51 protein-coding genes and 1 other RNA gene (1 of these 52 cut by a window edge) are annotated in these 56,548 nt (G+C 69.0%); 21 read left to right on the plus strand and 31 right to left on the minus strand.

Annotated features, from left to right (window positions below; translation table 11 throughout):
* Nucleotides 1-628 precede the first annotated feature (628 nt).
* From ACEZHJ_RS10770 to hrcA, 6 genes are all read right to left on the minus strand, one after another.
* Nucleotides 629-826, minus strand: coding sequence for a hypothetical protein (locus ACEZHJ_RS10770; protein WP_163143861.1), 198 nt, complete (start codon nt 824-826; stop codon nt 629-631).
* 177 nt (nt 827-1,003) lie between these two features.
* A complete protein-coding gene (gene dapB, locus ACEZHJ_RS10775; protein ID WP_375036494.1) occupies nt 1,004-1,810 on the minus strand; it encodes a 4-hydroxy-tetrahydrodipicolinate reductase in 807 nt (268 codons plus the stop codon).
* A gap of 21 nt (nt 1,811-1,831) precedes the next feature.
* On the minus strand, nt 1,832-2,968 hold the full coding sequence (gene dnaJ / locus ACEZHJ_RS10780; RefSeq protein WP_163140466.1) for a molecular chaperone DnaJ: 1,137 nt from the start codon (nt 2,966-2,968) through the stop codon (nt 1,832-1,834).
* 163 nt (nt 2,969-3,131) lie between these two features.
* Complete coding sequence (gene dnaK, locus ACEZHJ_RS10785; protein ID WP_163140464.1) at nt 3,132-5,075, minus strand: molecular chaperone DnaK; 1,944 nt, start codon at nt 5,073-5,075, stop codon at nt 3,132-3,134.
* A 95-nt stretch (nt 5,076-5,170) separates the two neighbouring features.
* On the minus strand, nt 5,171-5,800 hold the full coding sequence (grpE, locus tag ACEZHJ_RS10790) for a nucleotide exchange factor GrpE (protein ID WP_163140462.1): 630 nt from the start codon (nt 5,798-5,800) through the stop codon (nt 5,171-5,173).
* Between the two features lie 97 nt (nt 5,801-5,897).
* Nucleotides 5,898-6,953, minus strand: a complete 1,056-nt coding sequence (gene hrcA / locus ACEZHJ_RS10795) for a heat-inducible transcriptional repressor HrcA (protein ID WP_163140459.1) — start codon at nt 6,951-6,953, stop codon at nt 5,898-5,900.
* A gap of 180 nt (nt 6,954-7,133) precedes the next feature.
* On the opposite strand from hrcA, the gene ACEZHJ_RS10800 reads away from it, so the two are divergent.
* Entirely contained in the window at nt 7,134-8,015 is an 882-nt protein-coding gene (locus tag ACEZHJ_RS10800) for an NAD(+) kinase (protein WP_163140458.1), read from the plus strand.
* A 55-nt stretch (nt 8,016-8,070) separates the two neighbouring features.
* On the plus strand, nt 8,071-9,735 hold the full coding sequence (recN, locus tag ACEZHJ_RS10805) for a DNA repair protein RecN (protein ID WP_163140456.1): 1,665 nt from the start codon (nt 8,071-8,073) through the stop codon (nt 9,733-9,735).
* An 88-nt stretch (nt 9,736-9,823) separates the two neighbouring features.
* On the opposite strand, the gene fur is transcribed toward recN, so the two are convergent.
* A complete protein-coding gene (gene fur / locus ACEZHJ_RS10810) occupies nt 9,824-10,246 on the minus strand; it encodes a ferric iron uptake transcriptional regulator (protein ID WP_163140454.1) in 423 nt (140 codons plus the stop codon).
* An 86-nt stretch (nt 10,247-10,332) separates the two neighbouring features.
* Here fur and ACEZHJ_RS10815 point away from each other — a divergent pair, with 86 nt between their 5' ends.
* A complete protein-coding gene (locus ACEZHJ_RS10815; RefSeq protein ID WP_240466258.1) occupies nt 10,333-10,692 on the plus strand; it encodes an outer membrane protein assembly factor BamE in 360 nt (119 codons plus the stop codon).
* Between the two features lie 6 nt (nt 10,693-10,698).
* Here ACEZHJ_RS10815 and ACEZHJ_RS10820 read toward each other — a convergent pair whose 3' ends face one another.
* From ACEZHJ_RS10820 to ACEZHJ_RS10830, 3 genes are read right to left on the minus strand one after another with little or no spacing between them, the layout of a single operon-like run.
* A complete protein-coding gene (locus tag ACEZHJ_RS10820) occupies nt 10,699-11,004 on the minus strand; it encodes an RnfH family protein (protein WP_163140450.1) in 306 nt (101 codons plus the stop codon).
* Nucleotides 10,991-11,428 (minus strand): type II toxin-antitoxin system RatA family toxin, encoded by a 438-nt coding sequence (locus ACEZHJ_RS10825; protein ID WP_163140448.1) that lies wholly within the window; start codon nt 11,426-11,428, stop codon nt 10,991-10,993. The genes ACEZHJ_RS10820 and ACEZHJ_RS10825 overlap by 14 nt, the downstream gene beginning before the upstream one ends.
* Before the next feature lie 19 nt (nt 11,429-11,447).
* A complete protein-coding gene (locus tag ACEZHJ_RS10830) occupies nt 11,448-12,800 on the minus strand; it encodes a sodium-dependent transporter (protein WP_259202418.1) in 1,353 nt (450 codons plus the stop codon).
* A 101-nt stretch (nt 12,801-12,901) separates the two neighbouring features.
* On the opposite strand from ACEZHJ_RS10830, the gene smpB reads away from it, so the two are divergent.
* The 3 genes from smpB (at nt 12,902) to ACEZHJ_RS10845 (ending at nt 15,195) form a co-directional block, all read left to right on the plus strand.
* The gene (gene smpB, locus ACEZHJ_RS10835; RefSeq protein ID WP_163140445.1) at nt 12,902-13,390 is read left to right on the plus strand and encodes an SsrA-binding protein SmpB; all 489 of its coding nucleotides are present in this window, start codon (nt 12,902-12,904) and stop codon (nt 13,388-13,390) included.
* Nucleotides 13,391-13,448: 58 nt separating this feature from the next.
* Nucleotides 13,449-13,807, plus strand: a transfer-messenger RNA (tmRNA) gene (gene ssrA / locus ACEZHJ_RS10840).
* 161 nt (nt 13,808-13,968) lie between these two features.
* On the plus strand, nt 13,969-15,195 hold the full coding sequence (locus ACEZHJ_RS10845; RefSeq protein ID WP_259202420.1) for an MFS transporter: 1,227 nt from the start codon (nt 13,969-13,971) through the stop codon (nt 15,193-15,195).
* A gap of 13 nt (nt 15,196-15,208) precedes the next feature.
* Here ACEZHJ_RS10845 and ACEZHJ_RS10850 read toward each other — a convergent pair whose 3' ends face one another.
* Together ACEZHJ_RS10850 and ACEZHJ_RS10855 are read right to left on the minus strand one after the other, a co-directional pair.
* Nucleotides 15,209-16,165 (minus strand): aldo/keto reductase, encoded by a 957-nt coding sequence (locus tag ACEZHJ_RS10850; protein WP_375036495.1) that lies wholly within the window; start codon nt 16,163-16,165, stop codon nt 15,209-15,211.
* A complete protein-coding gene (locus ACEZHJ_RS10855) occupies nt 16,134-17,474 on the minus strand; it encodes an NTP/NDP exchange transporter (RefSeq protein ID WP_375036496.1) in 1,341 nt (446 codons plus the stop codon). Before ACEZHJ_RS10855 ends, ACEZHJ_RS10850 begins: the two co-directional genes overlap by 32 nt.
* Before the next feature lie 246 nt (nt 17,475-17,720).
* Here ACEZHJ_RS10855 and ACEZHJ_RS10860 point away from each other — a divergent pair, with 246 nt between their 5' ends.
* Nucleotides 17,721-18,335 carry a DUF938 domain-containing protein gene (locus tag ACEZHJ_RS10860; protein WP_375036497.1) on the plus strand — a complete coding sequence of 205 codons (615 nt, stop codon included), beginning with the start codon at nt 17,721-17,723 and terminating at the stop codon, nt 18,333-18,335.
* A 20-nt stretch (nt 18,336-18,355) separates the two neighbouring features.
* Here ACEZHJ_RS10860 and ACEZHJ_RS10865 read toward each other — a convergent pair whose 3' ends face one another.
* The 3 genes from ACEZHJ_RS10865 to ACEZHJ_RS10875 form a co-directional block, all read right to left on the minus strand.
* Complete coding sequence (locus ACEZHJ_RS10865) at nt 18,356-19,891, minus strand: M23 family metallopeptidase (RefSeq protein ID WP_259202424.1); 1,536 nt, start codon at nt 19,889-19,891, stop codon at nt 18,356-18,358.
* Nucleotides 19,892-20,027: 136 nt separating this feature from the next.
* Nucleotides 20,028-20,438, minus strand: coding sequence for a ribonucleotide reductase subunit alpha (locus ACEZHJ_RS10870; protein WP_163144475.1), 411 nt, complete (start codon nt 20,436-20,438; stop codon nt 20,028-20,030).
* Nucleotides 20,439-20,440: 2 nt separating this feature from the next.
* Nucleotides 20,441-21,334 (minus strand): NAD(P)-dependent oxidoreductase, encoded by an 894-nt coding sequence (locus ACEZHJ_RS10875; protein WP_259202425.1) that lies wholly within the window; start codon nt 21,332-21,334, stop codon nt 20,441-20,443.
* A gap of 175 nt (nt 21,335-21,509) precedes the next feature.
* On the opposite strand from ACEZHJ_RS10875, the gene ACEZHJ_RS10880 reads away from it, so the two are divergent.
* The 4 genes from ACEZHJ_RS10880 to ACEZHJ_RS10895 all read left to right on the plus strand — a co-directional run bounded on the left by ACEZHJ_RS10880 (nt 21,510) and on the right by ACEZHJ_RS10895 (nt 26,632).
* Nucleotides 21,510-22,031 (plus strand): RNA polymerase sigma factor, encoded by a 522-nt coding sequence (locus ACEZHJ_RS10880; protein WP_259202426.1) that lies wholly within the window; start codon nt 21,510-21,512, stop codon nt 22,029-22,031.
* Between the two features lie 103 nt (nt 22,032-22,134).
* Nucleotides 22,135-23,163 (plus strand): FecR domain-containing protein, encoded by a 1,029-nt coding sequence (locus ACEZHJ_RS10885; protein ID WP_163143016.1) that lies wholly within the window; start codon nt 22,135-22,137, stop codon nt 23,161-23,163.
* Nucleotides 23,164-23,236: 73 nt separating this feature from the next.
* Nucleotides 23,237-25,699 carry a TonB-dependent siderophore receptor gene (locus ACEZHJ_RS10890; protein WP_375036498.1) on the plus strand — a complete coding sequence of 821 codons (2,463 nt, stop codon included), beginning with the start codon at nt 23,237-23,239 and terminating at the stop codon, nt 25,697-25,699.
* Between the two features lie 60 nt (nt 25,700-25,759).
* A complete protein-coding gene (locus tag ACEZHJ_RS10895; protein WP_163139695.1) occupies nt 25,760-26,632 on the plus strand; it encodes an alpha/beta hydrolase-fold protein in 873 nt (290 codons plus the stop codon).
* A 15-nt stretch (nt 26,633-26,647) separates the two neighbouring features.
* On the opposite strand, the gene ACEZHJ_RS10900 is transcribed toward ACEZHJ_RS10895, so the two are convergent.
* Together ACEZHJ_RS10900 and ACEZHJ_RS10905 are read right to left on the minus strand one after the other, a co-directional pair.
* The gene (locus ACEZHJ_RS10900; RefSeq protein ID WP_163139693.1) at nt 26,648-27,583 is read right to left on the minus strand and encodes an alpha/beta hydrolase; all 936 of its coding nucleotides are present in this window, start codon (nt 27,581-27,583) and stop codon (nt 26,648-26,650) included.
* A 16-nt stretch (nt 27,584-27,599) separates the two neighbouring features.
* Complete coding sequence (locus ACEZHJ_RS10905) at nt 27,600-29,783, minus strand: TonB-dependent siderophore receptor (protein ID WP_259202433.1); 2,184 nt, start codon at nt 29,781-29,783, stop codon at nt 27,600-27,602.
* Between the two features lie 212 nt (nt 29,784-29,995).
* On the opposite strand from ACEZHJ_RS10905, the gene ACEZHJ_RS10910 reads away from it, so the two are divergent.
* The gene (locus tag ACEZHJ_RS10910; protein WP_163139691.1) at nt 29,996-30,976 is read left to right on the plus strand and encodes an AraC family transcriptional regulator; all 981 of its coding nucleotides are present in this window, start codon (nt 29,996-29,998) and stop codon (nt 30,974-30,976) included.
* 65 nt (nt 30,977-31,041) lie between these two features.
* Here the strand turns inward: ACEZHJ_RS10910 and ACEZHJ_RS10915 are convergent, their stop codons facing one another.
* The gene (locus ACEZHJ_RS10915) at nt 31,042-32,679 is read right to left on the minus strand and encodes a methyl-accepting chemotaxis protein (RefSeq protein WP_163139689.1); all 1,638 of its coding nucleotides are present in this window, start codon (nt 32,677-32,679) and stop codon (nt 31,042-31,044) included.
* 578 nt (nt 32,680-33,257) lie between these two features.
* Between ACEZHJ_RS10915 and ACEZHJ_RS10920 the strand changes: the two genes are divergently transcribed.
* From ACEZHJ_RS10920 to ACEZHJ_RS10935, 4 genes are all read left to right on the plus strand, one after another.
* On the plus strand, nt 33,258-34,949 hold the full coding sequence (locus tag ACEZHJ_RS10920) for a methyl-accepting chemotaxis protein (protein WP_163139687.1): 1,692 nt from the start codon (nt 33,258-33,260) through the stop codon (nt 34,947-34,949).
* Between the two features lie 210 nt (nt 34,950-35,159).
* Nucleotides 35,160-35,792 (plus strand): LysE family translocator, encoded by a 633-nt coding sequence (locus ACEZHJ_RS10925; protein WP_163139685.1) that lies wholly within the window; start codon nt 35,160-35,162, stop codon nt 35,790-35,792.
* 73 nt (nt 35,793-35,865) lie between these two features.
* On the plus strand, nt 35,866-37,038 hold the full coding sequence (locus ACEZHJ_RS10930) for a patatin-like phospholipase family protein (protein WP_375036499.1): 1,173 nt from the start codon (nt 35,866-35,868) through the stop codon (nt 37,036-37,038).
* A 92-nt stretch (nt 37,039-37,130) separates the two neighbouring features.
* Nucleotides 37,131-38,141 (plus strand): hypothetical protein, encoded by a 1,011-nt coding sequence (locus ACEZHJ_RS10935; RefSeq protein WP_375036500.1) that lies wholly within the window; start codon nt 37,131-37,133, stop codon nt 38,139-38,141.
* On the opposite strand, the gene gcvA is transcribed toward ACEZHJ_RS10935, so the two are convergent.
* A complete protein-coding gene (gene gcvA, locus ACEZHJ_RS10940; protein ID WP_163139681.1) occupies nt 38,135-39,055 on the minus strand; it encodes a transcriptional regulator GcvA in 921 nt (306 codons plus the stop codon). The two genes, ACEZHJ_RS10935 and gcvA, sit on opposite strands and share 7 nt — an antisense overlap.
* Nucleotides 39,056-39,282: 227 nt before the next feature.
* Between gcvA and ACEZHJ_RS10945 the strand changes: the two genes are divergently transcribed.
* Nucleotides 39,283-40,284 (plus strand): aldo/keto reductase, encoded by a 1,002-nt coding sequence (locus ACEZHJ_RS10945; RefSeq protein WP_018718278.1) that lies wholly within the window; start codon nt 39,283-39,285, stop codon nt 40,282-40,284.
* A 52-nt stretch (nt 40,285-40,336) separates the two neighbouring features.
* Here ACEZHJ_RS10945 and ACEZHJ_RS10950 read toward each other — a convergent pair whose 3' ends face one another.
* From ACEZHJ_RS10950 to ACEZHJ_RS10970, 5 genes are read right to left on the minus strand one after another with little or no spacing between them, the layout of a single operon-like run.
* Complete coding sequence (locus ACEZHJ_RS10950; RefSeq protein WP_163139679.1) at nt 40,337-40,810, minus strand: hypothetical protein; 474 nt, start codon at nt 40,808-40,810, stop codon at nt 40,337-40,339.
* A gap of 11 nt (nt 40,811-40,821) precedes the next feature.
* On the minus strand, nt 40,822-42,012 hold the full coding sequence (locus tag ACEZHJ_RS10955) for a branched-chain amino acid ABC transporter permease (RefSeq protein WP_240466215.1): 1,191 nt from the start codon (nt 42,010-42,012) through the stop codon (nt 40,822-40,824).
* A gap of 4 nt (nt 42,013-42,016) precedes the next feature.
* Nucleotides 42,017-43,072, minus strand: a complete 1,056-nt coding sequence (locus ACEZHJ_RS10960) for a branched-chain amino acid ABC transporter permease (RefSeq protein ID WP_169509141.1) — start codon at nt 43,070-43,072, stop codon at nt 42,017-42,019.
* 2 nt (nt 43,073-43,074) lie between these two features.
* Nucleotides 43,075-43,782 carry an ABC transporter ATP-binding protein gene (locus ACEZHJ_RS10965; protein ID WP_040409458.1) on the minus strand — a complete coding sequence of 236 codons (708 nt, stop codon included), beginning with the start codon at nt 43,780-43,782 and terminating at the stop codon, nt 43,075-43,077.
* The gene (locus ACEZHJ_RS10970) at nt 43,763-44,602 is read right to left on the minus strand and encodes an ABC transporter ATP-binding protein (protein WP_018718273.1); all 840 of its coding nucleotides are present in this window, start codon (nt 44,600-44,602) and stop codon (nt 43,763-43,765) included. The genes ACEZHJ_RS10965 and ACEZHJ_RS10970 overlap by 20 nt, the downstream gene beginning before the upstream one ends.
* A gap of 214 nt (nt 44,603-44,816) precedes the next feature.
* Here ACEZHJ_RS10970 and ACEZHJ_RS10975 point away from each other — a divergent pair, with 214 nt between their 5' ends.
* Nucleotides 44,817-46,136 (plus strand): ABC transporter substrate-binding protein, encoded by a 1,320-nt coding sequence (locus tag ACEZHJ_RS10975; protein ID WP_018718272.1) that lies wholly within the window; start codon nt 44,817-44,819, stop codon nt 46,134-46,136.
* A 91-nt stretch (nt 46,137-46,227) separates the two neighbouring features.
* The gene (locus tag ACEZHJ_RS10980; RefSeq protein WP_163144545.1) at nt 46,228-46,557 is read left to right on the plus strand and encodes a cupin domain-containing protein; all 330 of its coding nucleotides are present in this window, start codon (nt 46,228-46,230) and stop codon (nt 46,555-46,557) included.
* A 433-nt stretch (nt 46,558-46,990) separates the two neighbouring features.
* Here the strand turns inward: ACEZHJ_RS10980 and ACEZHJ_RS10985 are convergent, their stop codons facing one another.
* Together ACEZHJ_RS10985 and ACEZHJ_RS10990 are read right to left on the minus strand one after the other, a co-directional pair.
* A complete protein-coding gene (locus tag ACEZHJ_RS10985) occupies nt 46,991-47,263 on the minus strand; it encodes a hypothetical protein (RefSeq protein WP_163139079.1) in 273 nt (90 codons plus the stop codon).
* Between the two features lie 135 nt (nt 47,264-47,398).
* Nucleotides 47,399-48,226: a uroporphyrinogen-III synthase gene (locus ACEZHJ_RS10990; RefSeq protein WP_163139078.1), complete on the minus strand. Its 828-nt coding sequence runs from the start codon at nt 48,224-48,226 to the stop codon at nt 47,399-47,401.
* Nucleotides 48,227-48,492: 266 nt separating this feature from the next.
* On the opposite strand from ACEZHJ_RS10990, the gene ACEZHJ_RS10995 reads away from it, so the two are divergent.
* Nucleotides 48,493-49,122: an exopolysaccharide biosynthesis protein gene (locus ACEZHJ_RS10995; protein WP_163139077.1), complete on the plus strand. Its 630-nt coding sequence runs from the start codon at nt 48,493-48,495 to the stop codon at nt 49,120-49,122.
* A gap of 14 nt (nt 49,123-49,136) precedes the next feature.
* Here the strand turns inward: ACEZHJ_RS10995 and ACEZHJ_RS11000 are convergent, their stop codons facing one another.
* The gene (locus ACEZHJ_RS11000; RefSeq protein ID WP_163139076.1) at nt 49,137-49,583 is read right to left on the minus strand and encodes a DUF488 family protein; all 447 of its coding nucleotides are present in this window, start codon (nt 49,581-49,583) and stop codon (nt 49,137-49,139) included.
* 41 nt (nt 49,584-49,624) lie between these two features.
* Here ACEZHJ_RS11000 and ACEZHJ_RS11005 point away from each other — a divergent pair, with 41 nt between their 5' ends.
* Nucleotides 49,625-50,392: a DUF429 domain-containing protein gene (locus ACEZHJ_RS11005; protein ID WP_256379699.1), complete on the plus strand. Its 768-nt coding sequence runs from the start codon at nt 49,625-49,627 to the stop codon at nt 50,390-50,392.
* Between the two features lie 46 nt (nt 50,393-50,438).
* Here the strand turns inward: ACEZHJ_RS11005 and ACEZHJ_RS11010 are convergent, their stop codons facing one another.
* The 4 genes from ACEZHJ_RS11010 to ACEZHJ_RS11025 all read right to left on the minus strand — a co-directional run.
* Nucleotides 50,439-51,719: a DUF1329 domain-containing protein gene (locus ACEZHJ_RS11010; RefSeq protein ID WP_163139074.1), complete on the minus strand. Its 1,281-nt coding sequence runs from the start codon at nt 51,717-51,719 to the stop codon at nt 50,439-50,441.
* A 29-nt stretch (nt 51,720-51,748) separates the two neighbouring features.
* On the minus strand, nt 51,749-53,215 hold the full coding sequence (locus tag ACEZHJ_RS11015) for a DUF1302 family protein (RefSeq protein ID WP_163139073.1): 1,467 nt from the start codon (nt 53,213-53,215) through the stop codon (nt 51,749-51,751).
* Between the two features lie 156 nt (nt 53,216-53,371).
* A complete protein-coding gene (locus tag ACEZHJ_RS11020) occupies nt 53,372-55,816 on the minus strand; it encodes an RND family transporter (RefSeq protein ID WP_375036501.1) in 2,445 nt (814 codons plus the stop codon).
* A protein-coding gene (locus ACEZHJ_RS11025; RefSeq protein ID WP_163139072.1) for a YCF48-related protein crosses the window boundary here: on the minus strand, nt 55,809-56,548 show its 3' portion. Its footprint extends 301 nt past the window's final position; 740 of the gene's 1,041 nt are visible here — the last part of the coding sequence; the start codon falls outside the window, past its right edge; the stop codon is at nt 55,809-55,811. Before ACEZHJ_RS11025 ends, ACEZHJ_RS11020 begins: the two co-directional genes overlap by 8 nt.

Genomic DNA, 56,548 nt, shown 5'->3' on the forward strand with positions numbered 1-56,548 from the left:
GGCAGCACCGGGACCTCCGGGGTCTCGTCGATACGGGTGATCGCGTAGCGTACCGGCAGGATCGGCAGGCCGCGGCGCGTGCACCAGCGGCAGTCGTTGAGGCCGAGACCGGCACAGGTGGCCTGCTTGATCCAGGCGTCGAGCTGCGGGACATCCATTGTCTGCGTCCCTCACGTTCCATGAAGAGGGCGAATCAGCGCTAACGGGCGCGCCTGACGGCAGCAGGCGTGTGATCGCGCCCGCTAGCGGGGACTGCGGTGCAGGCAGGGCCCCACGGCGGGGCGCGGCAGGTATCGCTCATGTCTGGCCACCTTCCCTGGAGGCAGGTCATTATCCGCTCCCTTCCCCGGTGACGGTCGGCGTTCTTGCGACACCCGTCCGGGCACCGGAGCGGGATCAGGTTGCCTCATGCGGCGTGAAATTCCAAGACCGCTGCGCCGAAGGAAAATCCCGTCACGGCAGCATGTCGTACCACCGTCCGGCCCTGTCCGGCGCGACAGCTACGCCGGAACACACGGCGCCGACAGCAAGTGGATAACAGCCCGCCGATTGGCACCAGGCAACAAAAAACCCCGGCAGGGGGCTAATCCTGCCGGGGTCCACGGGAGACGAGAACGGACGTCGCGCGTCAGTTCTCACCCAGCACGGCGGCGTGCATCACCTCCGCGCCGGTGTCCTGCTCACGTACGTGGTTGTCGATGAGGAACTCCCAGCCGTGAGCCGCGGTCAGGCTGTACGACACGGCCCTGTCCTGCTCCGGTTGGGCCTCGGCGAAGTAATAGCCGCTCGCCGGGGCGGGCGGTCGGTGCTGCGGTTGCTGTTGCATGCTCAATGCCTCATTCAATGCCGAAATTTCATAAAAGTCCTGATGAGTCAAGACTAACAAGTGTTTACCGGCATGTGGACAGGAAACATTGAGACGCAAAGGACAAACGCATGTGCCTCAATGGCACAAATAAGGTGGAGCGCCGGGCGTAGCGTCCGGCCCTGCGGGCCCGACGCGCTAGCCACGCAGGCCTAGGACGTCCTCCATGTCGTAGAGGCCGGGCTCGCGTGCCGCAACCCACTCCGCCGCGCGCACGGCACCCTTGGCGAAGGTCATCCGGCTGGAGGCACGGTGGGTGATCTCGACGCGCTCGCCTATGCCGGCGAACATCACGGTGTGCTCGCCGACGATGTCCCCGCCGCGGATGGTCTCGAAGCCGATGGTGCGGGCGTCCCGTTCCCCCGTATGACCCTCGCGGCCGTAGACGGCGCACTCGTCGAGGTCCCGGTCCAGCGCATTGGCAAGCACCTCGCCCAGACGCAGCGCCGTGCCCGAGGGGGCATCCACCTTGTGGCGGTGATGGGCCTCAATGACCTCGGTGTCGAAGTCGTCGCCGAGCGCCCGCGCCGCCATGTCGACGAGGCGCAGACACAGGGTCACGCCGGCGCTGTAGTTTGCCGCGTACATCACCGGGATCTCCGCCGCGGTCTCGCGGATGCGCCCGCGCTGCGCCTCCGAATGCCCGGTGGTGCCGATCACCATCGCCCGGCCGGCGTCGCGGCAGATCGCGAGGTTGGCGTCAGTGGCCTCGGGCAGGGTGAAGTCGATGAGCACGTCGAAGCGGTCCGCCACCACGGCGAGGTCGTCGCCGAGGGTCACGCCGAGGCGGCCGGCGCCGATGAGCTCGCCGGCGTCGGTACCGATCAGGCTGCTGCCCGGCCGGTCCACCGCCGCCGCCAGGGTCAGGTCCTCGCGGTCGATCGTGGCCTGAATCAGGTTCCGCCCCATGCGCCCGGCGGCGCCGACGATGCCGATCCGTGTCATGACGTTCCCTCCGGTCCGGCGCTAGAAGCGCATGTTCTCGAAGAAGGACTTCACCGAGTCCAGCCAGGAGCTGCCGCGGGGATTGTGCTTCTCACCACCATGTTCCAGGGTCTCGGCGAGCTCCTCGAGCAGCTCGCGCTGGCGGGCGGTGAGGTTGACCGGCGTCTCCACGTTCACCCGGCAGAGCAGGTCCCCCGCGGGACCGCCGCGCACGGGCTTCACGCCCTTGCCGCGGATCCGGAAGGTCTTGCCCGACTGGGTGCCGGCGGGCACGCGCAGGTTCACCCGGCCGTCCAGGGTAGGTACCTCCAGCTCACCGCCCAGCGCCGCCGTGGGCATGGCCACGGGGATGTCGCAGCGCAGGTCCGCACCGTCGCGCTTGAAGATCGGATGCGGCTTGACCGCCACCTGGACGTAGAGATCGCCGGGCGGACCGCCGTTCTCGCCGGGCTCGCCCTCGCCGTTGAGGCGGATGCGGTCGCCGCTGTCGACACCGGCGGGGATGCGCACGGACAGGGTCTTGGACTCCTGCACGCGCCCCTTGCCGCCGCAGCTCTTGCAGGGATCGGTGATCACCTTGCCGGCACCGCGGCAGCGCGGGCAGGTCTGCTGGATGGAGAAGAAACCCTGCTGCACGCGCACGTCGCCGTGACCGTTACAGGTCGGACAGGTCTCGGGCTGGGTGCCCGGCGCGGAGCCACTGCCGCTGCACGCCTCGCACTCGGTGAGGGTCGGCACCTCGATCTCCGTCTCGGTGCCGAAGACCGCGTCCTCGAGGTCCAGCTCCAGGGTGTAGCGCAGGTCGGCGCCGCGGAACATGCGGCTGCCGCCACCCCCGCCGCCGCCGAAGATATCGCCAAAGACGTCGGAGAAGATATCCGAGAAGCTGGCGCCCCCGCCGCCGAAGCCGCCGCCGCCCATACCCGCATTCGGGTCGACGCCGGCGTGGCCGAACTGGTCGTAGGCCGCACGCTTCTGCGAATCGCCAAGGACCTCGTAGGCCTCCTTGACGTCCTTGAAACGCGCCTCCGCATCCTCGTCACCCGGATTGCGGTCCGGGTGATACTTCATCGCCATGCGGCGGTACGCCTTCTTGATGTCGCCGTCCGAGGCGTTGCGCGAGACGCCCAGGACCTCGTAGTAGTCGCGTTTCGACATGGTTGCGTTGTACTCGGCCGTTTCGTGTCTGGTCACTCTCCGGCGGGGAGTATACCGGTTAGGGTCCGCTCACCCCACGCCGCGAACGAAAAGGCGCAGGATGCCGGCCACACCCTGCGCCCGTGAGAACCGCCGGGGGCGCGCCACGCGCCCCCGTGCCGGATCACTTGCGCTCGTCGTCCTTGACCTCCTCGAACTCGGCGTCGACCACGTCGTCCTGACTGGACGAGGTGCCCTGGCCGCCGGAAGAGGCCTGCTCGCCGCCGGCGGTCTCGCCGCCCTGCTCGCCCTCGTTCTGGTAGAGCCGCTCGGCGAGCTTGCCGGAGACCTCGGACAGGGCCTGGGTCTTGGACTCGATCGCCTCCTTGTCGCTGCCCTTCATGGCCTCCTCGAGCTCGGAGATCGCGTTCTCGACCTCGTTCTTCTCATCCTCGGTCACCTTCTCGCCCAGGTCCTTCACGGACTTGCGGGCCGCGTGGATGAGATTGTCGGCCTGATTGCGGGCCTCGACGAGCTCGCGCGCCTTCTTGTCCTCCTCGGCGTGCTGCTCGGCGTCCTGCACCATGCGATCGATCTCGTCCTCGTTCAGGCCGCTGGAGGCCTTGATGACGATGGACTGCTCCTTGCCGGTGCCCTTGTCCTTGGCCGAGACGTTGAGGATGCCGTTGGCGTCGATGTCGAAGGTGACCTCGATCTGCGGCACACCCCGGGGCGCCGGCGGGATGTCCTGAAGGTCGAACTTGCCGAGGGACTTGTTGTCCTTCGCCATCTCGCGCTCGCCCTGGAGGACGTGGACCGTCACGGCGTTCTGGTTGTCCTCGGCGGTGGAGAACACCTGATTCGCCTTGGTCGGGATGGTGGTGTTCTTCTCGATGAGCTTGGTCATCACGCCGCCGAGGGTCTCGATGCCGAGCGACAGCGGGGTGACGTCGAGCAGCAGCACGTCCTTGACGTCGCCGCCGAGCACGCCGCCCTGGATCGCCGCACCGATGGCGACGGCCTCGTCCGGGTTGACGTCCTTGCGCGCATCCTTGCCGAAGAAGCCCTTCACGGCCTCCTGGACCTTGGGCATGCGCGTCTGGCCGCCGACGAGGATCACGTCGTCGATGTCGGAGGCGGACTGGCCCGCGTCCTTGAGCGCGGTCTTGCAGGGCTCGAGGGTACGCTCGACGATGTCCTCGACCAGCGACTCGAGCTTCGCCCGGGTCAGCTTCAGGTTGAGGTGCTTCGGCCCGGTCTGGTCCGCGGTGATGTAGGGGAGATTGATCTCCGTCTGCTGGCTCGCGGACAGCTCGATCTTCGCCTTCTCCGAGGCTTCCTTGAGGCGCTGCATCGCCAGCCGGTCGCCGCCCAGGTCGATGCCCTGGTCCTTCTTGAACTCGGCGATCAGGTAATCGATGATCGCGCGGTCGAAGTCCTCGCCGCCGAGGAACGTGTCGCCGTTGGTGGAAAGCACCTCGAACTGGTGCTCGCCCTCGACCTCGGCGATCTCGATGATGGAGATGTCGAAGGTACCGCCACCGAGGTCGTAGACGGCGATCTTGCGGTCACCACCCTTCTTGTCCATGCCGTAGGCGAGCGCCGCCGCGGTGGGCTCGTTGATGATGCGCTTGACCTCGAGACCGGCGATCTTGCCCGCATCCTTGGTGGCCTGACGCTGGGAGTCGTTGAAGTACGCCGGCACGGTGATCACCGCCTCGGTGACCTCTTCGCCCAGGTAGTCCTCGGCGGTCTTCTTCATCTTCTGGAGCACGCGCGCGGAGATCTCCGGCGGCGCCATCTTCTTGTCACGGACCTCGACCCAGGCGTCACCGTTGTCCGACTTGACGATCTTGTACGGCATCTCGCGGACGTCACGCTGGACGACGTCCTCCTCGAAGCGCCGTCCGATCAGGCGCTTGGCCGCATACACGGTGTTCTCGGGGTTGGTGACCGCCTGCCGCTTGGCGGCGGCGCCGACGAGGACCTCGCCGTCCTCGGTGAACGCAACGGTGGACGGCGTGGTGCGCTCGCCCTCTGCGTTCTCGATGACCCGGGTCTGGCCGCCCTCCATGACGGCGACGCACGAGTTCGTGGTCCCCAGATCGATGCCGATGATCTTACCCATAATGCAACAACTCCTTCCGGATTCCTGTCACCCCCGGCACCCGGGAGCGGTCTGTTTTCGGTCTACGCCCTGAAGTGAGGTCGTACCGTCGTGTTTCAAGCCTGCTCGTCGACCTGATCGCCCTGGCCGCCGCCCGAGGCCGCCCGGGAGACGATCACCATCGCCGGCCGGAGCAGACGATCGCCGAGCAGATAGCCCTTCTGCACCACCTGCAGCACCGTGTTCGGCTCGTGCTCGCCGGATTCCTGCGCCGCCATGGCCTCGTGACGCGAGGGATCGAACTTCTCGCCAGTCGGCTCCAGCGCCTGGATGTCGAACTTCTCCATCGCCTGCTGGAGCATGCGCAGGGTCAGCTCGGAGCCCTCGCGCAGCTTCTCCACGTCCGCGCCCTCTTCCTGGGCCGCGTTGACGCCCATCTCGAGGCTGTCGCGCACCGCGAGCAGCTCGCCGGCGAACTTCTCCACGCCGTAGCGCCGAGCCTGCTCGACGTCCCGCTCGGAACGCCGGCGGATGTTCTCCATCTCGGCACGCACGCGCAGGAGCTGGTTCCAGTTTTCCTCGGCCTTCGCCTGCGCCTCCTCGAGCTGGGTCCGCAGGGCCTCGACCTCGTCCGTCGGGGCGCCCCCGCCTTCGCTCTCGGGCCGGGCCCCGGCGCCCGTCTCCGTCTCGCTCACGGCCTCGGCGGACGTGGACGCCTGGGACTCGTTGCGCTCTTCCTCTGTCATATGGTGTCTCCGTTCAGGACGACTGTGCTGTCACGATAGGTATCCCGATTCCGACGGGCCATGCGTTCACGGCCCACTCCGGGACCTATGCTGGGGTTCAGGAATTGGGATTCAAGGCGTGGCCGAGCAGACGCGCGGTCACGTCGACGATCGGGATCACCCGGTCATAGTCCATCCGCGTCGGCCCGATCACGCCGAGCACGCCCAGGACCTCGCCCTCGGCGCGATAGCTGGAGGTCACGAGGCTGACGCCGTCGAAGATCTCGTAGCCCGACTCCTCGCCGATGAAGATCTGCACGCCGTCCGCACAGAGACAGCGGTCGAGCAGGTGCAGGATATCGCGTTTGCGCTCGAACGCATCGAAGAGCTCCTTGAGCTTGTCCACGTCCGAAAGCTCGGCGAAGGTCATCAGGTTGGTCTCGCCGGCGATCACGTAATCCTCGTCGTCGGCCTGTTCGTCGGCGAACAGCCGCTGAGCCACATCGATGACGGAGGTCATCAGCGAGTTCATCTGCTCGCGGTCCGCCTTCATCTGCTCCAGCAGCAGCTCGCGGACCGAGCCGATCTCGCGCCCGGCGTACTCGGCGCTGAGGTAGTTGCTCAGGCGCTGGAGCTCGGCGGCGGAGTACTCACGCTCGGTGTGGATGACGCGGTTCTGCACGTCGTGGTCGTTGAGCACGAGTATGGCGAGCACCCGGCGCTCCGAGAGCGGCAGGAACTCCACGTGCCGGAGCGTGCCGCCGTTGCGCCGCGGCAGCGTCACCACACCGGCGAGCCGGGTCAGCCCGGAGAGCAGCGTCGAGGCCTTGTCGACGAGCTCCGAGGTCCCGCCGTCGCGCTCGAGCTGGACGCTGAGCTGACGCATATCGGAGGCGTCCATGGGCTGGACCGTGAGCAGCGAGTCCACGAAGAAGCGGTAGCCGAGATCGGTGGGCACCCGGCCGGCGGAGGTGTGCGGCGAGCAGATGAACCCGGCCTCCTCCAGATCAGCCATGATGTTGCGCACCGTCGCCGGGCTGACATCCAGACCCGACTGGCGCGTAAGCGTGCGCGACCCCACCGGCTGACCGCTGCGGATATAGAGCTCCACGAGCGCCTTGAGCAGGCGCTGGGCGCGGGGGTTGAGCTGCGTTTCTCCCGTCCGACCGACCATGCGCTTCCGTTCGACCCTGCAAGGGGCAAATCGAGTGAGGTCACGAGTTGGCACTCCCGGGCCGAGAGTGCTAAGCGAAGCTATCAACGCCCGCACGAGCTGTCAACGCGCCCATCGCCGCACATTGGCCCGCCCCCGCGATCATGCTACGGTCGCGCCAATCCACGCGACAGGCCTCCCATGCAGGTATTCAGCACTATCGGACTCACCGGCAAGCCCGACGACGCCGGGGTCAGCGACACGATCCAGCGCATCGCCGACCACCTCCACGGCCGCGGCTGCACCGTCATCATCGACGGCCGGACCGTTCCCGCCCACGTCGCCGCCGACTGCGAGCGCACGGGAACGACGCCCATCGCCGAGCGCGTGGACCTGCTCGTCGCCATCGGCGGCGACGGCACCCTGCTGACCGCGGCACACGAGGTCGCCGGCTCCGAGGTGCCGATCCTCGGTGTCAACCGCGGGCGCCTTGGCTTCCTGGTGGACGTCTCCCCCGGCGACTTCGCAGAGATCGACAAAGTCCTGGAGGGGCAATACACCGCCGACGACCGCATGATGCTCTCCGCGGAGCTCCGCGACGGCGAGGGCCGCGTGCTCGATGCCGGGATCGCGCTCAACGACGTTGTCCTGCACAAGTGGCACACGGCGCGGATGATCGAGTTCGAGACCTGGATCGACGGGCAGCTGTGCAACCAGTACCGCTCCGACGGGCTGATCATCTCCACCCCCACGGGTTCCACCGCCTACGCCATGTCCGGCGGCGGCCCCATCCTCCACCCGGACGTGGACGCAATGGCGCTGGTACCCATATGTCCACATACGCTGTCGAACCGCCCGCTGGTCATCGGTGCCGGCTCGCACATCGAGATCCGCATGCCCGGCACCCAGATGGCGCAGATCCGGCTGAGCTGCGACAGCCAGAAAAACCTCGAGCCCGTGCCCGGCGCGAGCGTACACATACGCCGCCACGACGCCCCGGTGCACCTGCTCCACCCGCCGGGCTACCAGTACTTCGACATCCTCCGGGCGAAGCTGCGCTGGGGTGACGGCCACCCGGTTTGATGTACCCTGAGGGCTGCGTCGCGACCGCACGCGCAGGGATCAGGACGGGAGGCGAATGCTACGCCACATCCACATCCGCAACTTCACCATCGTCGACCGCGCCGACATCGAGCTCGACGGCGGCATGACCGCACTCACCGGCGAGACCGGCGCCGGCAAGTCCATCCTCCTCGATGCCCTGGGCCTGTGTCTCGGCGACCGCGCCGGCAGCGGGCTCATCCCCGAGGGCGCGGACCGCACAGAGATCAATGTGCAGTTCGACGTTGCGGACAACCCGGCGGCGAAGGCGTGGCTCGACGAACAGGACATGGCCGAGGACGACGAGTGCCTGCTGCGCCGCGTACTCCACCGCAGCGGCCGCTCCCAGGCCTGGCTCAACGGCCGGCCCGTGCCCCTGCAGCAGCTCGAACGCCTGGGCCGCCACCTCGTGGACATCCATGGCCAGCACGCCCACCAGTCGCTGATGCGCCGCGAGGTCCAGCGTCAGATCCTGGACGACTTCGGCGGCTACGCCGACGCCCTCGAGACCGTGCGCGAGGCCCACCGTCACTGGCGCACCCTGCGCGATGAGAAGCGCCGGCTCGAGGGCGGGGGCGAGGACTATGGCGACCGCCTGGAGCTGCTGCGCTTCCAGGTCGAGGAGCTGGAGGCGGTGGTGACCACCGCCGAGGACATCACCGCCCTGGACGCGGAGCAGCGCCGGCTCGCCTCGGCGGGCACCCTGATCGAGACCTGCCAGGCCGCCCTCGCCGCGCTCTACGACGACGATAACGCCATCCAGGGCCAGCTCGGCGGGGTCACCCGCGAGCTCGACTCGCTGAACGACCCGGGCCTCGAGGGCGCCCGGGAGCTGCTCGCCAATGCCCAGGTCCAGCTCGAGGAGGGCTGCCAGGAGCTGCGCCACTTCCTCGACGGCCTGGAGGTGGATCCGGAGCGCCTGGAGTGGGTCGAGCAGCGGCTCTCCACCCTCACGGACCTCGCCCGCAAGCACCGCGTGCGCGCCGAGGAACTGCCGGAGCGGCTGGAGGCCCTGCGCGAGGAGCTCGCCGGGCTGGAGAACGCCGAGACCCGGCTCGCCGAGCTCGACCGCGAGCTGGCCGAGGCCGACACCGCCTACCGCGAGGCCGCCGCGGCGCTGTCCGGTCACCGGGCGGACGCCGCGGGGACGCTGGCCGGGCGCATCAACGGCTTGATCGGCGAGCTCGGCATGGCCGCCGCGGAGATGGTGGTGGACGTGGGCCACGACGCCGACGCCACGCCGTCCGCCCACGGCCTGGACGAAATCGCCTTCACCGTGCGCACCAACCCGGACCAGCCCTTCGGCCCCCTACAGCGGGTGGCCTCCGGCGGCGAGCTCTCACGTATCGGCCTGGCGCTGGCCGTGGCGACGGCGGACGTCAGTCGCATCCCCACGATGGTCTTCGACGAGGCGGACACCGGCCTCGGCGGCGCGGTGGCGGAAGTGGTGGGTCGCAAGCTCCGCGAGCTCGGCGCCGGTGCGCAGGTGCTGTGCATAACACACCTGCCCCAGGTGGCGGCCCAGGCGCATCACCAGCTGCAGGTGCAAAAGGACATGGACGACGGGCGCACGCGCACCCATATCACTATTCTCGAGCCCGAGGAGCGCACCCGCGAGATCGCGCGGATGCTGGGCGGGGTGGAGATCACCGAAAACACGCTCAACCACGCCCGCGAGATGCTCGAGCGCGCGAGCGCCTGAGCCCCACGTGCACCGACACACGGGGGCGCCCCGGGCAACACGGCGGAACGTCCGCGGCCGTGCGAACGCCCCACCGCGGGGCGGGGTTCTACCCCTGCGCCGCCTCCCGGCACTGCGCGCAGCGGCCGTAGAGGATCAGCGAGTGGTCGGTGAGCTCGAAGTCATGCTCCCGGGCGACCGCCTTCTGGCGCTCCTCGATGGTCTCGTCGACGAACTCCTGGATCTGACCGCACTCCACGCAGACCATGTGGTCGTGGTGGCTGCCCTCGTCCAGCTCGAAGACCGCCTGATTGCCCTCGAAGTTGTGCCGTTTGACGATGCCCGCGGCCTCGAACTGCGTGAGTACGCGATAGACGGTGGCCAGTCCGATGTCCGCCCCGGCGTTCATCAGATGCCGGTAGACGTCCTCGGCGGAGAGGTGCTCCTCGCGGTTGCCCTCGAGGATCTCGAGGATCTTCACCCGCGGCAGGGTTACCTTGAGGCCGGCCTTGCGCAAGTCTTTGGACTCCAAAACGCCTCCCGATGCGCTCGTGTCAATGTAGCGGTGGCTGAGTTATGATGCGCGCTCGTCACTGCCTGAGATTGAGGACGGCAACCGTGCGCGTATTGCCAATAGTATACATTAGCGCCTTGCTGCTTGGCGGCTGCAGCGTCAGCGATCTGCCGATCGTCTACCAGCCGGATCTCCAGCAGGGAACGGTGATCGCCAAGGAGGACGTCGCCCAGCTGCGCCCGGGGATGAGCCGCGAGCAGGTCCGATTCCTCATGGGCACCCCCAGCATCGACGATCCCTTCCACGCCGACCGCTGGGACTACGTCTACTCCTACCTCCCACGGGGCGACGGGTTCGACGAGCGGAGCGAGAAGCGGCTGACGTTGTATTTCGACGACAACGGACTCACCCACGCCGAGGGGGCCTACATCGAGCCCGGTAATCCGCTCAACAGCGGGAGCTGAGCCCGGTCATCGCCGCGCGCCGGCCCGCCGGCGCCGCATCTCCTTCGGATCCACCTGCAGCGCCCGGTAGATCTCCACACGGTCGCCGTCGTGCAGCGCGTGATCCAGTGCCACCGGTGTGGCGAACACCCCCACCGTCTGGCGCGCAAGATCGATCTCGGGAAAACGCGCACGGACCCCGGAGGCCTCGATCGCATCTCCGGCAGTCGCCGGGGACGGCAGCGTCACCGGAATCAGCACCTGCACGTCGGGCCGGGCATAGGCGACCTCCACACGCAGCCGCCCCGGGGCCGCCCCCTCACGCGTCGCCATAGACCTCGCGGGCCCGCTGGACGAAGGATTCCACCAGCGTGTTGGCGACCTGGGTGAACACCCGCCCGAAGGCCATGCCGAGCAGCCGTGAGGAGAACTCGAACTCCAGCTCCAGCGACACCCGACAGGCGTTCTCGTCGAGATCGCGGAACTGCCAGTAGCCCTGAAGGTGACGGAACGGGCCCTCGACCAGGCGCAGCTCGATCATCTTGCCCGGCTGGCGCCGGTTGCGGGTGGTGAAGGACTTCTCAAAGCCCCCCTTGGAGAAGACCAGCGTGGCCTCGACCGTATCCTCGTCGCGATAGAGCTCGCGGCTCGACTTCACCCACGGGAGAAATCGCTGGTAGGCGTTGACGTCGTCCACCAGCTCGAACATCGCCTGTGCGGAATACGGGACCATCGCGGAGCGCGAGACCGTCGTCATTGTCCTCCCCTGTTCTGATTCAGCCGACCCGGAACCCGCTGGCTTCCACGCCGATCACCACCAGCGCCGCGGGCGCCACAAACCTTACCAAAAAACGCCACACCGGCGCCGCCGCCCCGCGGCGTAGCGCGATGCGCACGCTCTCCGGCGAGAGCACCCAGCCAGCGTAGAGCGCGACGCCGAGCCCCACCAGCGGCAGCACCACCGCCGCCACGCCGCGGTTGAGGGCCTCGAACAGGCCCATGCCTCCGGCCACCGGCAGCTGCCAGCGCCCGGGCATTCCGAGGGTGAGCAGCGGCACCAGCCCCAGTACCCAGACGACGACACCCACCATCGCCGCCGCCATCGGCCGATCGCGCCGCGGCGAGGCACTCAGCCACGCCACCGCCGGCTCCATGAGCGCGCAGGTGGACGTCCAGGCCGCCAGGCTCAGCGCCGCAAAGAACAGCACGCCGAGGTAATCGCCGCCGCTCATGCCGCCGAAGACCACCGGCAGCGTCTGGAACGCCAGCCCCGCACCACCACTCGCCGACAGGCCCCCGTTGAATAGCGCGGGCAGGACCGCGAGCCCCGCGAGCACGGCGAACAGCGTGTCCATCACCACCGTCGCCACCGCCGGGAAGATCACCCCGCCCCGACAGTACGCACCGAAGGCGATCATCACCCCGGCACCCAGGCTCAGCGTGAAGAAGGCGTGCCCCAGCGCGGCAAGTACCGCCTCCACCGTGACCGCCCCCCAGTCCGGCACGAACAGGAACGCCAGCGCCGCCGGCAGTCCGGGCGATTCCCACTGCGCCGCCACCAGCGCACCGAGCAGTACCGCGAGCAGCGGCACAAACCAGCGCGCGGCCACCTCTATGCCGTAACGCACGTCCCGCCCGGCGACCAGCACCGCGGCGCCGATGAACAGCGTGTACCAGCCCAGCAGGGCCTCGCCGTCATGCACCAGCGCACGGAAAAGCCGCGCGGCGGCCAGGGTGTCCAGCCCCTCGAAGCTCCCGCCGGCGGCCCGGAAAATGTACGCCAGCGACCAGCCGCCGACGATGCCGTAGACCGGCAACAGGAGCACGCCCGCCGCCACCGAGGCGACGCCGATCACGCCCCAGGCCCGGGAATGGCCCTCGCGTATCGCGAGCCGCCCGAGCCCCCGTGGCGCGGCCACACCGGCTCGCTCGCCGATCACCAGCTCCGCGATCATCAGCGGCAGGCCGAGACCGGCAAGACAGAGCAGATACAGCAGCAGGAACGCGCCGCCCCCGTACTCGCCCACCAGCCAGGGGAAACGCCAGACATTGCCGAGCCCGACGGTGGCGCCGACGAGGAGCAACGTCACCCCGCGCCCGCCCGCCGGCCGTGTAAACCCTGTTGCCACCGCGTCCTCCCGACTCGGACCAGCCGGTATTGTCGGCACTGCCCGCCGCCCCGGCAAGCTCGGGCGTTGGCGCAGGCCGGGCGGACGATTAGAATGTCCGCGTGAGCAAGAAAGCAGGCAAGAAAAAGTCCACGGGTGCCGACAACGTCATCGCGGTCAATCGCAAGGCGCGGCACGAGTTCTTCATCGAGGACACCATGGAGGCGGGCATCGCCTTGGAAGGCTGGGAGGTCAAGAGCCTTCGCCAGGGGCGGGCCAACCTCACGGAGGGGTACGTCCTGCTGAAAAACGACGAGGCGTGGCTCATCGGGGCGAACTTCCCGCCCCTGCCCACGGCGTCGACGCACATCCACCCCGACCCGATCCGCACGCGCAAGCTGCTGTTGCACCGCCGCGAGATCGACCGGCTCATCGGCGCTACCGAGCAGAAGGGCTACACCGTCGTGCCGCTGGACCTGCACTGGAAGCGGGGCAACGCCAAGCTCACGGTCGGGCTCGCCAAGGGCAAGAAGCAGCACGACAAGCGCGCGGACAAGAAGGAGCGCGACTGGCAGCGCGACCGCGCGCGTATCCTCAAGCACAACGTGTGACGATATCGGGGCTCGCACGGAACTCCGCGATGCCCTAGACTGTCATAGCTCATGAACAGGGGGCGACTTGGCTTCGACGCGGGTCGCAAAACCTCAGGTGCATGCCGAGGACGTCACTCAACCTCGTAAAACATGTGGCAGCAAAGATAGTTGCCAACGACGACAACTACGCCCTCGCGGCCTAAATAACCGCGAGCGGTCGGCATCCGGTCTCCCGTGGCCGATGTTCGACCGGCATAGCACACGGGATAGCGCCTCGGACCGCCCGGATCCGTTGCGCGAAACCTTGACGGGATCGCCGACTGCACGCCCTGTCCGTCGGGTGGCAGCCGGCTAAAAATAATAGACGGATCTAAGCATGTAGACCCTGGGGCGGAGGTCCCGCGGACGCGGGTTCGATTCCCGCCGCCTCCACCAAAATCTCGAATAGAAACAGCGGCTTAAAGCCGCTGTTTCTTTTTCTGCCTGATGATTTTCCGACTCCCTCCCGGCACTCCGGTGATAGAGGCCCGGCATGTACGTACCGCGTGAGCCGTTTATCATTAGCCCTCGAATAGCTGCCACAAGGATCAATGCGCATGACCGGCGAACCCACCCGCCAGTCCGAGACGCTGCGTCCGAACGCCCTGCTCACCTTCGTGATGGCGGTGGCGTGCGGCGTGGCGGTCGCCAACATCTACTACGCCCAGCCGCTGCTCGACACGTTGGCCCGTGACTTCGGGGTCTCCCGGGGCACGGCGGGGCTGATCATCACCATGACCCAGCTCGGCTACGCTGCCGGGCTGATCCTGCTGGTACCGCTGGGGGACCTGCTGGAGCGACGACGGCTGATCACCGTGGTGTCGTTCGGTACCGCCCTCGCCCTGGCCGGCACGGCACTGGCCCCGGGGATCGGGATTTTCATCCTGTGCGCGCTGGCGACGGGCGTCACCGCCGTGGTCGCACAGATCCTCGTGCCCTTCGCTGCGCACCTGGCGAGCGACGCGGAGCGCGGCCGGGTGGTTGGCCGGGTGATGAGCGGGCTGCTGCTCGGCATCCTGCTCGCGCGGGTCATCTCCGGCGGCATCGCGGACGCCTTCGGCTGGCGCACGGTCTTCGCCCTGGCCGCGGCGCTGATGGTGATCCAGGCGCTGGTCCTGGCCCGGCTGCTGCCCCGCGAGCGCAGCCACAACCGCATGTCCTACGGGCGGCTGCTGCTCTCCGTGCTGACCCTGATGCGCGAGGAGCCGCTGCTGCGCCGGCGCATCTTCTACGGCGCCATGGTCTTTGCGGCCTTCAGCGCCTTCTGGACAACGATGCCCTTCCTGCTTGCGGGCGCGCCGTATCACTACAACGACTCGGTGATCGGCCTGTTCGGCCTGCTCGGCGTGGCCGGCGCGCTGTGCGCCAACCTCGCCGGCCATCTCCATGACGGCGGCCGCTCCCGCGCCGGTACCGGCAGCTTCCTGGCGATGATCGCGTTGAGCTTCCTGGTGATGGCGATGTTCGCGGAGCAGCTGGTGGCCATCATGGTGGGGATCATCCTGCTGGACCTCGGCGTGCAGGGCACGCAGATCCTCAACCAGAGCGCGATCTACCAGCTCCGCCCGGAGGCCCGCGGGCGCATCACCACCGCGTACATGACCTGCTACTTCCTAGGCGGTGCGGCGGGTTCGGCGGCCGCCGCCTACCTGTACGTGCTCGGCGGCTGGACCGGGGCCTGTGCCCTGGGCGGCGCCTTCGGTGTGCTCGGCGTGCTGTTCTGGCTGACGGAGTTCCGGCCCGGCACGGCCGCACGGGCCGCGAGCGTCTGCGCGCAGCGCTGATCCCACCCGGGACTCACAAATCGCGGAAATAGCCCACCATGCGCTCACGCCCGGACGTGTCGGGCAACGCACCATGGGCGGCGCCGACGTTGTCCGCGGCGTGGGCCGGATCGCTGGTGGCGGGAATGGCGCAGGTCACCGCCGGGTGCGAGACGATGAACTTCAGGAAGTACTGCGCCCAGCTGGAGGCCCCGACCTCCCCGGCCCACGCGGGCAGCGCCCGGCCGCGCACACGGCGGAACAGCGTACCCCGCTCGAAAGGCTCGTTGACCAGCACCGCCACGCCGCGGTCCGCCGCGGCCGGGAGCAGACGCTGCTCCGCGTTACGCTGGACGATGTTGTAGTTGAACTGGACGAAGTCGATGGGCTCGCGCTCGACGATCCCGGCCAGCTCCCGGTGCATGTCGCTGCGGTAGTGGGTCACGCCGATGTAGCGCACCCGCCCCGCCTCCCGCCAGCGCCTGAGGGTATCGAGCTGGGTGCGCAGGTCGACGAGGTTGTGTACCTGCACGAGCTCCAGCCGGCCACCGCCCATGCGCTCGCCGGAGCGCTCCATCTGGGCAATCCCGTTCTCGCGGCCACGGGTCCAGACCTTCGTGGCCATGAACAGCTCGTCGGCGATGCCGAGCTGCCGCGCGAGCGCCCCGACCACCGCCTCCGCGTGACCGTACATGGGCGAGGAGTCCACCAGTCGCCCGCCGCCCTCGAAGAACCGGCTCATCACACCCTGCAGCGGCGCCATCGCCGCCGGATCACCGGGGTCCACGTCGAAGGTACGGGCCGTTCCGAGCCCGATGACGGGGATGCGCTCAGCGCTGGCCGGGATCGACCGGCGGATCAACGGCCCCGTCGCCGCCCGCAGCCGGACCGGGCCGAATACCGCCACGGCCCCCGCGGCCGCCGACCACCCGAGGAAGCGCCGTCGGCTGATGCCGCCATCAGGCGCTGATCGACTCCGTCGCCGGCTCATCACCCACCTCCAGGCGCGCCTGTCGCGCCAGATTGCCCTGTATGACACCCAGCCGGTAGCCGATCGCCGCCCAGATCAGACCGAGCGGCGCAGCCACCACGGCGATGCCCGCCACGCCCAGCCCCAGCGCTCCAAGCGCCGTGTACACCCAGCCCGCCAGGGCGTCACCGCCCCGATAGACCACCGTATCGATGAAATTCTTGCTCTTGTATTTCTGCATCCGCGGTACGACGGTGAACAGCATCTCGCGCCCCGGCCGCGCCACGGCATAGTTGCCCGAACGCCGCAGCACCTGGAAGACCACCAGCACGGCCAGCACCGGCAACGCCGCGAGCACCAGGAACCCTGCAGCCACGATCAGCGGCACCAGCGCCAGCGCCCGGCCCAGGCCGATACGGCGGACCAGACGGCCGGTAACGAAGAGCTGCACCCCCACCGTCAGCGCGTTGGTGGCAAGGTCCATGGCGGCGAAAACGCTGGTACGGTCGCCGGTGTCCGCGAACGCGCGCTCGACGATGGTGGCCTGGGCAAAATAGAGGAACGTCGCCAGGGTCGTGTACAGCCAGATGAAGGCGCAGATGCCGAGAAGATAGCGCGATCCGGCAACGGCACGGACACCTTCGAGCACCCTGCCGCCCAGGGCCTGTTCGCTGCCGTCCCCCCGCAGGCCGCCGTCGTCGCGGCGGTACGACCACCGGTTGAGGGCAGCCATGCACGGCAACGTCAGTGCCAGCACGCCCGCCGCCAGCGGAAGCAGCGCATGCGGCTGAACCATCTGAACCAGTACGGCCGTCAGCCCCGGCCCCAGAATGGCCCCCGCGCTGCCGCCCGCCGCGATGGCGCCGAACAGCCGCGCAGCCTGGGCGTCGTCGAACAGGTCGACCATGAAGCTCCAGAACACGGAGACGACGAACAGGTTGAATACCGAGAGCCACACGAAGAACGCCCTCGCCCCCCAGGCCATACCCCAGTCGGAGCGCAGCCACAGCCAGAAGCCGAGGATGCAGGCGATGAAGATGCCGTAAACCGCGGGGATCAGGACGCTACGCCGGAAGCGCGCTGCCAGCGCCGCAAACACCGGCACCGCCAGCAGCATGGCGACGAACGTGGCGGTGAACAGCCACTGCATGTGCTCCACCCCGCCGCGCACCCCCATCTCGTCGCGTACCGGCCGCAGGATGTAGTAGCTGCAGAGCAGGCAGAAATAGTAGAGGAATGCCGCCGCCAGGCCCGGCAGCTCCCCGCGCCGGAACAGCAGCACCCGCGCGAGAAGCCGCGCCTGAGGGGCGCCACCGGGTTCGTCGGCCATCGCCACGCTGCCTCGGCCACGCGAAGGATCGTTCATCCAGCATAGCAGCCGCCCGCTCCGGCAACGCCGGCACCGGCCACGCGGCAATGGGCGAACGGGATCACCGGTATGGCGGCGGGCGCGTCCGCGTTAGTAACCTTGGGGCATGAACCGGAGAGTGAACGGAAACGCGACGATGAACGACGGCGACGGTGTGACGCGCCTCCCTGCGCCGCTGAGTGCCCCGGTCGGCACCGGAGGGACGGCATGACGGAGGACCATCGACAACGCAGCCCGGCCACGGCACGGAACCGCGAGCCGATCCTGGCGGTACTCCGGGAGACGATCCCGGAACGCGCCCGCGTGCTCGAGGTGGCCAGCGGCACCGGCGAGCACGCGGCGTTCTTCACTGCCGCGATGCCCGGCTGGACGTGGCAGCCCAGCGATCCGCAGCCGGCCGCTCTGGCGTCCATCAGGGCCTGGCGGCCCTACGGCGGCGACGGCCTGCTCGTGCCGCTGGAGCTGGACGTCACCGCCGAGTGGCCGGTGGCCGGCCCGCTGGACGCGCTCGTGGCCATCAACCTGATCCATATCTCGCCCTGGCGGGTCACCGAGGCGCTGATGGCCGGGGCCGGCCGTCTCCTCGCCGACGGCGGTGTTCTGGTGCTCTACGGGCCCTACCGGGAAAACGGAGAACACACGGCGTCGAGCAACGCCGCCTTCGACGCAGACCTCCGCGCCCGCGATCCGCAATGGGGCGTCCGCGACCTGGAGGCGGTGACAGAGGCCGCGGCGGTGCACGGCCTGATGCTAGAGCAGCGTCACGCGATGCCCGCCAACAATCTCACCGTCGTCTTCCGCCGTTCCGCCGGGACCGGCTGACCCGCCGCGGCGGGACCGGCTCAGTCCGCGGCGCCGGTCAGCCCGTCACTGCTGCGCAGCGCCAGGTGGACGGGCGGAGCCATTTTTCCACCGTCACCGCTCCCGCGCGTCTGCGTCTCAGTGTCGGCGACCCGGCGGCGGTCACGCACGGTCTCGAAGGCGGACGCCAGACGCGCCAGCGCCGGGCGCTCGTCCGGATGTGCGAGCGCCAGGGAGAACGGCGTAATCGCCCGGTGGTAGGCGGCGAGCTGACCGTCCGGAACGGAGGTGCCGTCCGGCAGCGCGACCTTCAGGGGGTCGTGGGGCGTGCCGTTGACCCGGATCTCGAAATGCAGGTGCGGCCCGGTGGCCTCACCGGACTCGCCGACGTAGCCGATCACCTGCCCCTGGTGCACGTGGGTCCCGCTGTGCATCCCCTTCGCGAAGCGGTGCAGGTGCCCGTAACGCGTGGCGTACGGCCCGAAGTGCCGGATCTTCACCAGCCGGCCGTACCCGTGGCTGTGCCCGGCGAAGGTCACCGTCCCGTCCCCCGCGGCACGGATCGGTGTGCCGATGGGCGCGGCGAGGTCCACCCCGTGATGGGGGCGATAAATGTGCAGGGTCGGATGCCAGCGCCGCTCGGTGAACGGCGAGCTGACCCGGGTATAGTTCACCGGCGTGCGCAGCAGCGACGGCGACAGCGACTCGCCGTCGTCGTCGTAGTAGTGGATGTCCCCGGCATCATCCTCGTACCGATAGGCCTCCAGCGTGTGGCCGCGGTTGGTCAGGCGGGCGGCGAGGACGGGCCCGGTGCCGATTCGCCGGCCACGGGCGCTGCGCTCCACGTAGGCGACGGAGAAACGCGCCCCGCGCCGGAGATCCCGGCGGAAATCGACCTTCCAGTGGAAGATCTTCGTGAACACGGCGGCGACGCCGGCCGGCACCCCGGCACCGGCCATGGCCCCGGACAGCGATCCATTGACCTGGCCGGCCGCGACACGCACGGCATAGTGCACCGGGGCCTGCTCAATATGCGCATCGACGCCGTTCGCCCCGGCCGTCACCACCAGCGTGCGCTCCGGCCCGGGCTCGTAGCGCAGCCCTGCAAAGTCGCCCGACGGGGTGGTATGGAACGAGACCTGATCCCCGGGATGAAGCGTGGCCATGGTCCGTTTCGCGAGACCGTCGTCCAGGACCCGTACGAGTACGCCGGCCCCGAAGCCGGCGCGCTCGAACAGCGCCGAGAGGGTATCCCCCGGCTGGACACGGTAATCGGACCATCGGGGTGTCTCCGTAACGCGCATCTCCGCCAGCGGCGGCGGCGGGGGATCACCGCTCAACGGCCCCGCATCCGCCGGGGCCATGGCGGGCTCCGGCGTACCGGCATCCCCGTCTTCAGCGGTGAAAGGCTCCGGCTCTGTCGCCAGGACCGTTTCCGTATCCCCGACCGTCGCCCGGGCATCGGCGTGATCGAGCAGCCGGTGCGCCGCGAAGAGTCCCGCGAGGGAGGCAAGAGTCAGGTAGGCCGCGATACGAATGCGCCGCGAAGGACGCCGGGAGCCGGGAAATGACGCCATGTTTCATGCCAGTTCGGTGTTCGGTTGCGCTGCCGGGCACGGTGACCGGGGTGCCGTTGTGCCCGCCCGGAAGCCGCGTCACCATAACATGGCCGCAAGCCGCGGCACGTGCCGCATCCGTCAAAATACGGCGGTCTCACTCGAACCGTAGCGCCTCGCCATTGCTGTCGAAGGCGAGGTACGGCGTCAGATCCCCGCCGGCGTGCACCGTGCGCACCATGGCCTTGAGCTGCTCGTCGGTCTCCGCATCGCTCGGCGGACGACCGTCACGCCCGGCGAGCGCGGCCGCGAGCAGGATCTGCCAGCGCTCGCCCTGAGCCCGGGACTCCTCGACCAGCGCCTCGAAGCTCTCGACTTCCTCGGGACGCCTGTCCACGTACATCACCGGCAGCAGCGCCCCGCCCCGGCCGGCCCGGTATCGCGCCGCCTGACCCTCATCGTGGTCCTCGGGCAGCTCGACGCGCAGGCACACGAACAGCAGCCGCTGCGGCTCGGGCTGGGCACGGGCCGCCTGCAGAAACGAGGCGAAGTCGGTAATGGCATTCATTATCAGGACCTCCCCGCGTCGTCGCTCACGCCCTGTGCCAGGCCGGCCCAGTCCCAGTCATCGCGACCGTGGGCAATCCCGGCGATCAGGCGCTGCCGGCACAGATCCGCCAGCGGCATGGGCACCCCGGCCCTGGCTGCCGCCTCGCCGGCGAGGGTGAGGTCCTTGAGGCCGAGCGGCATGGGGAAGCCCGCGGGCTGGTATGTCCGGGCCGCGATCCGTGCACCGTAGCCCTGATGAACCGGACTCGCGAACAGGGTGCTCGAGAGCAGCTCATGGACGCTGTTGCGGTCGATGCCGTGGCCCTCGCACAGGGTATACGCCTCCCCCATGGCCTCGCTCGCCGCGGCGATCATGAAGTTGCCGGCGAGCTTGACGATGTTGGCCGCGCCGAGTTCATCGCCGAAGTCCCACACGCCGGCGCCCATGGCGTCCAGCAACGGCCGGGCGCGGGCCTTGGCGGCGGCGTCCCCGGACACGCAGATATTGAGCTTCGCCGCCTCGGCCATGTCCGGGCGCCCGAACACCGGCGCCACCAGGACCTGTTCGCCGTGCTCCGCATGCCGGCTCGCGAGCTCGCGGCTGGTCTCCGCCGCCACGGTGCTCATCATGACGTGCAAACCACCCTCACCCAGCCGTCCGGCGATACCGTCCTCGCCCAGGGTCACGGCACGCACCGCGGCATCGTCGGCGAGCATGGTGATGACCACGCCACCGCCGGTCACCGTGCCGGCCGGAGTGTCGGCCACTGCGGCGCCGGCCCCGGCCAGGGGACGGGTCTTCGCGGCCGTGCGGTTATGGACCGTCACGTCGAAGCCCGCCCTGACCAGATTGGTCGCCATCGGCGCCCCCATGGCACCGAGCCCGATGAAACCGACAGCCGTATTCTCCGTCATGGCGCTTGCCTCCCGCCTCGCGGCCCGAATCAGTGAGTGGACTCATTGTCCACGCCACACCGCAAGCCCGGCAAACAGTATCGTCAAACCAAAATTGCTAATGATTTTCATTTGAATTACGGTTCGGAGCACCAGCCCTGGACAGCGGTGAGGGGAGCCGCGGGACCGCCCATCCGTGAATAACGACGATACGTACCTGGAACTCTACCGAACCCACCGCCCCGCGCTGATCGAGTACGCCACCCCACTGGTGGGCGACCGCATGCACGCCGAGGACGTGGTCCAGGAGGCATTTCTCCGCCTGGCGGGGCTGGACAGAGCCGATACCCCCGGCCAACACAGCGTTGCCCGGCCCCTTGCGTACCTTTACCGCTGCGTGCGCAACCTCTCGGTGGACTGGAACCGGCGGCGACGACTGGAAGCGGACTGCCGGGATAACGGTGCGATGGCATTGATGGGCCCGGCACCGACAACCCCGCCCGAACAACAGGCCGGGCGAGACGAGACGCTGCGGCGGGTGACTATGCTCGTCGACGACCTTCCGGACGACGCCCGCACGGCACTGCGAATGCACCGGGTCGATGGGTGCACCCTGCAGCAGATCGCCGACCGCCTCGATATCTCGGTGGCGACCGCCCATCGACTGGTCAAACGCGCCATCCTGCACGTCACCGTGGGCCTGGCAGCCAATGACTGAAAATCGCACCATACGGACTGCCGATCGTGGGCGGACCGCGTGTTCCCCTCCGCACCGATCGACTGACGGCAACACAGACACAGCACGGCAACGGAGGCATCGCGTGTCACGGCCCTCGCCCACCGAGCAGCAGGAAGCCGCGGTGGAGTGGCTTCTCCGGCTCGACGATGCCGACGAAACGGAACGCCGTGCGTTTGCGGCCTGGCTGGTTGCCGACCCGCGTAACCGGGAAGCCTGGGAACAGGTCCTGCACGCCTGGCAACAGACCGGCGTCCACTTCGCTGCGCCGGACGCCGCCGAGGCGCCCTCGACGACCCACACCTCAACGGCCACATCGCAGGAGATCCACCGCCCGGGCAGGCGACCGCGCCGACGACATACACGACTAATGACCGGCGCCGGCATGGCCGTCGCCGCCGCCGTGGCCTTGGCCGTCGCCCTGCCGGCGGTATTCCTGCGAATGGAGGCGGACTACCGCACCGGAACCGGTGAGATCCGGGAAGTCGCGCTCCCCGACGGCAGCACCCTGCACCTGGCCCCGCAAAGCGCTGTCGCCACCGATTTCTCCGGCACCCGACGCCGCATAGACCTCCTCCGCGGCGCCACCTACCTGGAGGTGCGCTCCGATGCTGGACGCCCGTTCACCGTCGACGCGGACGACGTCGAGGTCACCGTCACCGGCACCCGCTTCGGCGTCCGCCTCTCGGATCGGGCCATCGCGGTCGGCGTGCGCTCCGGGCACGTGCGGGTACGCGACACCCGCAACGCCACGCCCGGGGTTGCACTCGGACGCGGCGAACGCCTGACCGTCAGGCGTACCGACCGGGCACAGCAACGCACCGGCGTCCCGCCGGAAGCCGTCGGGCTGTGGACCGACGGCCGGCTGTACGTTGACGGCGCCACCGTCGGCGCCGCCATCGACCGGCTTCGCCCCTATCTCCCCGGTTGGACCGTGCTCGCCGCATCCGGCCTGGAGACACGTCGTATCACCGGTACCTACGACCTTACCGCCCCGGAGTCAGCGCTCCGGGCGGTGGTCGGCCCCCATAGCGGAACCATCCACCACGTCTCACCGTGGCTGAGACTGGTAACCGGTCCGGAAGACACTGCGACGACGGGGGGTGAAAAATAACGCGGCGCCATTCGTCACAGGGGGCGACAACACGAATAGGACTTATTCGTTTCACCCTGGATGGAGAGCGCCCATGACAGACATCCCGAACCGATCCACCACCCTCGCTGGGCGACACCGTCGACACCCGCGCACGGCATCCTCCATCGCCATCCTGCTGGCCGGCGGCCTGATCGCCGCGGCTCCCGCAATGGCGGCCACCGCCCCCGGCGGCACACAGACCCGGACCGCCAGCACCGAGCGCACCGCAGTCTTCGACATCCGGACCCGGGACCTGCGCCGCGCCCTCAACGCCTTCGGCCAGCAGTCCGGACTGCAGGTCACCGTCGCCACGGACATCGCCGAGGGCGTGCGCAGCCGGACCGTGACCGGCCGGCTGACGGTCGGCGAGGCACTGGACCGGCTGCTTCGCGGCACCGGCCTCGCCTGGCGGTTCACCGACGAGCGCACGGTAGTGCTGACCCGGGCGGCCGGCGGCAGCACCTCCCTGCAGCTCGACCCGGTGCGCGTGGAGGCCGCCGGTGAGACGGCGGACGGCGCAGCCGACGGCTATGTCGCCTACAGTAGCGCAGCGGCAACCAAGGCCGATGTCCCCCTGATCGAGACACCGCGCTCGGTGTCCGTGATCACCCGGGACGAGATGGCGGACCGCGGCGCGCAGGATGTGGTTGACGCCGTACGCTATTCCGCGGGCGTGACCACAGGCGCCTATGGACTCGATCCCCGCTTCGACCAGATCCGGGTACGCGGCTTCTCCGTCACCACCGTCGGCGACTACCGCGACGGGCTGCGCCAGCCCTACGCGCAGTACGGTACCTTCCGCACCGAGCCCTACAACCTGGAGCGCGTGGAGGTCTTCAAGGGCCCAACCTCCTCGCTTTACGGCGCCAGCTCCGCCGGTGGCCTGGTCAACCGGGTGAGCAAGCGCCCGACCACGGAACCGCACCGCGAGATCCGGGCGCGCTACAGCTCCGCCTCCCGCCGGGAGCTGGCGGCGGACGTCTCCGGGCCGCTGGACGAGGCGGCCCGGCGGCGCTACCGCGTCGTCGCCCTGGCCCGCGAGGGCGACGGCAACTTCCACATCGCCGACGACCGGTTGATGCTCGCCCCGTCGTTCACCTGGCAGCCGACAGCGGACACCTCGCTGACCCTCATCGGCCTGCTCCAGAAGGACGAGACCGACAGCAACGTCGCCTCGCTCAACCGCAACGGCCAGATCTACGACATCCGCGCCAGCGACCCGGACTACGACTACCAGAAGGTCACCCAGTACCAGTTCGGCTACCAGCTCGCGCACCGCTTCAACCGCGTCTTCGAGGTGGGACAGAACGTCCGCTACAGCGGCCTGGACCTCGACGCCCGCTACCTCACGGGCTCCGCGGCCGGCGGCGGCTGGGACGGCGACACCTACCAGCGCGGTGCCACCGCCCTCGAGGAGGACATGGACGCGTTCCAGGTCGACAACCACCTCAAGGCCCGCTTCGATACCGGCGCACTGCAGCATCACTCCATGCTGGGCGTGGACTACCACCACTTCGACTCCACCTTCGGCCAGGGCAGCAGCGCCGCCGATCCGCGTTACGACCTGTCCCTGGAGGACCCGCACTACGGTGCCTCCGGCCCGACGCCGGACATAACCTCGGAGACCGGGATGGAGGTTCGCCAGCTCGGGGTCTACCTCCGTGACCGCGTGCACATCGGCGGCTGGCGGCTGTCCGCGGGCGTGCGCCGGGACCGCCTGGACCAGACCTCCACCGACGAGACCGCCGGCACCACCACCGCCGACCGGGAGACGAGCCGCACCACCGGCGACGCCGGGCTGCTGTACCGCTTCGACAATGGCCTCGTGCCCTACGCCGCGGTGGCGACCTCGTTCGAGCCGGTGACCTACCGGGACAGCGACGGCGACATCCTCGAGCCGATCGAGGGGCGCCTCTACGAGGCCGGTCTCAAGTTCCAGCCCAACGACTTCAACGCCCTGTTCAGCGTCGCGGCGTATCGCCTGGTCGAGGAGAACTCGGCGCAGTACGTCGGCTACAACGCCTCCGTGGGCTCCTATTACGAGGCCGTCGGCGAAGTCGAGACCAACGGCGTCGAGCTGGAGGCGCGCGCGGACCTCGGCGGCGGCGTGGACCTCACCGCGGCGTACACCTACACCGACGCGGAGATCACCGACGACGCCGACGAGGGCGACATCGGCAACACGCCGTCACTGACGCCGGATCACTCGGCCTCGCTGTGGCTCGGCTACGAGGCGCCGGCCGGCGCACTCCGCGGCCTGTCGTTCCACGGCGGCCTGCGCTACATCGGCCGGACCTACACCGGCAGCAGCAACACCGACACCAACGACGCCCATACCGAGGTCGACGCCTCGGTGCGCTACGACCTAGCGGCCGTGGACCCGACCCTGCGCGGGGCCAGCGTATCGTTCAAGGCGACCAACCTGACGGACGAACGGCGCGAGGTCTGCAACGCCGGCTACTGCTATCTCGGCGAGGGCCGCACCCTGCTCGGCGAGTTCCGCTACCGGTGGTAACGCCCCGTACGGCGCCACGGACGGCGCCCGCCTGCGCCGATAACGCTGGAGGATCAAACCATGCCCCTGAGACCGTTTGCGGTCGCACTGCTCACCGGGATACTGGCACTCGGCGCCGGTAGCACGGGTGCAGACGGCAGATCGTCGCCACCCCCGGTCACACTGCCCGGGACCGCGCAGATCGAACTCACCGCCGGGCCGGACGGCGGCCGGCCCTACCGGCTGCTCGTCAGTGAACCCCGGGAGGAGGTCGAACCGCCGGACGACGGCTATCCGGTGCTCTTCGTGCTCGACGGCAACGCCCACTTCGCCGCCTTCCACGCCGCCAGGCGGCTGCAGAAGCGTTTCGCGGCGACGATCGTCGTCGGCGTCGGCTACCCCACCGACAAACCACTGGACTTCGAGCGCCGTTCCTACGACTTCTCGCCGCCGGCACCGCCGTCACGCAACGACCCGCCCCAGGGCGGCGACGCCGCGTTCCTGGAGACACTGTCCCGGCACATCGTCCCGGCGATCGCCGAACGCTATCCCGTCGACCGGAACCGCCTTTCGGTTTTCGGACACTCCTTCGGTGGCATGTTCGCGCTCCACGCCCTGTTCGCGCGGCCGGGACTGTTCAGCGACTACGTAGTGGCGAGCCCATCTCTGTGGTGGCAGCACGACTACCTGCTCGACGAGGAAAGGAGATTCGTTGCACGGGTGAAGGCCGGGCGGGTGGACGTGCGCGACGTGAGCGTCCTCCTCGTTGCCGGCAGCAGGGAAACGCCGCAGACGATCCAGGACGCACGGGCCCAGGCCAAACGCCTGCGCCCGCTGTCCGCCCACGGTCTGCGCACGGCGTTTCACCTCCAGCCCGGCGAGGGGCACATGTCGTTGCCGCCGGCGATCGTCACGCGCACGCTGCGCCAGGTATTCACGGCACGCCGGTACTGAACCGAGCGCGACGGATCACGGACGCAGTGCCAACGTCAGCGCCGCCCGCGCCGCCGGCCACATCACGCTGCCGTGGTCCTCGCCGGCGAAGACCGTCAGGTCCACGCCCCAGTCCGGATGCGCAGCACGGAGCGCGGCGGCCATGTCGCGGGTCCGGTCCACCATCGCGCGCTCACGCACACGGGCCGCCCGGGGTGTGCCCTGGGCGGACGGGCCGGGCGTCTGCTCGCGGGCACCGACGCCGAGCAGCACCGCCGGCGCCTGCGCGCCGTCGGCGGACACCCCGTTCCCGGCGACGGCCGGCCCCCCGGCCGGGTACCACCACAGCGACGGGCTGATCGCCGCGTAGCGGTCGAAGGCGGCCGGCCGGGTGAGCAGGGTGTATACCGCGAACAGCCCCCCGTAGGAATGCCCGAGCAGCGTCTCCCGGCCGGTATCGACCGCAAAGCGTTCGTAGATGGCAGGTTTGAGATGCGTCTCGATGAAGTCGAGGAACCGCGGTGCACCGCCGTGCGGACGTTCCTGCGGGGGCCTGTCCGGACTACCTTGCACCGGGGGCGTGTAGTCCCGGCTTCGCCGGTCAAAGGCGAACCGCTCGGTGTCCGTATAGCCAACGCCGACGATGAGCAACGGCTCCGGCGACGCCGCCGGGCCGTGGCGGGTCAGGCTCTCGCGGGCGGCAAGGAGCAGCGGGAAGCGGGCGTTGCCATCGAGCACGTAGAGCACCGGATAGCCTGCCGCCGGCGCCGGGCCGTCGGGCACGGCGACCTGGATCAGGTAATCACCACCGGTCTCCGGCGAGTGCATGGTCCATTGCCGGGTACCGGGCAGGGACACATTCCCCTCGCCCCTGCCGTCAGCCGCCATCACCCCTCCCGTCAGCAGCATCAGTAACACGCCGCACAGGGTGCGGCGCAGGTAGCGGCGCGCCACCCGGGGGCAACGCGCCATGGGTGGATCGCCGGATTCAGAAGTCATAGCGCAACGAGGCAACGACATTGAACGGCTGGCCGACCATGTTGAAGGTGTTCACGCCGCCGACGCGGGTGTAGTAATCCCGGTCGAAGACGTTGTTGAGGTTCACCTGAGCGCTGAGCCGGCGGGTGAAATCGTAGCCGACCATGGCGTCGACCACCGCGTAGCCCGGTGCCTCCACGTCCTGGCTGGAGCTGAAATCGCTTACCGCCGTGACGCCGCCACCGACGTGCAGGCCGTCGAGGGCACCGCCGGAGAACTCGTACTGGGTCCAGAGGTTGAACATGTTGTGCGGCATTAGCAGGAATATGCCGTCGTTCCGCGAGGTGGACGCCTCCTTCACCTCGGTGTCCAGGTAGGTATAGCCGGCGATCACCTGCCACTGCTCGGTGAGGTTGCCGGTGACCTCGAACTCCCCGCCCTGGATACGCATCTCGCCCACCGGCACCGAGTAGTTCGCACCGGGATCCGAGGACGCCGCTGCGCGGTTTTCGTCGTAGAGGCGAAAGGCACTGACACGGGCGTTGAGCGCCCCGCCCATATAGCTGCCCTTGATACCGACCTCGTACTGATCGCCCTCCCTGGGCTCGAGCAGATCACCGTCGGCACCGACGTCGGTCTGCGGCTTGAAGACCTGGGAATAGCTCGCGTAGACGGAGTGAGCGTAGTTCAGGTCGTAGACCACCCCGGCGTAGGGCGTCACCTCCGCATTGCCTTCCCGGTCGGCGTGGGTACCGCCCGCACGGTTATCGTAGTCCACGCTGTAACGGCTGACGCGGGCACCGCCGATCAGCGCCAGCGACGGGATCGGCCGCAGGGTGAGCTTGGAGTAGAGCCCCGTCTCGCGCAGCACGGTGCGTTCGTCACTGTAGCGATACCCGCCTGTGCCACTGCGCGCCGCCCCGAGGATATCCACGTAGGCGATGTCGTGGATCCCGCTCTCGGTAACGCGACCGGCGGTGAGGCTGCGCGTACGCCCGGACTCGGTCTCGGTGTCATAGCGCTTGTAGTCGGCGCCGACGACGAACTCGCTGACACTGCCGAACGCCTCGAAGGGCTGGCTGTAGCTGGCGTCCAGGGACAGGGACTGCTGATCGACGACGCTGCCGAGGCCGGCGACCGCGACGGTGTCGTTCGCGTCCAGTGCACTGCCGCCGAAGGCGTAATTGTAGTCCGCGTGGCGGTCGGAATAGCGGGCTGCGACACGGCCGTAGCCGCCGTTGACGAAGTCGTGGGTGAGCTCCGCGATCCAGTCGTCGCTGCGGCTGTCGAAGTCGTTCCACTCGGCGCCGAAGAAGGCGTCCTCCGACAGGTGCACCAGGTTGCCGTCGGCGTCCGTGGGCAGGCCGTTGTTGACGGTAATGTCCTTGTCGTTGTGCAGGTAGCCCAGCGACAGCGTCGTGTCCGTGCTCAGGTCCACGTCCAGGGCGGCATAGACATCGTTCTGGACGTTGTCGTTGTAATCCGCGAAGGCCGCATGCTCGTTGTGATCGGCGACGATGCGGCCGCGCACGTCGCCGTCGGCGTCCAGCGGACCACTGACGTCCGCCCCGAGATATCGCTGCTCGATGCTGCCGTAGCGGGCATCGACGTGGCCCTGGAAACCCCGGGTCGGGCGCTTGCGCACCAGGTTGACGATCCCACCCATCTCGCTGGTGCTGTTGAACAGCCCCGAGGGCCCGCGCATGACCTCGACGCGGTCGATCGCCGAGAGCGACGGCACCGTGCCGTTTATGCTCTGCATGGGCGCCGGCAGGCCGTCGATATTGAACTCGCTGTACTCGTAGCCCCGGGCGTAGATGGACGAACGCCCGTCGTCGTTGTTCAGCACCCGCATGCCCGGCGTGCGACGGCCGAGCTGATCGAGGGTGTCCAGGTTCTGGTCGTCCATCGCCTCGCGGGTGACCACGCTCACGGACTGCGGGATATCACGCAGCGCCGCCGGCGTCTTGGTACCCACGGTCGCGGCGTCCACCGCATAGCCGCCGGTCTCCTCGGAGGACGGCACCTGGTAGAGGCGGTTACCCTCGACGGTCAGCGTCTCCAGCCGCGTGCTGTCCGCGTCGACGCCCGTATCGCCGGACTGGGCCCGGGTCACGGGCACGAGACAGACAACGGCGACCAGCCCGCCCGCCGTCGCCAGGGTGATCGGCTTCACTGCTTTGCGTGCGCTCACGGTTACTCTTCCCCGCTGGTGGTGGGTGAAACGGTAACTGACATCAATAGGAATGAGAATCTGTTGCAATTGATATCAGGTCAGCGCATTCTCACACCTGCTGCCTCAACGGTGCCTTTGCGCTTTTCGCGGATGGTTTTGCGGAAACGGCGTTTCCGGCACCGTCCGGAAACTCGGGAGCGCCCCGGATGCTCAGTGTTCAGACATCACCCGTGACGACGGATAAACCCCTTGCGATCGATGCCGGCCAGCTGCGTGACGTGTCCGCGCCGGTGGCGCACCGTCATAGGCTGCAGGCTCCGAGCTGGAACCACCGTGCCCCGCTGCTCGACGGATTCATGCACCTCACGGAGATCCAGCCGGGGATGCTCCTGCGCGTGGCCGACGTCCACGACCGCTATGACCTGACCAGCCGCGCCGAGCTGCCCGCCGGCGTAAAGATCGCACTGGTGCTCGACGGCAACGCGCACGTGCGCTTCGGCGGACGTGCCATCACCCTGGGCAGGGACGAGCCCGCCACCGACCGTGCCGTGGCGGTGACGCTGGCACGGCCGGAGCGGTTCGTGCGCAACGGCCGCGCCGGCGGCCACGAGCGCACGGTCACATTGACGCTCACACCCGCCTGGCTGGCGGCCAACGGCTACGCGTGGCAACCGGACCCCCGGACCCCACCGCATCTGACCCGATGGACACCGTCGCCCGGACTGCTCGGCCTGCTGGAGGGCGTTATCGACCCGGGCGTACTCAGCGCACCGCCGCGCACCCGCCAGCTGCGGCTCACTGGCGCGGCGCTGAGCCTCGCGGGAGAGGCGCTGGCGGCGGCGTTCGACGGTGTCACCGCCACCGGTACGGAAGCACCGGTGACGAGCGACCGGCGCCTGCGGCGACTGATACGGCTGATCGATGGGGGCGCCGAACTGCCATCGACGCAGGCGCGCCTGGCGGCGCGGCTCGGCATGAGCCTGAGCAGCCTCCAGCGCCAGTTCCGCAGCCACTACGGCATGCCGCTGGGGCGCTACCTACGTCGTCGGCGACTGGCGGCCGCCGGCGAGGCGATACGCCAGAGGGGCATGAACATGGAGACAGCGGCGAACCTGGCGGGCTACACGAGCGCCGCCAACTTCGCCACTGCATTCAGGCGGGAATTCGGCATGCCCCCGAGCCGCTGCCGGGGGGCGCTGCAGGCGGATTGAGTCGACCGTGTCCCGGCAGCGCCGTCGGGGACGGCACTGCCGGGAACGGCCGGGCATGCGCGGCATCAGCCGGTGCGGAACCGGCCCATCAGCCCCTCGAGCTCGCTGGCGAGGCGGGCGAGCTCGTCGCTGGCGGTGGACACCTGGCCGGCACCGGTGGCCGTACGGCCGGAGATCTCGCTGATCTCGGTGATATTGCGGTTGATCTCCTCGATGGTGCTGCTCTGCTCCTCGGCCGCGGAGGCGATCTGCGAGGTCATGTCACTGATGCTCTGGATACCGGCGGTCACGGTCTCCAGCTGCTCGCCACAGCCGCGCACCATGGTCACGGTCTCGCCGCTCTGCTGACGCCCGGTCTCCATCAGCTGCGAGGATTCCCGCGCGCCGCTCTGCACCCGCTCGATGATATCGCGGATCTCGTTGGTGGAATCCTGAGTACGCGTGGCGAGCGTGCGCACCTCCTCGGCCACCACGGCGAAGCCGCGGCCGTGCTCGCCGGCGCGGGCGGCCTCGATGGCGGCATTGAGGGCGAGCAGGTTGGTCTGCTCGGCCACGGCATTGATGACATCCAGAACCGTGCCAATCTGCTCGGCGTCCGCCGTGAGGCGCGAGACGCCCTCGCCGGTACGGTCGAGCTGACGGGCGAGTTCCTCGACGGTGGTCACCGTGCGCTCCATGGTCGCGGCCATATCATTGGCCTCGCGGGTCGCCTCACCGGCGGATTCCGCCGCCTCACCCACGTTGCGCGCCACCTCCTGGACCGTCGCGGTCATCTCGTTGGTCGCGGTACCGACCTGATCCGTGGCGTCGTGCTGCGCATCGACGTTGCTCTGCGTCTCACGGCTGGTCGATGCCAGCTCCTCCGCCGCGGAGGAGAGCTGCTTGGTGGTGTCCGCCGCGCGGCTGACCATTTCGTTGAGCGTACCCAGGAAATCGTCGATCCGGTCCGAGAGCCTGCCGATCTCGTCCCGGGCCGGGTTCGCGAGGCGGATCGTGAGGTCGCCCTCGCCGCTGGAGAGATCTTCCACACGGGCCGACATCGCCTGAAGCGGCTTGAGCACACTCCGCGGCAGAACGATGAGGATGGCGACACAGACCGCCAGCCCGATGAGCAGCGCCGTGGTCAGCGTGATACGGCTGCTCACCGCGTCCGCCTCGACCTGCGCAGACAGCTCGGCGGCCATGTCGTTGACCCTTCCGGTCATCTGGTCGAGCTGGTTACGGGCGGTGTCGAACTGCTCGGCGCCGTCCCCGCTCGCGAGCCGGACCGCCTCGTCGGCGCGTCCGTCATCCACGAGGCTCCGGACACGACTGTTGATCTCCGCCCAGCGGTCGATCTCCTTGTCGAACTGCGCCGCGAGCTTCGCCGCCCGGGGGTCACCGAGCAGCTCTGCGGCCCTGGCCACGCGCTCACGGGCCTGGGTCAGGTTTTCGGCCTGCACCGCACGCTGCTCCTTGCGCTCCTGGGCGTTACCGGCCTGCAGGGCCCGCCGCTGCGCAATCAGGGACTGGTGAAGGTCACGGTCGGCCTCCAGGACCCGGGACCCGCCGGGCATGAGCTCGCCGGAATAGATCCGTGCGTCGTGAGCGAAAGTGCCGAGCAGCGACATGGAGAGGCCGGCCACGACCACGAGTATGAGAGTGAGCACGGCAACGGGGACGCCGAGCTTCCAGCGGAAAGACAGGTCACGCAACCAACGCATCGGTGCATTCCTCTAACGGGTAGTTCATGTTTGATAAAGCCCTTGCCGTCCCTGTCGTTTGTTTTTTATCCAGGTCGTCCCATTCCCCAATACGGTTATCGGCATCGTCGCACCACACGTTAGGGCCGACTTCGTTCCGGCAGCGCTTGAGGCCTCCCGCCGCAGAGTGATGGGTCACACACCGCCCACGTCTTACTGCCCGGGACAGCCAGCAAACGGGCAACCGGCACGCTTCCCGCCCCGACCACCGTGACCGGCAGTGCCCGCGGTGATACATTCCGCCATCACGCGTGCGGCGGTTGCCGGACGCCCGATCCCATGGGACTGCAATTCGCACGCGCCTGCTGACAAGGCACCGGCGGGCGATCGCCCCCGCACACGGGAGACCGTTCGGCGGCGGGGGGACACCACCCGTCCGACAGGCAACGGCCGGCAGAGGCGATCGATGTAAAGAACTGCCGTCCGCAGTCGTTATGCGGGGTGAGGGGTATCGATGCGGCGTCGGCGTCCGGGGATTCGCTGCCGTCAGACACCGCCCGATACACCAGAAGACAACGAACACAGACGGGGACACTCGGATGTCGCTTTTCCGTAATCTGACCATTCAGGCCCGCATTCTGCTGGTCTGCCTCCTGCCCCTTGCACTGGTCACCGCGGCTATCGTCGCCGCAAGCGCAAACAGCCTCCAGGATCAGGGTGCAAAGGACATCGCAGAGCTGCGCGATTCGCTGATCAACGCCCGCAAGGAATCGCTCAGGAACCTCGTCGACACCGCTGTCTCGGCAATCCGGCCGATCTATGAAAACGCCGGGCCCGACGATACGCAGGCGAAGGAGCGGGTGAAATCGATCGTGCGGAGCATGGACTACGGCGACAACGGCTACATCTACGTGTACAGCTACGACGGCACTGCCCGTGTCCTGCGCCCCAAACCGGAGCTCGAGGGCCAGAACCTCTGGGATCTCAAGATGGACAACGGCGAGTACCTCATCCGCGAGCTGATCGCTGATGCCAAGGAGGGCGGTGCCTTCTACCGGTACCGCTGGGATAATCCGGCCACCGGCAACGAGGAGCCCAAACTCTCGTTCACTACGGGCCTGGACAAGTGGAACTGGATGATCGGCACCGGCGTGTACCTCAACGACGTCGAAGCCAACGTCGCCGCGGCCCGCGAGGCGGTGAACACCAACGTCCGCCGCGAGGTCCTGGTAACCGCCCTGTCGGGTATCGCCGCCTTCGCGTTGATCGCCGTCATCGCCGTGATCATGACCCGCCGCATCGTCGGCCCGATCCGCGAGACCTCCCGGGCCATGCACGAGATTGCCGAGGGCGAGGGCGACCTCACCCAGCGCCTGCCCGTCGCCCGCGAGGACGAGGTCGGCGAGCTCGCCCGCCAGTTCAACGCCTTCGTCGCCAAGGTCCAGGACACCCTCCGTGACGTGCGCGGCACCACCGACCAGCTCGCCTCCGCCGCCGAGGAGCTCAGCCAGGTCGCCGCCCAGACCCGCAGCAACGTCGACAGCCAGAGCCAGGAGACCGACCACATCGCCTCGGCGATCAACGAGATGACCGCCACCGTGCAGGAGATCTCGCGCAACGCCGGTACCGTCCAGGAATCGGCCCGCGACGCCGACGAGCGTGCCCGCGAGGGTGACGGCGTGGTCCAGGAAAACCACACCGCCATGGAGACCCTCGCCGAGGACATCAGCTCCACGAGCACCGCGGTCAGCCAGCTCGCCGAGCGCAGCCGCGAGATCGAGACCGTACTCGACGTCATCCACGACGTCACCGAACAGACCAACCTCCTCGCCCTCAACGCCGCCATCGAGGCCGCCCGGGCCGGCGAGCAGGGCCGCGGGTTCGCCGTGGTCGCCGAGGAGGTCCGGGCTCTGGCCAAGCGCTCCAGCGAGTCCGCCGACCGCATCCGCACCATCATCGAGGGCCTGGTCGCTGACACCCGTACCGCGGTCTCCACAATGGAGCGCTCCCAGGAACGCTCCCAGAGCAGCCTCGACCGCTCCCACCAGGCCCGCGAGGCGCTGCAGAGCATCGCCACCGCGGTCTCGGAGATCCATGAGCAGATCACCCAGATCGCCACCGCCGCCGAGGAACAGGGGCAGGTCGCCGAGGAGCTCAACCGCAACGTCTCCGGCATCGTCGAGGCCGCCGGGCAGAGCTCCGAGGGCGTGCAGCAGACCAGCCAGGCCAGCGGCGAGCTCAGCCGCATGGGCGAGCAGCTCCGCGCCGCCGTCTCGCGTTTCCGCGTCTGAGACGCCACGCCAGCGGGCCGCCCACGCCCGGGCGGCCCTACCCCGCTCCCGCTCTCCACGCTATCCTGTGACCTTCCCGGAACCGACATTGCCGTAGTGCCGGAAACGCCCGTCGCGCGACGCCGGCACGCCGCGCAGGCCCGGAACGCAAGCGCCGAACGCGTATTATCGCGGCGGCGTGCCATCCGCCGACAACCAGGCCCCGACGCCGTGACCAGCTTTCTCAGCCCCGGACTGCTCTACGCTTTCCTGCCCACCTTCTTCCTGGTGTCCATCACGCCGGGGATGTGCATGACCCTGGCGCTGTCGCTCGGTATCACGGTCGGCGTGCGCCGCGCGCTGTGGATGATGGCCGGCGAGCTCGCGGGCGTGGCGGTGGTGGCGGTCGCCGCCGTCGTCGGCGTGGCCACCGTGATGCTGCGCTATCCCATGGCGTTCGCCGTCCTCCGCTACGCCGGCGGCGCCTATCTCGTATGGCTCGGCATCCAGCTGTGGCGCTCCCGCGGCCGGCTTGCCCTCGACCTGGACGAGACACCGGGGGCGGGCGCGGGACGGCGCGACCTGGCCGCCCAGGGTTTCATCACCGCGGTGGCCAATCCCAAGGGCTGGGCGTTCTTCATCGCGCTGCTGCCGCCCTTCATCGACACCGCCCTGCCGCTCACACCCCAGCTCGCCACCCTGGTCGGGATGATCCTGACCATCGAGTTCTCCGCGCTGCTGATCTATGCCGCCGGCGGCCGGGCCCTGGGCAGACTGCTGGCCCGCCGCGGGGGCGTCACCCTGCTCAACCGCATCGCCGGCACGCTGATGATCGGCGTCGGGATCTGGCTCGCACTGGAGTAGTCCCCCGCCGTTCGCCGGAGCCCCGTGTGCACCGTTATCATTGCCATATACCCGGCAGCAGGACGGCGGGCCGATGAGCGACGAGCAGACCTCCGGCGGCGACGGACACGCCACACGCACACCGCGACGCCAGATCGCCCTGGTGCTCCAGGGGGGCGGCGCACTGGGGGCCTTCCAGGGCGGCGTCTACGAGGGCCTGGCGGAGGCCGAACACCGGCCGGACTGGGTCGTCGGCACCTCCATCGGCGCGATCCACGCGGCGATCATCGCCGGCAACCCGCCGGAGCGGCGCCTGGAACGCCTGCAGACGTTCTGGGAGCGGATCACGCGCCCCGAATGGCCGCCGGCGCCGACGTGGGATTCCCCCTGGCGCGAGGCGTACAACCGCGTCAGCGCGGCCACCACCGCGGCCTGGGGTCAGCCCGGCTTCTTTCATCCCCGGCCGCCGTTGGCACCGGCGCGCCTGGTCCCGGACAGCGACGCCGCGCGCAGCCTCTACAGCGTCGATCCGCTGCGCCGGACAATCGCCGAACTCGTGGACTTCGAGCGGATCAACGCCGGGACGATGCGCCTGAGCCTGGGGGCGGTGAATCTGCACACCGGCCGCACCGTCTATTTCGACTCCGCACGGCGTCGCATCGGCCCCGAGCACGTGCTTGCCAGCACCGCCCTGCCCCCGGCCTTCCCGCCGGTGGCGGTGGACGGCGAGCTCTACTGGGACGGCGGCATCGTCTCCAACACCCCGCTGGAGGCCGTGCTGGACGATAACCCCCGCCGGGACACGCTCTGCTTCATGGTCGACCTCTTCGACTCCCGCGGCGAGGCGCCGCGGGACCTGGAAGAGGTGCTCGAGCGCCATAAGGACATCACCTACGCCAGCCGCTCCGGCCGCCACATCGAGTACTACCGCACCAGTCACAGGCTGAGGCGGATCATCAACGAGCTCTACCGCCGCCTGCCGGCCGCGGAGCGCGATAACCCGCGGGTACGCGAGCTCGCCGCCTGGGGCTGCACCACCAGCATGAGCATCGTCCACATGATCTACCGCAGCGGCCCCGCGGAGACGTACAGCAAGGACTACGAGTTCTCCCGGGCCTCCGTACAAGACCACTGGGCCGCGGGCCTGAGAGATGCCCGCCAGGCCCTGACGGAACGGCGCTGGCAGACCCACGACCCGGACGACCCCAGCGTGGAGGTCGAGGAGGTGGTCTCGGACGCCTACCGCAGCTACCACCGCGAGGATTGACCACTACGGGGCCGGCGGGCGGCGGGTTAAGGCAGGTGTAAGGCCGCCGGTGTATCACTGCGGCGAACCCGCAGCACGGAGGCCCCAGGGCCATGATGGATTTCGACGTCACCGAGGTGCTCGGCCTGCTCCGGCGCACCGCCCCGTTTCTCGGTTTTCGCCTGCTCGTCTATCTCGGGATCACCCTCGCCTACGTGATCGCCACCGGCGGCGGTGCGGGCATCGGCTATGCCCTCGGCCACATCGGCGGCGACCCCGGCGCGGGCGGTGCGTGGGGCGGTATCGCCGGCTTCGCCCTCGTGGGCGCGCTGGTCTACTGGTTCCGGGAATACCTGCTCTACCTGGTCAAGGCCGGCCACATTGCGGTGCTGGTCGAGCTCCTGGACGGCGCCGACCTCCCCGGCGGGCGCGGACAGATCGAGCACGCCCGCTCGGTCGTGCAGGAACGCTTCGCCGAGGCCTCGGTGCTCTTCGGCGTGGATCAACTCGTGAGGGGCGTGATCCGGGCGTTCAACCGCGTGTTCTTCAGCGTCGCCACACTGCTGCCCCTGCCCGGTGTCGAAGGGCTGGCACGGGTCGTCAACGGCATCCTCCGTTTATCGCTTACCTACGTGGACGAGGTCATCCTCGCCTACGGCGTGCGCACCCGCAGCGACAACCCCTGGGCATCAAGCCGTACCGCACTGGTGCTCTACGGCCAGAATTACCGCGCGTTCCTGCGCAACGCCGTCATTCTGGCGCTGTGCGTATGGGGCCTGACCCTGGCGGTGTTCTTGGTAGTCCTCGCCCCGGTGGCGGCACTGGTGGCCGTCTTCCCGGGGGCGGCGGGGGGACTCACCCTGCTGGTCGCACTGGTGTTCGCCTGGGCGATCAAGGCCGCAGTGATCGAGCCCTTCGCCATGACCGCGCTGATGCAGGCCTTCTTCCGGGTGACCGAGGGCCAGACGCCCGACCCGGCATGGGAGACGCGCCTGGAGGAGCTCTCCGAGCGCTTCACCGAGCTCGGTGAGCGGGCGCGCAGCTGGGCCTCTGGACACACCGTGGATACACCCGGGCCCGCGACGGCGGACACCTCAGGCGGCGAGTCGCAACCGCGTCACTGAGCCGGCCCCCCCCGGGTTCCAGTGACCGCAGCGCGTGCCTCGCTGTGAATCCACGCGGAGAAGGCGCTGACCTTGGGGCGCTCCAGCTCGCCGTGGGCGCACACGAGGTAATAGGCGTGGGTACTGGCGAGGGTGACGGAGAACGGGGCGATCAGCCGGCCGGCGGCGAGGTCATCGGCGACCAGCACCCGCTGGCCCAGGGCGACGCCCTGCCCGGCCACGGCGGCGGCGGTTAACAGGCCGGCATCGCTGAACCGGGGCCCACGCTCGGCCGCCTCCGCCAGCCCGGGGACACCGGCGGCGGCGAACCACCGCGGCCAGTCGTCCGTCATCAGGTGGAGAATGGCGTGATACCGCAGATCCGCCGGCTCGCGCAGCGGCGAAGCCCCTTCCAGCAGCGACGGACTGCACACGGGGAAGAGCTCGGTCTCCAGCAGCGGGTGGGCCTCGAGCCCCGGCCAGCGGCCGGGGCCGTAGCGCACGGCCACGTCCACGTCCTCCACCGCCGGGTCCGCCAGCGCGTTAGAGGTGGACAGGCGGACATCGATCTCCGGGTGCCGGACCTGAAATCCGGCAAGCCTCGGCACCAGCCACTTGGCCGCGAACGAGGGCGTCGTGGAGACGGTGACGATCCCCGTTCGCTCGGCCTGCACCACACGCTCCGTGGCGGCCTCGATCCGCTCCAGCGCCGGCGTCAGCGCCTCAAGATAGGCCCGTCCGGCCGCGGTCAGCACCACCCCGCGACCGTGACGCCGGAACAGCCGCGCCCCCAGCCGCTCCTCGAGCCGGCGCACGTGCTGGCCCACCGCGGCGGCGGTGATGCTGAGCTCCTCCGCCGCGCGGGCGAAGCCGCGGTGCCGGCCCGCGGCCTCGAAGGCACGGACGGCGTTGAGGGGCGGCAGGGATCGGGCCATGGGCACCACTCTAAAGTTCCACTTTACGGACTGTAGAAAGTATTGCTTGCACCATCCGCCGTCCATGCGGAACCTGTCTGCGAAGTCACCGGCATGAGCATACCGGGATGGGGACATATCAGAAAAACAAAAACTTCATTGCCGGGAGGAGGACACGCGGCAAGGTGGACGGCGATAACCCCCGCCCGGCGTGGACACCCGATTGCACAGACACCAGAGGTGAGACCGTGGAACACATCGACATCCCCGGCACGCAGATCACCGCCTCCCGCATCGGCCTCGGCACCTGGGCCATCGGCGGCTGGATGTGGGGCGGCACCGACGAGGAGCGCTCCATCCGCACCATCCTCTCCGCACTGGAGCGGGGCGTGAGCCTTATCGACACCGCACCGGTCTACGGCTTCGGCCGCTCCGAGGAGATCGTCGGCCGCGCCCTCGCCCGCCACGGCCGGCGCGAGGACGTGGTCCTGGCGACCAAGGTGGCACTGGAGTGGAACGACGCCGGCGTGGTGCGCAACGCCTCCCCGGAGCGGATCCAGCAGGAGGTCGAGGACTCTCTGCGCCGCTTCGGCACGGACTATATCGACATCTACCAGGTCCACTGGCCGGACCCGGAGACCCCCATCGAGGAGACGGCGCGGACACTGGAGCGCCTGTACCGCGACGGCAAGATCCGCGCAATCGGGGTCAGCAACTTCTCCCCGGAGCAGGCAGAGACCTTTCGCTCGGTGGCGCCGCTGCATACGGTCCAGCCGCCGTACAACCTCTTCGAGCGCGGCATCGAGTCCGGGCTGCTGCCCTACGTGCGCGAGCGGGGCCTGGTCACGCTGACCTACGGTGCCCTCTGCCGTGGCCTGCTCTCGGGACGGATGCGCGCGGACACGCAGTTCGAGGGCGACGACCTGCGCAACAACGACCCCAAGTTCCAGGCCCCGCGCTACCGCCAGTACCTGGACGCGGTGGACGCGCTGAATGCCTTCGCCGCGGAGCGCTTCGGCAAGGGCGTGCTGGAACTCGCGCTGCGCTGGCTCCTGGACCGGCCCGGTGTCGGCATCGCCCTGTGGGGGGCCCGGCGGCCGGAGCAGCTCGAGCCGATCTCCGGGGTGATGGACTTCCACCTCACCGAGACGGACTTCGAGCGCATCGACGCCATCCTCGCCGAGCACATCACCGATCCGGTGGGTCCGGAGTTCATGGCGCCGCCCAGCCGCAGCGAGCAGGCCGGCTGACCCGGCCCGTGCCGCGGGGGCGCCGGCGGCCGGCGCCCCCGCGGCGCCTGACTCACGGCACCCGGTCCCGGCCGGGACCGTACAGCCACGAGAGCAGCAGCCCCTCGACGAGCACCACCACCGCCCACAGGGCCAGCTCCAGGGTGAGCAGCGCCACCGGCTCGCGGAACATGTTGAACGGCGCGTGGAACTCGAAATACAGCGCCATCAACACCCACAGGACCACGGCGTACGCGGCCCCACGGGGGATCCGGCCCCGGGGCAGTACCGGCTCGATATAGGCGAACACCAGGCCGTGAAGCACCCCGATACCGGCGGCGATGAGCAGGTACAACGGCCCGTTGGTGAACATCAGCGGTCGCGGCGAGGCCTCGAAAAGCACATCCAGGAGCTTGGCGCTCTGCACCGCCGGATCGAAGAGCACCGGCGCCGCGAGCCCGAAGAAAAGCCCGTTGCTCACCAGGCTCGCGATCACGAAGGCGATCGCCCCGCCGACCGCCGCCCTTGCCCAGGGATTACCCGGCATGCCCGTGACCGTCAGTCCCGAAGATAGCGCGAGACCACCTTCTCCTCGCGCAGCAGCCCCTGCGGACGGAACAGCACGATGCCGGCGAGCAGCAGCGCCACCAGCAGCCAGCGGAAGTAGGCGGCTCGCCGCGGCAGATCGTCGGAGATCAGCGCCAGCAGCGGCTCGATGGCGTCGGCGAGGAAGGCGGTGCCGCTCCAAACGCCCCAGACGATGAATCCCCCGATGATCGCGCCGCGGTTATTGCCGCTGCCGCCGAGCATGAGCATCACCCACACCAGGAAGGTGGCGAACAGGGCGTGGAAGTGGCTGTAATCGATGGTCACCGTGTAGTGCGCGTACAGCGCGCCGGCGATGCCCATGATCACCGCGCCGACCACGAAGGACTGGATGCGCACGTAGGTGATGGGCTTGCCGTTCATCGCCGCGGAGGACTCCTCGTCGCGCACCGCGCGCAGCATCCGCCCCCAGGGCGAGCGGCAGGCCCGCTCGATGACGACGTACACCAGCGCCACGAACACCGCGATGATCACCAGGTAGAACAGCGGGTAATCCCGCGGTGAGAGCACGGACAGGGCCCCGTTCAGCCAGCCGGGGGCCCAGCCGCAGCCGTTCGCCTCCACGAGGCAGTGCATGGGCTGGGGGATGCCGCGCAGCGGCTGCGGGCCATTGGCGAGCCAACGCTCATTCTGGAAGATCAGCCGGATGATCTCCGCCACGCCGATGGTCGCGATCGCGAGGAAGTCCATGCGCAGCCGCAGCACCGGCACCGCGATCAGGAACGCGAGCACCCCGGAGACCACCGCCGCGGCGAGCACGCCGACCAGGAAGGGCATGTTCAGCCCGAACGCCATCTGCGTGTACTGCGCGGCGACCCCGGTAGGGGCCTCGATGGTCACCAGCGCGGAGGTGAACGCACCCACGGCGAAGAATCCGGCGACACCGAAGTTCAGGTGGCCCGTGTAGCCCCACTGGGTGTTGAGCCCCAGCGCCAGAAGCGCGTAGACGCAGCCCATGATCGCGAAGGACACCCCATAGGCGAGCAGCCCCGCCGAGAGTCCGGCCGCGGCCGCGAGGGCCACCACCGCACCGACGACCACCGCCGCCAGCGGCCGCCACGCCCGTGCCGGCAGCACCAGTCCGAAAGCCAGCGCCAGGGGCACGAACAGCAGCGTCGCCTTGACCAGGACCAGCGTCTCCATTGCCTCAGCCTCCCTCGCGCCCGAACAGGCCCTGGGGGCGAACGAGCAGCACGATCACCATGAGCACGAAGGCCACCGCCGGCCCGTAGGTGGGATCGAGGAAGGCGGTGGATACCTGGTGGGTCACACCGATCACCAGCGCCCCGACGAGGGCGCCGTAGGGATTGCCGATCCCGCCCATGATCGCCGCAGCGAACATCGGCAGCAGCAGCCAGAAGCCCATCTCCGGGCGGAGCTGGGAGGACAGCCCGTACATCGTGCCGCCGGCGGCGGCGAGGGCGCCGCCGAGCAGCCAGGTCCAGGCGATCACCCGCTCGGTGTTGATGCCCCGTACCTGGGCGAGCTCGGGGTTGTCCGCGGTCGCGCGCATGGCCTTGCCGATGCGTGTGCGCTCCAGCAGCACGTAGAGCCCGGCCATGATCGCCAGCGCCAGCAGCAGGATGAAGACCTGGTCGGCACGCACACGGATGTTGAACGGCAACTCCAGCGCCGGATTCGCCCGGCCCGGGAAGAAGAAGTGGAAGTCCGGCCCCCAGACGATGTAGATCACGCTGCGCAGGAAGAACGCCATCGCCAGCGAGGCCATGGCGAAAAGCACCAGGTGGGCGTTCTGGCGGCGCAGCCGGCGGTAGACCACACGGTCGACCGCGAGCGCCACCAGCCCCACCAGCGGCATTGACAGCACCAGCGCCACCGGGAACGTCCAGCCGAAGGACAGCGGCCGCAGCGGCGCGCTCTCCGGCAGCCAGGCCATGAACGCGTAGGTGAAGTACGCGCCGAAGGTCACCAGCGCGCCGTGGGAGAAGTTGGGGAACTTGAGCACGCCGTAGACCAGCGTGAGCCCGATGCTGCCGAGACCGATGATGCCGCCCAGCATCACGCCCCAGGCAGCCAGGGACAGGAGCCGCGAGGCACCCACCCCCTGGTGGATCGCCAGCGCCACCAGCACGATGAACAACGCCACCACCGCCACGAGCAGGAAGGCGCGGGTCTGCACCACCGCGCGGATACGCTCGGCGGGGCGCCGCTGCCGTGTAACCGCTGCCGCCTCGTCGCTCATGCTCATCCCCCCAGGTACAGCCGGGCCACGTCCGGATCGTTCAGCAGCTCGGCCCCCGAGCCCTCCACGCGGTTCTGCCCGCCGGCGAGGACGTAGCCGCGCTCCGCCATCTCCAGCGACTTGCGGGCGTTCTGCTCGACCATCAGCACCGCCAGGCCGGTGGCGTTGATGCGGCGGATGTTCTCGAAGATCTCGTCCACCAGCTTGGGCGAGAGCCCCGCCGAGGGTTCGTCGAGGAGCAGCAGCGCCGGCTCGAGCATCAGCGCGCTGCCGATCGCCACCATCTGGCGCTCGCCGCCGGACATCTTGCCCGCCCGCTGGCGGCGGCGTTCGCGCAGCTTCGGGAACAGCTCGTAGACCTGCTCCTTGCGCCCGGCAAGCTCGCGCTCCTCGAGGAGGTAGCCGCCCATCTCCAGGTTCTCCTCGACGGTGAGCTGCACGAACACGTTCGCCACCTGGGGCACGTAGCACATGCCCTCCTTGACGATGTCGTAAGGCGAGCGCCCGGCGATCTCCGTGTCGCGGAACCGGATCGAGCCCTGGCGCGGGTGCACCAGGCCGAAGACCGTCTTCATCAAGGTGGACTTGCCCGCCCCATTGGGGCCGATCAGCGAGACGATCTCGCCCTCGCCCACCTCCAGGTGCACATCGCGCAGGATCTCGGTGTCGCCGTAGCCGGCAGTGACGCCCTCAGCCTTCAGCAACGGCATACTGCCCTCCGAGATAGGCCTCGAGCACGCGCGGGTCCCGGCGCACCACCTCCGGCGGCCCGGTCATCAGCTGGCGGCCCTCGCTCATCACGATCACCGGGTCGCACAGCGACATGATCATGTCCATGTCGTGCTCGATGACCAGGAAGGTGATCCCCCGCTCGGCATTGAGATAGCGGATGTTATCGGTCAGGCGCTGCATCAGCGTCGGATTCACCCCGGCACCGGGCTCGTCGAGGAGCACCAGGCGCGGGTCGGTCATGAGGATACGGGCGAGCTCCAGCAGCTTCTTCTGTCCGCCGGAGAGGTTCCGCGCGTACTCGTCACGCACGTGGGAGAGCTCGACGAACTCCAGCACCTCCAGGGCCTTGTCGCGGTTGGCCCGCTCCTGGCGCCGCACCGCCCCGGGCCGGAACCAGGCGTTCATCAGGCTCTCGCCCTGCTGTCCGGTGGGCACGAGCATGAGGTTCTCCAGCACCGAGAGGCTCTCGTGCTCCCGCGGGATCTGGAAGGTGCGGCACAGGCCGTGGCGGAAGATGCGGTGGGGCGGGAGGTTGGTGATGTCGTGCCCGTCGAAGACCACCCGCCCGGCCTGAGCCATGTAGAAGCCGGTGATCACGTTGAACAGCGTCGTCTTACCCGCGCCGTTGGGCCCGATCAGCCCGGTGATGGTGCCCTCGTGAACGGTGATGTCCGCGCCGTCCAGCGCGCGCAGGCTGTCGAACCCGCGCACCAGCCCCCGGACCTCCAGGAGCACCTGTCCCGCGGGTGTCCCCGCGGCAGCACCCGTCGTCTCGTCGTCACCGGCCGTCGCGCTCATGCCGTCTCCCCGCGCCGTTTCGCGCCAACGTCTTTGAACGTAGCAACACCCGGGCGTGCTGTCGACGCGCCCGGGACGCGGCAGCGGTGCCCGATTGTCGAACGCCGGCCAGCGTCTACACTGAAATCCTGGGCACCACGCCCGCTGTGTGTCGCCTTCCCACGCACCCGGCGTGCGGGTTCCCCACCGGCTTACAGATGCAGGAGGGTAAGCAATGGAACGGAAACGACACTGCAGGGGCCGCACGCTCGGCGCCGTCGCCCTCGCGACCGCGCTGATCGCCGGCACCGCCAGCGCCCAGGACGCCCCGCCCGCGATCAAGGTCGGCCAGCTCGCGCCCTTCACCGGGGCCGGCGCCGAGTTCGGCGAGTTCTACCGCGATGGCGCCGCACTCGGCGTCGAGCACATCAACGCGGCCACCAAGGAGGTCATGGGCGGACCGGTGATCGCCGAGCACCTTAGCGAGGACACCAACACCCTGCCCACGCCGGCGATCGAGGCCGCGCGCAAGCTCGTCGAGGTGGAAGGCGTGCCCGCCATCATCGGCGGCTGGTCCAGCGGCGTGACCGTGGCGGTGGCGACCTCGGTGACCATCCCCGCGGAGGTGCTGCAGATATCCAACGGCTCCACCTCACCGCTGATCACCGTCCTGCCCGAGGACCGGGATGCGGACATGCTCTTCCGCACCACCGCCTCCGACGCGCTGCAGGGCGTGGTCGCCGCCCAGCTCGCCCGCGGCGAGATTTTCGACGACTACTCCTTCGACAGCGCCTCGACGATCTTCGTCAACAACCCCTACGGACAGGGCCTGTCCAACGCCTTCGCCCGGGCGTTCCAGAAACGCGGCGGGACCATCAACGCCCAGGTGCCGCACCCGGAGGAGCCCCAGCCGACGTACACCTCGCAGCTCGCCCAGGCCTTCCAGGGCGACCCGGAGCTGCTGTTCGCGGCGAGTTACCCCGGCCACAGCGCGACCTTCCTGCAGGAGGCGCGGGACATCTTCGACAGCACCAGCTGGCAGTTCGTCGACGGCAACCGCTCGGAGGAGGTCATCAACGCGGTCGGCGCCGAGGACCTGGAGGGGCTGTACGGCACCGCGCCGGGCCAGGACCCGAGCATCCCGGGCTTCAAGAACTTCGCCGACGCGTTCAAGGCGAAATTCGATCGCGACCGCATCCCGCCGTTCACCGAGTCGGCCTATGACGCGGCCATGGTCATCGGGCTGGCCACGGTCAAGGCCGTCGCCGACGGATTCGACAGCGCCGACAAGATCACCGGCACGGTGCTCCGCGACCGCATCCGCGGCGTCGCCAACCCGCCGGGCAAGGAGATCATCGCCGGCGACCCGGAGAGCATCGCCGCCGGCGTGAAGGCGATCATGAACGGCGAGGACGTGGCCTACTCGGGCGCCGCCGGACCGGCGGACTTCGACGACAACGGCGACGTGATCACGCCCATCGCCATCTGGCAGTACACGGATGGCGGTATCGAGACCGTGCAGATCCAGTCGCCGAACGACATCCCGGCGGAATAGGCGCCCGGCGGGTATAATCCACACGCCTTTGCGCCCGGGCGGTCCACCGCCCGGGCGCCCCATTCACACGCACGACCGGCACGGGTACCGGATGACCCGAGGCAATCTGTTCGCGGACGTTCCCCAAACCCTCGCGGAAGAGCGCTTCGACACCCTCGCCGAGGGTACAGGCGAGCGGATCGAGCGCATCGTCTCCACCGGCCAGGCCACACCGGCCGGGGAATGGTACGACCAGGCGTGGGACGAGTGGGTCGTGCTACTGCAGGGCGAGGCCGAGCTGCGCTTCGAGGACGGACCGGAGACCACGACACTCGCCCCGGGGGACTGGCTGCTCATCCCCGCCCATCAGCGCCACCGGGTCGAGCGCACCAGCACGACACCACCGGCGGTCTGGCTCGCCGTGCACCTGGCGGCCGGATGAACACGCGATAAGCGGAAGCGGGCGGAACGGCCGGTGAACGCACGAAACCTGCCACTCCGGCCCCCACCCTTCACGGCAGGGAATCGGGGATCGCCCGGGTAGGTCGGCTGCTCAGGGCAGCCGACCACTCCGGCATCGCCAGACCGAACCGCCCGGCCACAGGGTGGGTGGCAGGAGCAGCCGACCTAAGGGAACGGGAGCGGCCCGGCACACGAAACGCTCCCCCAGCCCGCTGCACTGCGGCAGTGGCGGCGGGAACGCGCGTAGTTCGTGCGCCGCAGGCGTGCGACATTCCGGCTCGGTCACTGAAGACGTCGCACACGGCCCGCGGCCGTGCACGACCTACCGGTCTTCCGCTCCGGAAACATGCAAGGGCGGCTGCTCCCGGCAGCCGACAGACCGGGCTGGCGCGCACGCACACGGCGGCAACGGCTCAGATAGACAGAGAGACGGCCGTCCAGAGCACCGGAAAGCCGATGAGCACGGTCAGCCAGAGAAGCACGGTGTCCGAGCACCGGTCGAGCAGCCAGAAATACGGGAGCGCGAATCCCCCCGCGATGGCCGCGTGCAGCAATGCCGGCACGCCCCCTGCCCCGAAGACGAGACCGAGGGCGAAGGAGACCCCCGAATACACCACCGCCAGCAGCACGGGCCGCCGGTACAGGGTCACGAGCCAGCCGAAGCCCACCAGCATCAACACGCCCATTAGGGTCCCGGCTCCGCCGTCCGGCCGGCAGGTACGGGGTTTCCGCGGCGCCCGTGCGGCGTCCGTGCGCACACCCCGGGCCCGGGATGACCGCGTGGACCGCCGGGACTCACCCGGCGCTTTCTCGCGACAAGGCTAGGTGTCATCCCCCGCGCCCCCGACGTGGGCCACGATCTCGCGCACCAGGGGTTTCATGAAGTAGCTGTCCGCGGGCACCAGTGCCGGCGGGAAGCCCCGCGCCGACAGCGTCTCCGCCACCACCGGCCCCACGGCGGCGATCACCGTCGCCGCCAGGCCCCGCCCGAGGGCGGCCTCGCGGCCGGTGGCCGCGGCGCAGGCGAACAGCCGCTCCACCTGGGTCTTGCTGGTAAAGGCGATGACGTCCACCCACCCCTCGGCGAGGCCGTCCACCAGTGCGGCCACCCGCTCGTCCTGAGCCGCGTCGGTGTAGATGTAGGGCGCCACCGGCAGTACGTCGGCCCCACGGCCGGCGATATAGTCCAGCAGCTGAGGGTTCGGCGCCCCGTAGAGCTGCACACCCACCCGGCTGCCCTCCAGCGCCTCGCGCTCCAGGGTCGCGATGACGCCGGCGGTGGTGGGGGCATCGGCGGCCACGTCCGCACGCAGGCCTATTCCACGCAGCGCCCGCGCGGGCTTGGGACCGCGGGTGAGCTTACGTGCGGTCTCCAGGCGGGCGACGAAGCGGTCACGCCGACCGGCACGCTCGGCGAAATCCAGCAGTCGGTACAGGCCCTCGCCGGTAAGCAGTACCAGCCAGTCCAGCCCGTACGCGGCGACATCGTCGAGCCAGCGCACAACGGCGTCGCGGTCCGGCGTGTCCTCGATGCCCACCAGCGGGCACGGCCACGTGGACGCGCCGCGCTCCTCGAGCATGCGGGCGAACAGTGCCAGCTGCCGGCTCTCCGGCAGCGCCACGGTCACTCCGCGCAATGGCTCTTTCATATCGGCTCCGTATCCTTTCGCTCGGATGCCCAGTCTACCGCCGGGTCTGCCCCGCCGGCACGGATCGGGGAACCCGTGCACCCGCGGCGATGTCGGCTATGCTCGGAGGATCTACACACACGGGGCTGCGCCTCGGGAGCGCCACGAACACGGCGCTCCGGCCCCACACCGGTTGCGCTCGCGTGTTCCGGGCGCCCGGTGCGCGCCGTTTACACCCTGACCCGGCACGGCGCGGCCCCCGAAGCAATCAACGACACGGATCTGCCATGGATGAGTCCGGGGACACGTATCCCATCGCCGCGGAGGACCCGGAACCGCCCCGGGGGTTCGCGGATCTCGTCGAGCGGCTGATCGCGCTGGCGAATACGCGCCGGCGGCTGTCCATCGAGTCCATGCTCGCGGTGAGCGGGCAGCGCTCGTTCGGCCCGCTGCTGCTGCTCGCCGGGCTGATCGCCACCTCGCCGCTGAGCGGCATCCTCGGCGTCCCCACGCTCACCGCCGCGATCGTACTGCTCGTGGCCGGCCAGATGCTCGCCGGCCGCCGCCATATCTGGCTGCCCCGCTGGATCCTGTCCCGCGCGCTGCCGGCGGCGACCACGGCACGGGCCCTGCACACGATCCGCCGCCCCGCCGCCGTGATCGACCGGCTGCTGCACCCGCGGCTGACACTGCTCACCGCCGGCACCGGCAACCGCCTGGTCGCCTGTGCCTGCGTGGCCATCGCCATCTCCATGCCGCCGCTGGAGCTGTTCCCCTTCGCTGCCACATCCGCGGGCATCCTGATCACCCTCCTCTCCCTGGCGGTGATCGCCAACGACGGGCTAATCGCCCTGATCGCCCTCGCCCTGGCGGCGCTGATACCCGCCACGGTGGCCGCACTCGCCGCACAGGTGTGACGGCTTCCGTGCGGCTACCGCGGCGGCAAGAGGTCCTGCGAGAGGATTCCGTCGCGGCGGCGCAGTGTCTCGGCGATCAGCCGCCGGTGGCAGCGCTTGGGGTCACGCTCGTAGCACATCACGCACGCCACCTCCCCTTCGACCAGACCGGCCAGCTCGGCCAGGGCATCCCGCGCCACGGCGGTGTCGAGATGTTCCCGGTAGAGGCGTTCGAAGGTCGCCATGTCGCCGGCCTTCGCGGCTGCCTGGGCCGGCGGGGGCGTACCCAGGTCGGGACGGCTCAGGTAGCGGATGCCGCGCTCGGCCATGCCGGCACCGAGGTGCTTGAGAGCGAACTCGCGGCGGCGGGAGTGGGGGCTCAGCCGCACGTCCACGAGCACGCTGACCCGCGCGTGTGTCAGCGTGTCAGTGAACGCGGCGAGTGACGCACGCTCGTAGCCGATGGTGAAGAGCCGGCTCAATCCCACCTCCCCTGACCGCGCCGGGACATCATCGCCGCAGTATGGCATGGCAGCCGGATGCACGGTTCCGCGATACTCGCCGGGGCGGAACACGGAGGACACACCATGATCGTGGCGGGAATGGACGGCTGCCGGGGGCGCTGGCTCTGCGTCTGGGGCGATCCGGGGGTCCCTGGGGCGCTCCGGGGCGGCTGCTGGACGAGCCTCCCGGCCTGCTGACCCTGGCACCGGCACCGGTGGCAGTGGGCGCGGACATCCCCATCGGCCTGCCGGAGACCGGCCCGCGCACCGCGGACCGCATGGCACGGCAACGGCTCGGCCGGCCGCGCGGCAGCAGCGTGTTCCCCGCCCCGCTCCGCCCCATGCTCGCCGCCGGCGACTACGCCGAGGCCTGCCGGATCGGGCGCTCGCGCGACGGCCGGGCCCTGTCACGGCAGACTTGGCAGATCGTGCCCCTGATCGCCGCCATGGACGCCTTCGTGCTGGCCGCGCCCGCGCGTCAGGGCTGGGTCCGCGAGGCGCACCCGGAGCTCGCCTTTCAGGCGTGGAACGGTGGGATCGCCATGGCACACGGCAAGAAACGCCCTGCCGGGCGGGCCGAGCGCGAGGCGCTGGTGGAGACGACATTTCCCGACGCACTGGCCGGACTGCGCTTGCAACTGGTCGGCCAGGGCTACGCCGCGGACGACCTGCTGGACGCGATGGCGTGCTTCCGCACCGCGGCACGGATCGCTGTGGGCGAGGCGGAGTGGCTGCCCGCCAACCCCGAACGGGATGCCCGCAGGCTGGCGATGGAGATCGTGGTGTAGGCCCGCCCCGCGTGAACGGGGCGGGCCCGGACCCGTGGCGGGGGAACTACTGGGCGAGTTCCTCGAGCTGGCCGCTGGCCGCCTGCTGCAGCACCCGCGGGGTGAAGCTGTCGGCGGTGAGTTTCGGCGTGTTGAGCTTGTCGGCGACGATGTCGATGTAGGTCGCGCGCTCGCGCTGGAAATCGATCGCCTGGGTGTGGATGAAGCCCAGCCCCGGTTCACCGTTACCGGCGGTAATGGGGCCGTAGGACTGCCGCCACATACGCCAGAAGTCGCCCTTCTTGTCGTAGATCTCGCTGTGGTAGATCAACGGGTAGTCGGTATCCATGTACAGGACCTTCTTGCCGTAGGGGTGCTCCTCCGGCGGGGTGGCCTCGATCACGAACACCTCCTGGGGACGCCAGGTCACGTTGATGGGATTCCAGTACGGCGGCTCCATCGCCACCTCTTTGTCCAGCGGGTACTCCTCGTTGGGGTTGTGGGCATCGGTGACCGTGAGGATGTAGCGGCGGTCGACGACCTTCCAGTCCTCGTACCAGAGCGGGTAGGCGTTGATACCCTGGTTGTCGTCGTTGAGCAGGTCCATCTTGGGCTGCGGGTCCATCCAGGACTGCCCACCCGCCACGCGCCGGGTGCGGCGGATGGACTTCACGTACACCCAGGCATCGTCCGCCTTGCCGGTGTTGTACTGCTTGGTGAAGATACCGAGGCCCGCGACGTCGTAGGGCTCGGTGAGCACCAGCAGGTAGTTGGCGTGCTCATCCTCGTTGCCCAGGCTCACCGGCTCGCGGGTCGTACGCCCCTCCATTAGCATTTTCGCGCTCACGGCGGTGAAGCGGTCGACCACCCCGGAATCCGCCTCCATCACCCGGGTGTCGCCGATGGCGATCCAGTTATCGCCCATGATCGGGTTGGCGTAGTAGTGGTTCCAGGCGAGCTTGTAGCCGGCGTCCGGGTCGTCCTCGGAGACGTTGGGGAAGGGGATACCCGCCACGTAGCCTTCGACCTTCTTGGTCTCCGGATTAAGGGTGGCCTTGCCGGCGTACTTCTCCGTGGCCTCGAAATAGGCCGGATCCAGCTCCGGCTCCCTGGCCTTGCCGAGCTTCATGGTCAGCCCGTAGTCCCTGATCCACATCTCGAAACGGTCGGTGATCATGTCGCCGATCCGGACGCCATCCAGGGTCCTGTCCTTGAGCGTGTCGTAGTTGTCGGCGCTGAGCACCGTGCCCTCGGCGACCTCCCCGGCGACCGCCGGGGTGGCCAGCGAGCCGGCCAGGGCGGCCAGAAGCGCCGACGAGAGCAGCCTGCGTTTCACTGCGATGGTCATGTCGTGTCCTCCTCGGCCCCGGGGGCCTGTCAGAACTGGTAGGTGATCCGGGTGTAGAACTGGTCGGCCCCGTCGAAGGAACCGAAGAGGCTGTTGCCCCCGCTGCTGCCCTGGTGGCGACCGCCGTAGAAGAGATCCAGCTCGTGCTTGATCCGCCAGTGGCGGCCGATCTGCCATTCCACCGACGGCACCACCACACCTCCGCCGTTGCTGGCGTCGTGAACGAGCACCAGCTGACCGGTGATGGTGTCGTGGCGGTACGGCAGGGTGAGGATGCCGGTCAGCCAGGTGGTGTTCTCGTCCTCGGTGCTGCCGAACGAGTTACGCACGGCCTCCGGATCGTCACGGTCCTGGCTGTGACCGTCGATATAGGTGTTGAACGCCTGCAGGCTCAGCGTGCTGGAGTTGCTGGTGCCGAACATATTCTGCAGCCGCAGGCTGGTGTCGAGGCCGAGCATCAGCCGGTAGGTGTCGTGCTCAGTGACGCCGAGGCTGAAGTTGTTGTAGGGCTGGTCGGGCACGTAGGCCAGCTCGGCACGGTAAACGCTGTCGATGCCCGGGATGTAGCCGCTCAGGGTCCCGCCGAAGATGTCGATCTCCGGGTAGACGAAAGCCAGGTTGTTGGGCGCATCGGGCCGCGTGGTCGGATACAGGACCGGGTTCTGCCCCTGGGTGTGGTAGTAATTCAGGCTGTAGGCGATGCCGTCGTATTCGCCGAACGCCCCGGACCAGCGGAAGCCGTAGTGCGGATCGTTGGTGTCGCCCTTCTCGTGGTGGTACTCGATCGGAAAGATGCCCTGGGTGTTGAAGCCGCGGTTGCCGAGCCCCGCCCATCGCCCCCCGAACAGGTCGTAGGTATTGCCCACTTGCTCCCCGGCATCCCAGCCTGGACGGAAAAGCAGCTGCAGCTCGCCGGTCAGCTCCGGGACCCGGACGTTGACGTTGGCCAGCGTCAGCGGCTTGCGCCAGTTCTCGTTCTCCGGCTCCAGGAATGAGCGCCACGACTGATCGTAGCCGTGGACCACGTCCATGGCCTGGAAGAAGTCGGTCTCGCCCCACACGACCTGCTGCTTGCCGAGCCGCATGAACACGCGGTCCGTGGGGTTGAGGTCGACATAGAACTCCCGCATCTCGAGCTCGTTGAGCTCGTCCTGGAAGTCGGCGCGCTCCCCGGTCCGGGCAGTACTGTCCTCGAGGCGGTCGAGGTAGTTGGTCATTCCCTCGTAGGTAGCGCGGCCTATCGCGGTCACCCGTGCCGGCCCGACGTCGCCGCGTGCCTGCAGCAGCGCCGTGGTACGGGCCATCGACAGATCCCCCTTGTCGTCTGCCGACGTCTCGGACACGTCGTCGAGGTTCCAGCTCAGGTACTCGCGGACGTAGCCGTTGACGTCGAATCCGCCGATCTCGGCCGCCGATACCGTTCCCGCAAACCCGAGCGACAGTGGCAGCACCACCCCCGCCACCCCCGGCGCAATCCACCGTTTTGATGCCTTCATCGTTGTGGTCTCCCCTGTTCCGGTATTTCCCGTGTCGTTGTCTCCCGCAGCGCCGAGGCGGGACGCCCCCGCCGGTGCCCGGCATCACTGCGGCTCACTCTCCCTCTCCTGGCTCGTACCGGCGGCGGCTCCCTCCACCACCGCCACGCCATCGCGTCACCGCCGGGCGGCGGCACGCGCGGGCGTCCTCCCGGTCTCCGCCGTCACGTCGGCCTCCCACGCCGTAACCGCGCCTTCGGCGGCACGCACCTCACCGTCCTGCGGCGCGGCCGCATCGCCGGCGACGCCGAAGATGAAACGGGGGCGGATCAGGTAGATCATCGAAGGGATGACCACCAGTGCACTGATGGCGGAGACGCTCATCCACAGCGCGATGAGCAGTCCCATTTCGGCCTGGAAACGCAGCGACGAGAAGAAGTACCAGAGCACCACCGAGGCGATCATGGTCGCCGCGGTGATGATCACGCCGCGGCCGGCGGTCAGCAGCGCGAAGCGGATGCTCCGCTCGACGCTGCCGGTATGGGCGTAGCCCTCGCGGATGCGGTCGGCGATGTAGAACGCATAGTCCACGCCCAGACCGATACCGAGAGCCGCCACCGGCAGGGTGTTCACATTCAGGCCGATGCCCTGCCAGCTCATGAAACTGAAGGTGATGGTGTTGGACAGCACCACCAGCGGCAGGAAGAACAGCCCCGCCTGCGGCGAACGGTAGGCCAGCGCGCAGAAGGTGAAGAGCACCAGTAACGCCAGCGCGATGCTCTGGATCTGGCCGGAGAAGATCACCTCGTTGACCGCAGCGAGCACACCGATCAGGCCACCCGCGAGCCGGTAGTGCATGCCCTCCACCGGGTGCTCGTCAGCGAAGTCCTTCACCGCCTGCACCGCCGTGCGGATGGTGTCGCCCTGGTGGTTGCGGAACGCCATCTGGACGGCGCCGTTGCGGTACTTGGTGTCGGCGAAGCGGGCGATATCCCCCGGGTCCGATCCGGACAGGGCGATGAACAGGATCTCCCCGTTCACCATCTTGCTGTCGCCGATCTTGAAATAGCGGGGGTTACCCTCGTGGAGGATCATGTTGACCGGCCGGATCACGTCGGCCAGGGACTGGGTACCGCCGACGCCGTCCTGCGCCTCCATGTAGGCCTGAAAGCGCGTGATATTGCGCAGCACGTCCGGGCGCTTGAGGGTGTTCTCCTTCTCGCCCTCGACCGCGACGAACATGCGGTCGCTGCCCGGGAAACGCTCGTTGATGGCGGCATCCGCCTGGTTGTACTCGGACCCCGGCCAGAGGATCGGCGAGCCCGGGTTGGCGTCGCCGACCTTGATGTCCCGGGCGTACCAGCCGGAGAGGGCGAGCACGAGCAGCGCCACACCGAGCACGGCCAGGGCACTGCCCCGTCGCGTGGTCAGCCGGGTGCAGCCCCCGAGGAAGGCGGTCATCGCGCCATCCGCGCCCACGTCCACGAGCCGCCGCTCGTGACCGGCGCGCACCCACGACAACGCCACCGGGATCATGACGATCGTCCCGATCACCATCGCGCCGATCCACATCGCGCCGATGACCGCCGCCTTCTCCAGCAGCGGGATAGGGGTGAGCGCGACCACCAGCATGGCGCCGGCATCCGTCGCCAGGCCCAGCAGGCCGGGACGGAAGAGCTTGTGCAGGGTGACCTCCGCGGCCCGGCGCGCGTCCAGCACGCCGTTGCGGCGTTCATTGTCGAAGCCGGCATTGAGCTGAACGGCGTGGGAAATGGCCCGCGCGGAGATCAGGAAGGTGATCACGATCGCCAGCGGGTCCAGGTTGATCCCCAGCAGGCTGATCGCGCCAAGCACCCACACGCCGGTGACCGCGCTGGAGACCAGCGGCAGCAGCATACCCCGCAGCGTGCCCTTGGCGATGAGGAGAATCAGCGCGATCGCGAGCACGATCATGCCGACGATGCGGAGGGTCTCCGGCAAGTGCTCGATCACCAGCCCGGCAAGCACCGGCTGGCCGACCATGCGGACCTCCAGCCCGTCGCGGCGGGCCCGGTTCACGACCTTCTCGAGCTGCGGGTAGACCTTGTCGTAATCGATGAGCCGGTCAATGAAATCGACGGTGATGACCGCCGCCTTGAGGTCCCGAGACACATACTGGCCGTAGACCGTCGGATTGGCGATGACGGCCTTGCGCAGGGCCTTCACGCCCTCCTCGTCCTCGGGCAGGTCCGGCCACATCAGCGGCAGCGACTCGATGCCGTAGGTCGAGGCGCGCACGTTCTTGAGCTTCTTGGTGGCCAGCGAGACGATCTGGAACTGGTTGACCGCGTCGACCTGCTGAAGGTCACGGGTGATCTGCTGGATCGTGCGCAGCACCGGGAGCCGGAATATGTCCCCCTCGTCCACCCGCACCATGATGGTCACCGAGTTGGCGCCGCCGAAGGTCTCCTTGTAGCGCTCGTTGGTCTGGATATACGGGTGCCCGGCGGGCTGGAGGTCGGTGAAGATCGTGCGCACGTCCAGCCGCGTGGCGAACACGCCCATCACCGCCGTCACCGCCACCATCACGGCCATGAACACCACCCGGTGGCGGATGCACGCCCTGGCAATACGCTCAACCATTACGGGAGGCCTCCTCATCGTTGCCCGGGGCCGGCCGGCCGCGGAAAGCGCGCCACCGCCCGTCGGCGAGCGTCCCCAGCGTCTGGCCGGTGATATAGGTGTGGCCGGCCACCGGGGTCACCTCCGTGTACCAACCGAAATCGCCCGGGGCGATCGACCCGGCCTTCCAGCTCCCGCCGTCCGCGCTCCCGGTGACCAGGACACCGCCGTTGCCCACGGCGAGGTAACGCGCCCCGTCCCAGGCGACGTCGAACAGGTGTGCCCCGGTCCCGGCCTGACGGCGTTGCCAGTGCGCGCCGCCGTCCGAGGTGGTCAGCACCGTCCCGGAGAGCCCCACCGCGACGGCGTGGTCGGTGTCCGAGAAGGTCACGGACATCAGGCTCGAATCGGTGGGGGAATCCACCGCCTGCCAGCTTGCGCCGCCGTCGCCGGAACGCTTGATCGTGCCGAACTCGCCGACGAGCCAGACGGTCCCGTCCGGGGCCACGGTGACGTCGTTCCAGCCAATGTCCTGTTTCGGGTGGGTAAGCCGCCAGCTGCGGCCGTTGTCGCCGCTGACCAGCAGCACGCCCATGGTCCCGGTGATCCAGGCCCGGTCCTGCGTGTCGATGCGCACGCGCAGGAACTGGCTGCCGCCCCGGGGCCGGGTCGGCGCGTCCACCGAGCGCCAGTGGCCGCCGCCGTCCTGCGTGATCAGCACGGTGCCCTGGTCACCTGCGGCGACCGCGGTAT

It is taken from the genome of Arhodomonas sp. KWT2, assembly GCF_041949875.1.
Classification (GTDB): Bacteria; Pseudomonadota; Gammaproteobacteria; order Nitrococcales; family Nitrococcaceae; genus Arhodomonas; species Arhodomonas aquaeolei.

Bases quoted from the DNA above. Each gene is read 5' to 3' on its own strand.
- ACEZHJ_RS10770 (WP_163143861.1), bottom strand. From the start codon at position 826: ATGCAACAGCAACCGCAGCACCGACCGCCCGCCCCGGCGAGCGGCTAT.
- dapB (WP_375036494.1), bottom strand. From the start codon at position 1,810: ATGACACGGATCGGCATCGTCGGCGCCGCCGGGCGCATGGGGCGGAAC.
- dnaJ (WP_163140466.1), bottom strand. From the start codon at position 2,968: ATGTCGAAACGCGACTACTACGAGGTCCTGGGCGTCTCGCGCAACGCC.
- dnaK (WP_163140464.1), bottom strand. From the start codon at position 5,075: ATGGGTAAGATCATCGGCATCGATCTGGGGACCACGAACTCGTGCGTC.
- grpE (WP_163140462.1), bottom strand. From the start codon at position 5,800: ATGACAGAGGAAGAGCGCAACGAGTCCCAGGCGTCCACGTCCGCCGAG.
- hrcA (WP_163140459.1), bottom strand. From the start codon at position 6,953: ATGGTCGGTCGGACGGGAGAAACGCAGCTCAACCCCCGCGCCCAGCGC.
- ACEZHJ_RS10800 (WP_163140458.1), top strand. From the start codon at position 7,134: ATGCAGGTATTCAGCACTATCGGACTCACCGGCAAGCCCGACGACGCC.
- recN (WP_163140456.1), top strand. From the start codon at position 8,071: ATGCTACGCCACATCCACATCCGCAACTTCACCATCGTCGACCGCGCC.
- ACEZHJ_RS10820 (WP_163140450.1), bottom strand. From the start codon at position 11,004: ATGGCGACGCGTGAGGGGGCGGCCCCGGGGCGGCTGCGTGTGGAGGTC.
- ACEZHJ_RS10825 (WP_163140448.1), bottom strand. From the start codon at position 11,428: ATGACGACGGTCTCGCGCTCCGCGATGGTCCCGTATTCCGCACAGGCG.
- ACEZHJ_RS10845 (WP_259202420.1), top strand. From the start codon at position 13,969: ATGACCGGCGAACCCACCCGCCAGTCCGAGACGCTGCGTCCGAACGCC.
- ACEZHJ_RS10850 (WP_375036495.1), bottom strand. From the start codon at position 16,165: ATGAGCCGGCGACGGAGTCGATCAGCGCCTGATGGCGGCATCAGCCGA.
- ACEZHJ_RS10855 (WP_375036496.1), bottom strand. From the start codon at position 17,474: ATGGCCGACGAACCCGGTGGCGCCCCTCAGGCGCGGCTTCTCGCGCGG.
- ACEZHJ_RS10860 (WP_375036497.1), top strand. From the start codon at position 17,721: ATGACGGAGGACCATCGACAACGCAGCCCGGCCACGGCACGGAACCGC.
- ACEZHJ_RS10865 (WP_259202424.1), bottom strand. From the start codon at position 19,891: ATGGCGTCATTTCCCGGCTCCCGGCGTCCTTCGCGGCGCATTCGTATC.
- ACEZHJ_RS10870 (WP_163144475.1), bottom strand. From the start codon at position 20,438: ATGAATGCCATTACCGACTTCGCCTCGTTTCTGCAGGCGGCCCGTGCC.
- ACEZHJ_RS10875 (WP_259202425.1), bottom strand. From the start codon at position 21,334: ATGACGGAGAATACGGCTGTCGGTTTCATCGGGCTCGGTGCCATGGGG.
- ACEZHJ_RS10890 (WP_375036498.1), top strand. From the start codon at position 23,237: ATGACAGACATCCCGAACCGATCCACCACCCTCGCTGGGCGACACCGT.
- ACEZHJ_RS10895 (WP_163139695.1), top strand. From the start codon at position 25,760: ATGCCCCTGAGACCGTTTGCGGTCGCACTGCTCACCGGGATACTGGCA.
- ACEZHJ_RS10900 (WP_163139693.1), bottom strand. From the start codon at position 27,583: ATGGCGCGTTGCCCCCGGGTGGCGCGCCGCTACCTGCGCCGCACCCTG.
- ACEZHJ_RS10915 (WP_163139689.1), bottom strand. From the start codon at position 32,679: ATGCGTTGGTTGCGTGACCTGTCTTTCCGCTGGAAGCTCGGCGTCCCC.
- ACEZHJ_RS10920 (WP_163139687.1), top strand. From the start codon at position 33,258: ATGTCGCTTTTCCGTAATCTGACCATTCAGGCCCGCATTCTGCTGGTC.
- ACEZHJ_RS10930 (WP_375036499.1), top strand. From the start codon at position 35,866: ATGAGCGACGAGCAGACCTCCGGCGGCGACGGACACGCCACACGCACA.
- ACEZHJ_RS10935 (WP_375036500.1), top strand. From the start codon at position 37,131: ATGATGGATTTCGACGTCACCGAGGTGCTCGGCCTGCTCCGGCGCACC.
- gcvA (WP_163139681.1), bottom strand. From the start codon at position 39,055: ATGGCCCGATCCCTGCCGCCCCTCAACGCCGTCCGTGCCTTCGAGGCC.
- ACEZHJ_RS10950 (WP_163139679.1), bottom strand. From the start codon at position 40,810: ATGCCGGGTAATCCCTGGGCAAGGGCGGCGGTCGGCGGGGCGATCGCC.
- ACEZHJ_RS10955 (WP_240466215.1), bottom strand. From the start codon at position 42,012: ATGGAGACGCTGGTCCTGGTCAAGGCGACGCTGCTGTTCGTGCCCCTG.
- ACEZHJ_RS10960 (WP_169509141.1), bottom strand. From the start codon at position 43,072: ATGAGCGACGAGGCGGCAGCGGTTACACGGCAGCGGCGCCCCGCCGAG.
- ACEZHJ_RS10965 (WP_040409458.1), bottom strand. From the start codon at position 43,782: ATGCCGTTGCTGAAGGCTGAGGGCGTCACTGCCGGCTACGGCGACACC.
- ACEZHJ_RS10970 (WP_018718273.1), bottom strand. From the start codon at position 44,602: ATGAGCGCGACGGCCGGTGACGACGAGACGACGGGTGCTGCCGCGGGG.
- ACEZHJ_RS10975 (WP_018718272.1), top strand. From the start codon at position 44,817: ATGGAACGGAAACGACACTGCAGGGGCCGCACGCTCGGCGCCGTCGCC.
- ACEZHJ_RS10980 (WP_163144545.1), top strand. From the start codon at position 46,228: ATGACCCGAGGCAATCTGTTCGCGGACGTTCCCCAAACCCTCGCGGAA.
- ACEZHJ_RS10985 (WP_163139079.1), bottom strand. From the start codon at position 47,263: ATGGGCGTGTTGATGCTGGTGGGCTTCGGCTGGCTCGTGACCCTGTAC.
- ACEZHJ_RS10990 (WP_163139078.1), bottom strand. From the start codon at position 48,226: ATGAAAGAGCCATTGCGCGGAGTGACCGTGGCGCTGCCGGAGAGCCGG.
- ACEZHJ_RS10995 (WP_163139077.1), top strand. From the start codon at position 48,493: ATGGATGAGTCCGGGGACACGTATCCCATCGCCGCGGAGGACCCGGAA.
- ACEZHJ_RS11005 (WP_256379699.1), top strand. From the start codon at position 49,625: ATGGCATGGCAGCCGGATGCACGGTTCCGCGATACTCGCCGGGGCGGA.
- ACEZHJ_RS11010 (WP_163139074.1), bottom strand. From the start codon at position 51,719: ATGACCATCGCAGTGAAACGCAGGCTGCTCTCGTCGGCGCTTCTGGCC.
- ACEZHJ_RS11015 (WP_163139073.1), bottom strand. From the start codon at position 53,215: ATGAAGGCATCAAAACGGTGGATTGCGCCGGGGGTGGCGGGGGTGGTG.
- ACEZHJ_RS11020 (WP_375036501.1), bottom strand. From the start codon at position 55,816: ATGGTTGAGCGTATTGCCAGGGCGTGCATCCGCCACCGGGTGGTGTTC.